The following is a 57,671-nucleotide window of genomic DNA, read 5'->3' as shown; positions in this document are numbered from 1 at the left end:
AGGATGTAAACGGGTGGCTTATGTTTCTGGTCAAGAGGATTTATATATCAGTAAAAAGCGTAAAGAAGGGTATTTGAAGGCATTACTGGATAATGGTAAGTCTTTGGAAGATGCGATAATTTATGTAACAGATTTGACATCTAAAGGAAATGAGGAGGTCGCTCTTAAAATTCTTTCAGATAGTAATCGTCCTGATGGAGTTTTTTGTATGATTGATCCAGTAGCAATTGATGTGATGTTAGTCTTTAAAGAAAATGGCATTCGTGTTCCAGGGCAAATTGCTTTGGCTGGATTTACTAATAATCCAACATCAGGCGTAATTGAGCCTTCCTTAACAACAGTATCGCAGCCTGGATATGAAATGGGGGTTATTGCAGCTAATCATTTGTTGGATCAGCTTGATGATTTGGTTTCTACCGAACCCCAATCATTCGTCTTACAGACTACCCTAATACCACGAAATTCAACAAAAAAGACATCGCTTTAAATTACAATTATGCTCTCTATTCAACAACGAATGTTTGGCACCTTGCCTTCGGGTCAAGAGGTGACTTTGTTTACCTTAAATTTCCGTGATCAAGTCATTGTTTCTGTCATGGATTTTGGGGCGACTTGGACTCACTTTTATGGGAAAGGTCGAGAGGGCAAGCTAGCGGATGTAGTCTTAGGTTTTGATGATTTGGAGGGGTATTTACAAGAAGATTATCAAAATAATTACTGTTATATAGGTTCTACCGTGGGCAGGATAGCAGGAAGGATTAAAGGTAATCAATTCACCTTAGATGGGGTTACCTATTCTGTTCCATTGAACACAGGTACTATTCATCTACACGGTGGGATGGAAGGTTGGGACAGGAAATTATGGCAGTCAAAAGTTTTGGAGCAATCGGACTTAGTTGCTGTTGAATTTTACTATAGAAGTCCGGATGGTGAAGAAGGCTATCCGGGAAATTTGGATGTTTGGGTAACTTATGAGTTGAATGACAAGGGTGAATTAAGTATCCATTACAAAGCTACCACAGACAAAAAAACCATAATTAATCCAACCAATCATGCTTACTTCAACTTGAGCGGTGATTTCAATGAAACTATATCAGATCATATTTTCAAAGTAGATGCGGATGCCTTCCTTCCGATTGATGCACAAGGAATGCCAACAGGAGAAATTTTGAAGGTAGAAAGCACCCCTTTTGATTTTAGAAAACCAACTATTTTGAAACCTCAACTTGAATCAGATCATTCCCAAATAGGACTAGTAGGTGGGATTGACCATAGTTTTGTATTAAATAGTTCAGAAAATTCTGCTGAGCTTTATCATCCTACCTCCGGAAGAAGGTTAATTGTGCATACAGTAGAGCCAGGCCTGCAAGTGTACACGGGAAATTCATTGAGGAGTGATTTTGTTGGGAAAAAAGGTGTTCGCTATGGGAAGCATGCTGCGATCTGTTTGGAAACTCAACATTTTCCTGATGCAATTAACCAACCAAGCTTTGATTCTGTGGTTTTAGATGTAGGTGAAGAATTTCAGAGTAAAACTGTTTTTGTGATAACTGTCTAGTTATTAGTGAAATAATGAGCTGGTAGACAGTTTTCATGGGTTGCTAAATTTTGAACAAGATTCAAAAATCGATAAAAAATCCTTCATTTTTGAAGTGGTAAAATTTTTTCAAATTTCTTCAAAATCTTTAAATGGCTGAAAAACACCGATTTTGAATAATCTAAAACTTCAATTAAAGTTATATAAAATACTCTATTTCAATTTATTAAATACAAATTGAACAAAGTTCAAAAAAAAGTGATTTTTAGAGTTTTCGGTTTTTATTTTTGAAAATTGCTTGGCATATTTGTTCAGAGCGTTTGGTAACCATCTACGCTTTTCCGGCAATTGAAGAGAGTTAGCAGCCGCTTACTATCTGATTTTCAAAACAAACCAACAATAAGATGCAGCAGATTGAACCGATTTTAGAGGAGAACAAAGGTCGTTTTGTGTTATTTCCAATTCAACATGATGATATATGGCAGTATTACAAAAAAGCGGAGGCAAGTTTTTGGACCGCTGAAGAGATTGATTTGAGCCAAGATTTGAAAGACTGGAAGGAGTTGAACGATGGGGAGCGTCATTTCATTTCGCATGTTTTGGCATTCTTTGCAGCGAGCGACGGTATTGTGAATGAAAATTTGGCGGAGCATTTTGTAGCAGAAGTACAGTATACAGAAGCGAAGTTTTTCTATGGATTTCAGATTGCCATGGAAAACATTCATTCAGAAACTTACAGCTTGTTGATTGATACATATATTAAAGATTCCGCAGAAAGAGATAAGCTACTCAATGCAATCGAACACATTGATTGTGTGAAAAAGAAAGCAGATTGGGCACTCCGTTGGATTGATAATGGAACGTTCCAAGAGCGCTTGATTGCATTTGCCGCTGTAGAGGGTATTTTCTTCTCAGGTTCTTTCTGTTCTATTTTCTGGTTGAAGAAAAGAGGATTGATGCCTGGATTATCTTTCTCTAATGAGTTGATTTCTCGCGATGAAGGTTTGCATTGTGACTTTGCTTGTCACCTATATACCAAGCATGTGGTCAATCAGTTGCCGAAAGAAACGGTAACAATGATTATCAAAGATGCAGTTGAGATTGAGAAAGAGTTTGTGACAGATGCCCTTCCTGTACGACTTATCGGTATGAATGCAGATTTGATGTGTCAGTACATTGAGTTCGTAGCAGATAGACTATTGGTAGAGTTAGGCTGCGAAAAAGTTTGGAACAGCACCAATCCATTTGACTTTATGGATATGATTTCCTTGCAGGGTAAAACCAACTTCTTTGAGAAAAGAGTGGGCGATTACCAAAAAGCAGGAGTAATGAAAGGCAAAGAAGTAGTAGACTCACCAAAGTTTTCCATTGGAGAAGATTTCTAATAATAGTTTTTCCACCAACCCAAAAATCACAGAGGCATGTTAGTAATAAAAAGAGATGGGCGTAGAGAGTCTGTACGATTCGATAAAATCACTGCGCGGATTGAAAACCTTTGCAATGGACTGGATACACGGTATATCCATCCTATAGAGGTTGCTAAAAAAGTCATTGACGGCTTGTACGATGGCGTAAAGACAACAGAATTAGATAATCTTGCAGCGGAGGTTTGTGCATCTCTTACCGTGAAACATCCTGATTATGCGGTCTTGGCTGCTCGTATTGCCATTTCCAATCTTCATAAGACTACGAGTCAGTCTTTTTCCAATACCATGAAAAGACTGTATACCTACATCAACCCAAAGACAGGGGACAATGCTGCCTTAATTGCTCCAGATGTTTATGGGATTGTGAAAAAGTATGCTGCCAAGTTGGACGAAGTAATCGATTATTCCAGAGATTTTGATTATGATTATTTTGGTTTCAAAACCCTTGAGAAAAGCTATCTGATCAAGTTGGATGGAGTTGTGGTGGAACGTCCTCAGCACATGTTAATGCGTGTGGCTGTAGGTATCCATAAGGAAGATATCGAAGCAGCTATCGAAACGTATCACTTGCTATCTCAAAAATGGTTTACGCATGCTACTCCTACCTTGTTCAATGCGGGTACGCCAAAACCACAGCTTTCTTCTTGTTTCTTATTGACTATGAAAGATGATAGCATTGATGGTATTTATGATACTCTCAAGCAGTGTGCAAAAATTTCTCAATCAGCGGGTGGTATTGGATTATCTATCCATAATATCCGTGCAAAGGGGAGTTATATCCGTGGTACCAACGGCGTTTCCAATGGTATTGTACCGATGCTGAGAAACTTTGATATGACCGCTCGATATGTAGATCAAGGTGGAGGAAAGCGTAAGGGCAGCTTTGCAATCTATTTAGAGCCTTGGCATGCGGATATCAAAGACTTTTTGGACCTGAAAAAGAACCATGGTAAGGAAGAGATGAGAGCAAGAGACTTGTTCTACGCCATGTGGATTTCTGACTTATTCATGAAGCGTGTAGAGCAAAATGAATCTTGGTCATTATTCTGTCCAAATGAAGCTCCGGGATTGGCAGATTGCCATGGAGAAGAGTTTGAGAAGCTGTATGAAAAGTACGAAAAAGAAGGCCGTGCCAGAGAAGTCATCAAAGCGCAGGACTTATGGTTTGAGATTTTGGAATCCCAAATCGAGACTGGTACTCCTTACATGCTTTATAAGGATGCAGCCAATGGTAAATCCAACCAAAAAAATCTAGGTACTATCAAGTCTTCTAACTTGTGTACCGAGATTTTGGAATACACCTCTCCTGATGAGGTAGCCGTATGTAACCTGGCTTCTATTGCCCTTCCAAAATTTGTGAAGGAAGGCCCTGATGGCAAGAAATATTTTGACCATCAGAAATTATATGATATCACTAAAGTTGCTACCAAAAACCTGAATAAAGTTATCGATGTCAACTATTACCCGGTAGAAGAAGCTAGAAGATCCAACTTCAGACATAGACCGATAGGATTGGGTGTACAAGGGTTGGCTGATGCATTCATTATGTTGCGCATGCCATTTGACTCTCCTGAGGCAAAAGGATTGAATGAAGATATCTTCGAAACTATCTATTACGCGGCGGTAGAGACCTCAATGGAGTTGGCGAAGACGCAAGGTACCTATGAGACCTACGATGGCTCTCCGGCTTCCAAAGGAATTCTACAGTTTGATATGTGGGGAGTAACGCCACGCTCAGGTAGATGGAACTGGGATGAGTTGAAGAGCAAAGTTGTGAAGTATGGTTTGAGAAACTCCTTGTTAGTAGCACCAATGCCAACCGCTTCTACTTCTCAAATTTTGGGTAACAACGAATGTTTTGAACCATACACGACCAATATTTACACGAGAAGAACCCTATCCGGTGAATTTATTGTGGCGAATAAACACCTGATGAAAGACCTGATTCGTTTAGGCTTGTGGAATGATACCATGAGAAATCGTCTGGTAGCAGCCAACGGTTCTGTGCAAAATATCCCAGGGATTCCTCAAAATATTAAGGACCTGTATAAAACTGTTTGGGAAATATCTCAAAAAACTATCATTGATATGGCAGCAGACCGTGGTGCTTACATCTGTCAGTCTCAGAGTATGAACGTGTTCTTACAAGATCCTAATTTTGGTAAGTTGACTTCTATGCATTTTTATGCTTGGAAGAAGGGATTGAAGACGGGTATGTATTATTTGAGATCTCAGGCTGCTGCAAGTGCAATCCAATTCACAGTGGATAAGTCTGCTTTGGATGATAAGCCAACTGCAGCTGCAACTCCTGAAATTGACATGACAAGATCGAATAATCAAGCTGCAATCGCCTGTTCTTTGGATGATCCGGAGGGCTGCGAGATGTGCGGTAGTTAATATAGAATTAAGTTAGAGTTCGTTATGGTAAAAAAGGGCCCGAAAGTTTCGGGCTCTTTTTTTATGGAATTTCATGAATAACAGCCTTGTTTGGAATTCTAAATCGCTCTCCATAGATGCCTTCCGGTAACCCTTTCCCACATGCGATGATCATACTGATTTCAGAGGGTGCTGGTAGGTTCAATAATTTTTTCACACGTTTAGAATCAAACCCTTCCATAGGACAGGTGTCATATCCATGGGCTGTCATGGCATGCATAAAGGTCATTGCTGCCAAGGCAACGCTTTTGTGAACAGAGATACGGACAGCAGTTTCAGAAACTTCCCGTACCATGGGGCTTCCCAAGCCTGCTGCAAAAGCAATTCCTTTTTTGAGTACAGACCATCCAGGATATTTACTGTATAGTTTTGGGATCAAGTTACCATAATAGGAGAGGGCCTGTTTTTGCTTTTTGGGATCGGCATCCTTGTAGCACTCTTCTATATAGGCATAATTAGCCTTTGCTCGCGATTTCCATAAATCCCGTCTTGCTACAACTACCACTAATTCTCTTGCCGTCTTAGCTGCCTTTTGCCCCATGCATAGCTTGACCAAGGCTGAAAACTTAGAAGAGGATTCCTTTACCCGATAAAACTCCCACAGTTGAAGGTTGGAACTGTTTGGCGAAAGTGTAGCCAATTCCAAGCATTGGGTGACAATTTCATGATTAAAAACACTCTTTTGGTCAAATATCCTTACCGATCTGCGTTTATGTATGATTTCTGAAAATTCCTTAGCGAAAGTAATCTGTTGCATTAGTCGACTAATTTTAAAATAGTTGAATTTGGATTGTTATATTTAACGCTTCAATGGTTCAAAAATACGATTTCTAATCCACTGCCTATGATACTTGTTTTATTAAAATTGCAATTGCTCAAAACTATCCGCTCGACTGCCTTTGCGAAAAGTGTGCTAGTGGCTGTTTTTCTCGCCTTTTTGGCAGTTTTACTATTGGGTTATGTGTTTATTGCCGGCATTCTATTGAAGGAAATTATTGTGAAAGGATTGGAGAAAGAAGATGCCTATGCCTTTCTCAGTGCCAACTTGATTTTCTTTTTCCTGACGGAGTTTATGTACCGGTATTTTCTTCAAAAACTCCCGGTATTGGATTTACAGAGTTTCCTGCATCTGCCTATCAAAAAGAAATGGTTGATGCATTTTTTGTTAGGTAAGTCTATTGTTTCTCCTTTGACCTTGATCGCACCCTTGTTGTTTTCTCCCTTCGCATTTATGGAGATAGCACCTCGATTTGGGACAGATGCAGCGATTTATTGGCTTGGTTCTGTCATTCTCACTTCTTGGTCTTTGCATTGGTTGATGCTATGGTTCAAGCAAAAATTTGAAGATAGTTTGGCAGGAATCGGGACAGTTTTCGTTGTCTTTTTATTGGGAGCAGGATCCAATTATTTTGGATGGTTTAATTTGGGAGATTGGATGAAACCTCTGTTTGATTGGTCTCTAACAAGTCCGCTACCTGTATTAACCCTATTGGCGCTTTGCATAGGGTTGTACTTTTTTGCTTATCGGTATTATTTTGATAATGCCTATTTAGAAGACTTGGTGGATGAGGAAGTGGATGCTCGTATCAATCAGGATATCCCTTTTTTGGATCGGTTTGGTTTAGCGGGGGAATTGGCCAATCTAGAATGGAAGTTGATTTTACGTCATAAGAAAAGCAGAACTTATCTGATGCTTGCTGGCTTTCTGCTGTTGTATGGCCTGTTTTTCTACACCAATCCTTTGTATGCATCTGATGAAGGATTTAGCCACATGTTTGTCTTTGTTGGTTCCTTTATTACAGGTATTTTCATGTTACAATATGGGCAGCTATTTCTAAGCTGGAACTCCTCCAATTTTGATTTTTACATCAATCAAAAAGGTGGATTGGAAGCTTTGATTCGGGGGAAATATTTGCTGTTTATTGGTGTTTCTTTGCTATGTCTCCTCTTTTCAATTCCCTATGTGTACTTTGGGGTCGAAATTTTGATGATTCATGTGGCTGCCTTTCTTTTCAATATCGGTGTAGTGATTCACATGGTAATCTATCTAGCTTTATGGAAACCAAAGCCCATGGACCTGAATAAAGGGGCAATGTTTAATTACGAGGGAGTTGGAATTGCACAGTTTTTAATGATTATCCCCATGATGGGAGCTCCATACGCAATTTATTTGCCATTCGCATTATTTGTTAATCAATATGTAGGTTTAGTTGCTTTGGGCGCTGTTGGTGTCATAGGCATCATTGCATATCCCTATTTGGTCCAATTGATTATAAAGAGAGTTATGAGTAAACGTTATGAAATTTCAGCTTCATTCAGACAAGAATTATGATACAGGTAATAGAACTTAAAAAACAATATAAGGAGGCCGTAGTCCTCGATGTGGAAGGTTTAACTATTCCACAAGGAGAGTGTTTTGGCTTAGTAGGTAACAATGGAGCCGGTAAAACTACTTTATTTCGCATCATGCTTGACCTAGTAAGAGCTACTTCGGGTGAGGTTCGTATGCATGATTTGAATGTAGCCAAGCATGAAGAGTGGAAAGGGAAAGTTGGTGCCTTTTTAGATGAGCACATGTTGCTTTCTTACTTGACTGCGGATGAATATTTCGAAACCTTACGAAAAATCCATAAGCTATCTGATGCAGATATGCAGGATCATTTAGCCAAGTTTGAAGAATTGTTCAACGATGAAATCGTAGGAAAAAAGAAGTACATACGAGACCTTTCCAAGGGGAATTTGAAGAAAGTTGGTATCGCAGCGGCGATGATCGGGAATCCAGAGGTAGTCTATCTGGATGAGCCTTTTGAAAATTTGGACCCTAGCTCACAGGTCAAATTGAAGAAGTTTATCTTGCAGGAAAAAGAGCGTAGCAATACAACATTTTTGATTTCCAGCCATGATCTAAATCACGTTACTGAGATTTGCGATCGCATTGTCTTATTAGAAAAAGGAAAAATCATTAAAGACCTTCAAGAGAAAGAGCAGATGCTGGAAGAGTTGAATACTTACTTCGGAACGTAGGCTCGTGGAAGGTTCTCGCAGATATAGGAGATTTAGCGGATTTGAAGCAGAGTGTTGCTTTGTGATCGTTCGAATCTAATCAGGGAGAGAGACCAGGCAGGTTTTTAAAACCTGCTTGGTCTTGATAGCGGAATAAGGTCTATCAACTCACACACTAATCACTCAATCAACTAATCACTTTGCGCTACAATGTACTAAGTATAAAGTACGAAGAACCAAGTATAGATTCTGGTAATTAAGAATTAATTGTGCATCAACCAACTTCTGTTTGCCCACTCTTCACTGCTACCTGTTAACTCTTCATCCCCAATGCCATGGCTTAAAAGCCACGGCTATTGATGGGTGTATTCTTTGGAAATACAGACAAAATTTTTCTCTAAATTTCAATGACTGTCGTGGGTTAAAAACCCATAAAACAGTGTATTTAATACGAAAGCGGTATTTGAATTCCTGATTCACATGTTAACAATTAACAGCTGAACCCACTTCCGCAGTTTCATAGGAACATAAAATCATTTTTCATTTCTATTCCTCAACTGTGCATTATGCACCTGTCAGTGCCTCCTGCTCCCCGCTCACTGTTCACTACTCACTATTCACTCCCCACTGCTCACTGTTCACCGCTCAATTGCTCACTTCTCACTCACCAGCTTCCGAATCCTCCCTTTAATCTCCTTCAGAATTTCTGCATTTGTAACACTTTCCGAAAAAACCTCGATGAGTTTTGGATGAGTGCTTGGAGTGTAGAAGCCTTGGAGGCTGTTTTCCAAGGTTGGATTGTCCATCACAGCATAGTAGTCCATTCCAAATTCTTCACAAAGATTCTTTGCATCTAGGGATTGTTTGGTTTCAAAGAATTCCTCCAACTCAGGTTGATTGGCAGGACCATCGATCAAGCGGAAAATCCCTCCTGCGTGGTTGTTGAATACAATGATGCGTAGGTTTGGAGTAGAGTAATTGTGCCAAAAGGCATTGCGGTCATAGAAGAATGCCATGTCTCCAGTGAGAAGAGTAACGAACTTATCTGTGGTCAATGCACAACCTACGGAGGTGCTATTACTACCATCAATACCTGATGTGCCACGGTTAGCTACAATTTCCTGTTTTCTCGGTCCAAGAAAATTGAGATAGCGCACAGCCATGCTATTGGCAACGTGGATGATGGAATCCGCAGGGATCTCCTGAAGTATTTTTTGTAGCGCATTAAACTCTCCAAAAGGAGCTGCTTTCAAGAAAACCGGTAGTCTACTTCCAATCAATTGGTCGATATTAGTCCATGCTTGGATGAAATGAGTAGCTTTTTCTCCTCTAGTTTTCACTAATCTGAGAACTTCGGCAACATCTCCTCTGACCACAGTGGAAAGCTTCTGAAAAGTATCCGGTACATATCCATTTGGGCTGATGTGCCAATGACGGGCATCAGATTTTCTTAGGAAAAGCTTAAGATTTTTGGAGATGATACTTTTTCCAAAACTGATAATCAAATCTGGTTGAAGTGAATCAACTAATGGCTCAAAAACTGTAAAATGGTCATGGAAACAAATCGTACCATCCACTTGACAGTTGGCAATGGTATCGGAGACCACCACCGCACTTTTGGACTGAATGACTTCTTCTAGTGCCCGATGAACGTCTACACTTGGTCTTTGCTGTCCGCAAAGAATTAAGATTTTTTGGTAGGATTCCAACTGCGATTGCAAGTATGCGGCTTGTTGATCGCTGAGTGTTCGCTTCCCTTCAATGACTTCAAATTTTTTAAATTCCTTGAAGTCAAAAGCTTCATCCTTGTTTGGGTAAAAAGGCTCCCGAAGGGGAATGTTGATATGCACTGGTCCCATTGGGAACTCCTGCGCGTTAAGGATAGCTTCTCTGACGATTCTATGGGCATGCCAAACTTTATCCGGATGATGGAAGTCATCTGGAAACTGATAGGAGGCTTTGATATGCTTACCGAAAATCTCCTGCTGTCTGATAGTTTGTCCATCCCATTGATCAATCCATTCAGGCGGTCTGTCCGCTGTCAATACGAGTAGAGGAATTTGCTGAAAAAAAGCCTCTGCAATGGCCGGTGCATAATTGTAGGCTGCCGAACCTGAAGTACATACCAAAACGGTTGGGACTTCTTGTTGCTGTGCCATTCCCATAGCGATAAATGCCGCAGCACGCTCATCAGAGATTGTTTTCACTTGAATATCAGGGTGACGTGCAAATGCCAATGTGAGTGGTGCGCATCTGGACCCGGGAGATAATACGGCATCCGTAATTCCTTGAGCAGCGCAAATGCTGACGAGGTCAAGTATAGGTTGTAAGATCAAGCCTTTGAGGTTTTTAAGAAGTTACCGATGATATCACACTTCATTTCTGTTTCTTCCCATTCTTTTTCAGGGTTAGAGTCTTCCGTGACTCCTGCTCCTGCATATAGTAAAGCTTCTTTTTCCAATAATCTAGCTGTTCGTAGATTAACGAATATTCTTGTTTCTCCGTCCATATTTACAGGTCCAATAAATCCGGCAAATAGAGAACGGTTAAAGCGTTCATGTGTTCGAAGGAATTCAAAGGCCTCTTTTCTTGGCATTCCACAAACTGCAGAAGTTGGATGCAAAAGCTTCAACATCACAGAACCCAATTGAGGAAAGTTCGTGGCTTCCATGTCCACTGTAAAATCGGATCTCAAGTGGAGCAAATTCCCGGCAATGACTGTTTTCGGACCTTGCTCGCTATATTCCCGTAAACGTATTTTTTTGAAGCAATCCACAATGTACCGACTGACCAAAGCCTGTTCTTCAATTTCTTTTTGTGTCCATGCGGCATTTTTAATTGGATTGTCTCCTTGTGCTTTTTGGGTTCCTGCCAAAGACATGGTGTAGAATTCTTTGCCTTTTGTCTGAATGAGTGTTTCCGGTGAAGCTCCAATCCAAGTACCGATACCAGGGATGTGAAAGAAGTTGATAAAGGCATTGGGGTAACTTTCCAGTAATCGGTGGAGAGAAGTGATTAAATTAAAGTCCTCCGATAAGGGGAGTCTTTTTAACTTGGCAGGTACAATTTTGCTGAGCTTACCCTCGCGGATAGTTTCAATACCTTTTTCTACTAAATCAATAAAGTCCTCTTTGGTATAAGCAATATCTTCTATCGATTCACCGGAGGAATTGATGGAAGCAAACGATTTTCTTATGAGTTCATGAATGGTTTGTGGATCCTTTATGCTTTTCTCTTCGAAATAGGGAGCCTCCTGTTCTTCCAGAGGGACATTTAATTGTATGGTGAAATAATTACTCGCCTCCAAAAAATAAGCCTTTTGGTCCACCTGATCTTCAAAAGGGTGTACGATAAAACCGGAAGGAAGCTCTTCTAAATCTAATGAAACCCGTTTGATGTTTTTGGTAGTATCAATCAATACATGCAACACATTGGATTTTGGAAACCTCCAAATGGCTAACTGATTATCATCCTGTAGATGTTCTGCTATAAGTCTCCCCAAAAGTTCATCCAAGTCCAAGGACTGATGTATGATTGAAGTCTGCATGTTATTTCTTTTCCATAACAGCCATTGTAATTCTGCTGATGCAGCTCAAATCTCCAGAGGCTGTATAAATTTTAATTTCCCAGATTTGTGTTTTTTTGCCCAAATGAATGGGCTTGGTGATTCCCTTCACATGTCCATCTCTTACGGATTTTATGTGGTTAGCGTTTATTTCCAGTCCTACACAATAATGCGTTTGAGGATTTACCGTCAAGGTTGCAGCGACACTTCCTAAGGTTTCTGCCAATACTACATTGGCACCACCATGTAACAGTCCCAAAGGCTGTTTGGTTCGTTCTGTTACAGGCATAATGGCTTCTAAATAATCAGCTCCAATGGCAGTAAACTGAATATCTAAAAAATCTGTCATAGTATTTTTCCCCCAATTATTGAGGGTGTCTAATGCAATGTTCGGGGGAAATATCATGTATTCTCAGCTAAAACTCTTTTCTTTGGGATATCAAACAAAAATAAAGAATCTTGCCGAGCAAAAAAATTTACTTGGTCCGACACGGACAAACAGATTACAATTTGAAAGGAGTAGTGCAGGGAAGTGGGATAGATGCACCCTTAAATGAGACAGGACTTGCCCAAGCTCAGGCTTTTTTTGAGTATTGTAAGGATGTTCCTTTTGATAAAGTGTATTACACAGGCCTGCAAAGAACCAAGCAGTCTATTCAAGGTTTTTTGGATTTAGGGATTCCTTCTGAGTCTATCCCTGATCTGAATGAGATTTCTTGGGGAAAGTATGAAGGTGTGCCCATGACTCCTTCCGAACATCAATATTATCACTACATGCTGCATAGATGGTCTATCGGCGACTTGAATTATGCGATTGATGGAGGGGAAAGCCCTATACAAGTAGCGGAACGCCTGCAACGTGGGATGGATTATATTTTTTCACAGCCAGGTGAAACACTTTTGATTTGTATGCATGGGCGAGCCATCCGCATTTTAATGGCTGTACTTTTGAGATTGGATTTGAGGTACATGGATGTTTTTCAACATCAAAACTTAGGATTATACCTGCTTCATAGACATGAAAGCGGCACATTTGTGGTAGAAAAATATAATTCAGGAGCTCACTTTAAGGTGTAGCAACTGCTTTGGTGGTTTTTCCGTTTTTCTTGGTTTTGTTGAGCTTCTCTTCCAAACTCGCGTACATGGCATTGAAAATAGCTTTGTTTTCATCCATATCGATGATTTGAAAGGCTATTTCATCTAAAGGAGTGATTTTTGAAGCATTTACTCGAATGAAAAAGTCTCCTAATTGACGTTTATCTATATTGCCAAAAGGTACTTTTACTAAAATAGCTGCATCCGAATTTCCTGCATAGGACTTTGTCTTGAAGATATTCATCAAACTCAGTTCTATATATGCCGTGCTTGTTTTATTTTCTTTGAGTTCGGCTTTATCAAAAAGTATCAAAAAAGTCTTCTCTCCCGGATCATTTGCAAATACCGAAGTCATCATTAAGATACATACGATGGTGAGTGTAAACCTTTTCATGTTAGAAACTTATGAAAGTTTAACGAACTTTCCAAAAAACTGTTTGCACAAAAAAATAAAACCCGGAATTTCCGGGTTTTATTATTAAGCTCTACTGCTTCTTTTTTTCTTGGTTGTTGCTTCTTCTTCCACCTCATCTTCTACACCAGCGAAGATTCGACCGCAATGTTCACAAACAATCAATTTTTTCTTTTCTCTGATATCTGCCTGTCGTTGTGGAGGTACTACGTTGAAGCAACCGCCGCAAGCATTTCTTTTAACCATCACTACAGCCAAGCCGTTTTTCGCGTTTTGTCTGATTTTGGTATAAGATTTCAGTAATCTTTCTTCAATTTTTTTGGAAGCTTTTTCCTTCTCGTTGTTTAATTTAGCTTCTTCGGCCTCACTTTCTGCAACGATGGTATCCAATTCCCCTTTCTTCCCATCCAAATCCTTTTGTCTGTCTTTCAATACTTCTTTCAAAGCTTCGACATCCGTATTTTTCTGTTCAATTTTGGCCTGTGCTTCTCCGATTTTCTTTTTAGAAACCTGGATTTCCAAATCTTGAAGCTCCAATTCTTTGGTGATGGCGTCATACTCTCTGTTGTTTCTGACGTTCATCTGCTGCTCGGTGTACTTTTTGATCAACTTCTCCGATTCTTTGATATTCTCTTTGAATCGTTTGATGTCCTCGTCAAGCATTTGGATGTCAGACTGGAATTTATCCAATCTTGTCTCGTATCCGGCTATTTCATCTTCTAGGTCTTGAACTTCTTCTGGTAGAGCACCTCTAACTTTAAAAATCGCGTCAAGTCTGGAATCTATTTTCTGAAGGTTTAATAAGGCTTCAAGCTTCTGTGCAACTGTACTTTCCATGTACTATATGTAAGTTATGGGATTCGTAACTACTTTTGTCAAATAGAGTGCAATATTAGTAAATTTTTGCGACAATATGTCTGCCAATAATTCTTTTGTGTAGATTTCACTTTCGTAATGTCCAATATCACAAATAACAATCTGATTTTCAGCATCAAAGAATTCGTGGTATTTTACATCAGATGTTATAAAAAATTGAGCACCAGATTTTTTTGCTTGAGAAAGTAAGAAAATGCCTGCGCCTCCACATACAACTACTTTGGATACTTCTTTAGCCAAAAGTTTGGTGTGCTTAACTACTTTTAAGTCCATTGATTGCTTTAAGTGTACTAAAAAAGCTTCCCCACTCATGGGGACTGCTAACTCACCCACCATACCAGCGCCAACTTCTTGATGTTCATTTTCAAGTGATTGCATGTAATAAGCGACTTCTTCGTAAGGATGTGCCAGTTTGAGTGCACTTAAAACCTGTCGTTCAACATGAGACGGTAGCAATACTTCTATGCGAGTTTCAGGTTCCTCATGAGGCTTTCCTGGGCTGCCAATATGCGGATTAGCTTTTTGAGAAGGTGTAAAGGTTCCTGTGCCATCCAGTAAAAAGCTACAGGAGGAATATTCTCCAATTTCTCCGGCTCCAGCAGCAAAGAGCGCTTGCAAGACTTGTTCTGTAGCATTTTTCGGAACAAAGGTGACCAACTTGGAAAGAATACCTTTTTTCGGTGCCAATATTTTGGTCTTCTCCAAACCAAGCAAATCACATATTTTTTTATTGACTCCATGAGCTACATGATCCAAATTTGTATGGATCGCATAAATCGCAATATCATGCTTGATGGCTAGAATTATGGTACGCTCTACGTAATTTCTGCCTGTAAAGCTTTTGAGACCTTTGAATACGATGGGGTGATGGGCAACAATCATATTACAGCCCAATGCTATAGCTTCTTGAACTACTTCCTCCGTAGCATCTAAGGTACAAAGGATGCCTTGAACCACAGCCTGAGGATTGCCAGTTATTAATTGTGCATTATCATAAGACTCCTGGTAAGCAGGAGGCGCAATTTGCTCCAAGTAAGAAACAACTTCCCGAATCGTATATGCCATATATTTTTCTTTTCTTTGTTTCATTCAAAAGTACTTAAAATTCCCTAATGCCCACATATAATCCCTTGCTCTATCTTTTATCCAAGCTGTATGATAAGGCTACGGCCTATAGGAATCATCGTTTTGATACAGGGAAAAAGAAGATGATTTCCTTTGCTGTTCCCAGTATCGCAGTAGGAAACTTGAGTTGGGGAGGTACGGGTAAAACGCCTATGATCGAGTTTCTAATCCGATTGCTTCAGGGAAACTATCGGTTAGCTGTGCTGAGTAGGGGGTATGGGAGGCAAACGAGAGGGTTTATTCTTGCCGGTGAGTCATCTAGTGCCCAGCAAATCGGAGACGAACCATTTCAGATTTACTCCAAGTTTGGTAAAAGTGTTAGCGTGGCAGTAGGAGAGCAGCGGGTCATGGCGATTCCTGAGTTGATCGCTTTGCGGCCTGAGACGGATATCATTCTCTTGGATGATGCTTTCCAACATCGCTATGTAAAAGCAGATGCATACGTGCTACTGACGACCTATCAACAGCCGTTTTTTGAAGACCATGTGATTCCTTTGGGTACATTACGTGAAAATAGACAAGGAGCTCAACGAGCAGACGTGGTGGTAGTAACCAAATGTCCAAGTAATCTGTCTATGGTTGAAAAAGCTCGCTTTCGGGATGAAATCTGTAAGTATACAAACAATCAAGATACACCTGTGTTGTTTAGCAGTCTGCAATACGGTGAACCTTATCCGGTTTCAAGGGCTGCTCAATCATGGACAGGAAAGGTGCTGTTGGTGTCAGGAATTGCGGATGATACGGTATTGAAAAAAGAAGTGGAGGAACGGTATACCTTAGAGGAAGTTGTGACGTTTGGAGATCATCATAAGTACTCCATATCAGACTTACGAATGCTTGCTGAAAAGTGGAAGAAAAACCCTGATTGGGTCCTTTTGACTACAGAAAAGGATGTAACCAAACTTAATGTGCAGGCATTTAGTGAATTTTTGGAAGAAATTCCGATTTTTGCCTTGCCAATGATGCCAACTTTCGACGCGTCCGATCAGCAATTGCTGCAGGAGCGCCTGTTCATGCTTTTGGAGGATAAATTAACGGATGGAGAAGCAAATTAAGTACGTATTTTTATTACTGAGCTGTATCATGCTTGTGTCGATTGCACAGGCACAGCGCCCGCTTCCCGGACAAAACCAGGGCTTTCCGCCCAATCAAGGCCAAAACAGAGAGTTACAAGGAGATCCTGATCAAGAGCGAGGAGACCAAACAGGTCGAAAGAAATTGATCGATGACTCTACCAAAATGGTTTATGGTCCAAAAACAACCCTATACTTTTTGGAAAAAGACATCAAACGCAATCGGATGAAAAAATACGAGGTGGATACCTTGTTGGATAATTTTCATTATTACGAACCCAATGCCAAAAGTGGTTGGAAGTTTCAGGACTTAGGGAATGTTGGGAGTGCGGCCAAGCCTTTGTTTTATCAGGCACCGGTAATGATCGGGACTACCAGTGGATTTCATGCGTACGATCTGTATTATAACTCTACGGATAGCATGAAGTATTACGATACGAAATCGCCCTACACATCAATGAATGCTTTCTACGGTGGAGGGAATAGGAATTTGTTAGATATCGTATTTGCCAGAAATGTCAATCCTCGCTGGAATGTGGGGTTCAACTTCCATACCATTCGTGCTCGAAAAACATTGAACCCTAATCGAAGAGATGATAACTTGGCAGAGCAAAATGCGTATTCGTTGCATACTTCTTACAAGTCTGAGAATGATAGGTACTTGTTGTTGGCGAGTTTTTCCCGAATGCTTCACAATGTCAATGAGCAAGGGGGGATTATTTCTCCTACGATTGATGAAAACTCCTTATTGTTTGCCTATGAGGATGCAAAAGTTTGGTTGCGCAATTCCCGTGCATCTGATTTGAGGCAGGATATACATCTTTATCATGAGTATGAACTGGTCAAAGGCTGGCAGTTATATCATGTGATCGATCGGAGAAATCAGGAGGTTACCTTTAGAACAAATTTGAATTCGCCAGATTCAGCCTTTTTTAATCGCTTCAATCCTGAGCGCTTCAATAATTTAGACAGTACCTTTAATAACAATCAGTTTTTAGAGTGGAGGAATGAAGTTGGGTTCAAAGGTGATTTGGGTCCGATTTATTACAATGCCTTTTTGAAATACCGTACCGGAAGAATGAGGAGCCCGTTTTTCGTAGCTGATAACGGATTTACAGAAGTGTCGGTAGGTGGCGCTTTGAGAGGGGATATTTCTGAGCAATGGAGATTTGAGGCGGAGGGGGAGTATTTGTTTCCCGATGCTTTTAGAATCAAAGGCTTATTTGTGTCTCCTTGGTTAGAGGCTTCATACACCAAAGCACTTTACCGACCTACGTCTTTTCAGCAGTTAGCTCGAGGGAATCATCATCGCTGGAGTAACCGCTTTGCCAATACAGGCTTAGATCAGATTCAAGGGATGCTAAAGATAGATGGTCGCTATTTTTCAATTCGGCCCAACCTGACATTGAATAGAATAAATAATTACGTCTTTTTTAACCAAGAACAGCAAGCTACCCAATCCAATGCAGAGGTGTTCATGGTAATTCCAGGTGTCCGGTCTTCGGTTAACCTCCGAAAAAAACTCTTCTGGGAATCTGAAGTGTACTACACCTTATTAGAAGGTGAGGGAGCAAATAATTTCCGTATTCCATCTTGGTTTATCAATTCTAGGGTGTACTACGAATCCCCTATGTTTAATGATAATCTGTATGTGCAAATAGGAATAGATGGGCGATTTAGGGATGATTTTTTTGCGGATAATTACAATCCGGCAATGCAGCAGTTTTTCTTGCAGGATGAGTTTAATGTGTTTGCGTATCCAATTGTAGACTTCTTTATCAATGCTCGAATCAACCGTACACGAATTTTGTTTCGATTCAATCATTTAAATATTAATACACTGCAGCAGCCGGGATATTTCGTAACACCGTATTATACAGGTCTTCGAAGGGTGTTTGATATTGGGATTAGTTGGCCTTTATTTGATTAGATCATGAGTTGGGAAGAAAGTACAAGACAAAAAATGTTGCATCTCAAGCTGCCTACAGATCCTCGCTGGGTAAATATTGCGGAGATGAATATTGAGGATATACTGGTGGACCATGCCTATTGTGAGCAAAAGGCAGCATCCTCCTGTATTTCCCTGATTGTGAATTTTTTTGATTTTCCGGAGTTGGTAGATGTGTTGACTCCTGTGGTGGCAGAGGAATGGGGGCATTTTGAGCGTGTGTTAGAGCATCTGAAAAAGCGGGGAATGGACTTGGGTAAACCGAGAAAAGATGACTATGTAGTACAGCTTTCTCAGTTTGTAAAAAAAGGAGGCAGCCGGCAGCAGCAATTGACTGAGTACCTATTGATGAATGCCCTAATTGAAGCAAGAAGCTGTGAGCGTTTTAAGTTGCTACATCAGTATATCCAAGACGAGGAACTGAAGAAGTTTTATTATGAATTGATGATTTCCGAAGCTGGCCATTATGTGAATTTTATAGAATTAGCTCGTGAGATTTACGATACAGCTAAAGTCAATTCCCGATGGCAGGAATGGCTGGACTTTGAAGCTGAAGTTATCAGAAATCTAGAGATTCGAGGTGATCGCATGCATTGATAGACTGATTTGTTCATTTTGGATAAAATCTACGCATAGTTTCATCTTTATTCCTTAATATTAAGGTCTGTATTGGAAAAAATTTTTAATTCTGTTCAAACCCGAACATTCTATGAATTTGGTCGAAAATATTAAGGAGGCACTCAGGTCTGTCAAGTCAAACTTGCTTAGAACAATCCTGACTGGAACCATCATTGCTATCGGTATCACCGCTTTGGTAGGGATGCTTACGGCTATCGACGGCATCAAGGCCCAAATCGAAGATAGTTTTTCAGGCTTAGGTGCCAGTAACTTTGATATTCGATCCAAGGGGTTCTCTGGGGGATCTTCTGTTCAGGATGGCAAAGTTCAAAAATCATTTCCTTTGGTCAAATTCCGTGAATTTAAAGCATTTCAACATGAATATAATAATACAGCTCCTTCCACCATTTTTACAACTTTGTCTGGTGCTGCTGAAGTGAAAAGAGGGTCCAAAAAAACCAATCCCAATGTAAGAGTGACGGCTGTCGATGATTTATACTTTAAAATAAAGGCTTTAAAGATTGATAAAGGAAGAAATTTTAGTGCTACAGAATTGCAGTATGGAAACAATGTTTGTGTGATTGGTCAGGATGTTGTTGAAACGTTGTTTGACAAGAAAGAGGATATATTAAATCAATCTATTACATTATTTGGCAATCGTTACACAATCATTGGTGTGCTCGAAAAACAGGGGAGTGTAGGAGGAGGTCCTGGGGCCGATCGTGCTGTATTTATCCCGATAGAAAACGGAGCACGTTTGGATCAGCGAGGAACTTTTAGGTATACGTTGACTGTGAGTGGTTCAGATCCCCTGCGGTTAGATTATGAAATGGGTCAGGCTACGGGATTGATGCGAAAAGTGAGGCAAGATAGAGTAGGAGAGGAGGATTCCTTTGAGATAGCTAAGAGCAGATCAGTAGGTGAGACCTTGGAAGAAGTAGCAGGTTATCTGAGAATCGGCGGTTTTGGGATTGGTTTTATTACACTCTTGGGGGCTGCCATAGGTTTGATGAATATCATGATGGTCTCTGTAACTGAGCGTACCAGGGAGATAGGTATCCGCAAAGCTCTTGGAGCAACACCACTTAGAATTCGTCAACAATTTTTGATTGAAGCGATTGTTATCTGTATTTTGGGAGGAATCCTTGGAGTGATTTTAGGGATAGGAATAGGGAATGTGGTTGCTAATGCTATTGGTCCGGGAGGTTTTTTGATTCCTTGGACTTGGATTATCGTAGCTTTCTTGATCTGTATTTTTGTAGGATTGGCTTCTGGTTATTTCCCAGCAAGAAAAGCTAGTAGATTGGATCCTATTGAGTCACTTAGATACGAGTAAAATGACTACAAATACCTATGATGCAATCGTTGTGGGGTCTGGTATCAGCGGTGGTTGGGCGGCTAAGGAGTTATGTGAAAAAGGTTTGAAAACTTTGGTGCTAGAACGTGGTAGAATGGTCCAGCATAAGACTGACTATCCCACAAGTCTTGCCAATCCATGGGAAATGTCCCATAGGAATAGGATACCACTGACTGAAAAACTCAAAAACCCCATTGTCAATAGATGTTATGCCTATGCAGAAGATACCCAACATTTTTTTGTGCGGGACCAAGAGCATCCTTATCAACAAGAAAAACCATTTGATTGGATCCGTGGCTATCAAGTAGGAGGGAAATCGCTAACTTGGGCACGGCAAACGCAACGTTGGAGTAAATATGATTTTGAAGGTCCTGCTAGAGATGGTTTTGCAGTAGATTGGCCAATCCGATATGATGATATCGCCCCGTGGTACTCATATGTTGAAAAGTTTGTAGGTATCAGTGGTAATAAAGATGGAGTTGATACATTACCTGACGGGGAGTTTCTTCCGCCATGGACAATGAATTGCGTAGAAAAAGATATTCGTGATAGAATCGTAGAGAAATATGCTGATAGAAATGTGCTCATAGGTCGCTGTGCACATTTGACCAAACCCCAAGAACATCATTTGAAATCGGGAAGAGGACAGTGTATGGCAAGAAACCAATGCTATCGAGGCTGTCCCTATGGAGCGTACTTTAGTTCTAACGCTGCAACCTTACCGGCTGCAATGGCTACAGGAAACCTCACTATTAGACCTGATTCGGTTGTACATTCGCTGATTTATGATGATCAATTGGAAAAAGTAACAGGCGTGCGTGTAGTAGACGCTGAGACTAAGGATATGAAGGAGTATTACGCTAAAGTAATATTTTTGAATGCGGCTTGCTTGAATACAAATTTGATTTTACTCAACAGTGTATCAGATAGATTCCCGCAGGGGCTTGGTAATGACCATGGTGTATTAGGAAAATATATAGCATTCCATAATTACAGAGGTAATATCCTAGCTGATGTTGAAGGGTATGAGGATAAGTACTACTTTGGACGAAGACCAACTGCTGTGATGCTACCCAATTTCCGAAATGTCCACAAACAAGAAATGGATTTTCTTCGTGGCTACATGACTTTTTATACGGCAGGAAGAGGTGGTTGGGGAGGTGTAAGGGATGCACCTTTCGGTGAGCAATTTAAAGAACTCAATTCGGAACCAGGTCCTTGGCATGTGTATATGATGATGCAGGGAGAAACTATTCCAAAAGCTTCCAATCAAGTGAGTTTGAGTAAGGATTTGTTAGATCCTTGGGGAATACCTCAGTTAGTTGTCTCGGTAGAATACGATGACAATGATGAGAAGATTTTACAGGATTTTTTCACCCAGGGTTCAGAAATGCTATCGGTAGCTGGCTGTACGAATATCCGAGCGATAGATACAAAACAAGCACCTGGACTGGATATTCACGAAATGGGGGGAGTTCGGATGGGTAGAGATCCTAAGACTTCTATGCTTAATGGATTTAATCAGATGCATACCTGCAAAAATGTCTTTGTAACGGATGGGGCATGTATGACATCTACAGGTACACAGAACCCCTCAATAACGTATATGGCCTTTACTGCGAGAGCAGTTGATTATGCTGTTAGGGAAATGAAAAAAGGGGAGATTTAAATAGTATTGAAAAGGAACTAGCTACTAGTTCCTTTTCAAGTATGCTGTTCATAGACCATTTCAGGTTCTACCACTTCCACATTCCCACGTTCGTTGATACTGGTCAAAGTGACTGTTTTAAGTTCATTGATAAGTAATGGGTCGTATTTGGCAGCAACGCGGATGTAATTTTCTGTAAATCCGTGCATCTGACCATTTTCTACATCTTCTTCAAATAGCACAGTATAAGTTTTGCCTAGATTTTCCTCATAGAATTTTCTACGCTTTTTCTCTGAAAGGATCCTGAGCATTTTGGAACGCTCATTTCGCTTTTTCATAGGTACTATACCATCCATTTCGACCGCACGAGTATTGGCTCGCTCGGAATATGTAAACACGTGGAGGTAGGAGATGTCCAATTCATTTAGAAAGTTGTAAGTCTCCAGAAATAGTTCGTCTGTTTCACCAGGGAAACCTACGATGACATCCACTCCAATGCAGCAATGCGGCATTAGGCTTTTGATTTTTGCTACTCGATCTTCATAGAGTTCTCTCAAATACCTTCTGCCCATTCTTCTCAAAATCGTATTGCTACCTGATTGCAGGGGGATATGGAAGTGAGGGACAAAGTTTTTGGATCTGGAGACAAATTCAATGCACTCATTGGTTAAAAGATTTGGTTCTATGGATGAAATTCTAAAACGCTCAATTCCCTCTACTTCGTCGAGTGCTTGAATCAGATCAATGAATTTTTCCTGTCTTTTCCCATCCTGAATACCGAAATCCCCGATATTGACTCCTGTGAGTACAACCTCTTTGACATCTGTTTGCGCAATCTCTCGTGCGGAAGTCAAAATGTTTTGAATACTGTCACTTCTGCTTTTACCTCTCGCCAAAGGGATCGTGCAAAAAGCACAACCATAATTGCACCCATCCTGCACTTTAAGGAAAGTTCGGGTACGATCGTGCATAGAGTAAGCATTATTGAATGACTTAGCTTCCTGTATTTCAGATGCGAGTACTTTGGTCTCTTGTTCCTTGGCAAAACCATCCAAGAGCTCGATTAGTCTAAATTTTTCAGCAGCCCCCAATACCGCATCAACCCCTTCAATTTCTGCTATTTCTTGAGGTTTGAGCTGCGCATAGCATCCAATAATCGTCACATAAGAGTCTGGAGATATTTTTTTGGCTTCTTTAACGATTTTTTTACACTTCTTATCCGCATTCTCCGTCACCGAACAGGTGTTGATGATGAAAATGTCAGGATTTTGTTCGAATTCTACCTTTTGATACCCTTTCTGCTCAAACATTCTGCTGATCGTGGAGGTCTCAGAATAGTTTAACTTACAACCCAAGGTATAGAATGCTACTTTTTTCACGGGAATTGCTTATTTACGAGGCACAAAGGTAAGGAATAAGTGAGATTTTTCAATTTTCTATTTTTATTGTCAAAACCATGTGTTTTTCATCCATTTACTCCTCATTTGGGCTTGTTTTATTGAAAAAAGTGTAAAAATTTCTGAAAAAGGGTTAAAAAATCAGTCTTTTGCTTTTGAATACATATATTTTTTTAATTTTGTGGGTATAAAATCAAACCACATATTGTAGAAAATGGCAACTTTAAGACAAAGAGCGTTACTAATTGCGCAGGGAAGACCAAAAATTCCTGTGACCCCACCGTCCACTAAGATTTCTGACTTTTATGGAAGTCACGTATTTGGAACAAAGCAAATGAAGGAGTCTTTGGCACCTTCAGTGTATAAAAAAGTAGTTGAAGCGATTGATAAAGGAGCGAAAATTGACCCTGCAACCGCTGAGGAAATTGCATCTGCGGTGAAAGTTTGGGCCCTTTCCAAAGGTGTTACCCATTACACCCACTGGTTCCAACCATTGACTGGTTCTACGGCTGAGAAGCATGATGCATTTTTTGATGCACACGCAGGTATTGAGAAATTCAAAGGTTCTGCTTTAGTGCAACAAGAACCTGATGCATCTTCCTTTCCAAACGGAGGTATTAGATCCACTTTCGAAGCAAGAGGATATACAGCTTGGGATCCTTCTTCCCCAATCTTTATTTTTGATAAAACACTTTGTGTTCCAACCATCTTTGTTTCTTACACTGGAGAAGCACTGGATTACAAAACTCCATTGTTGAAATCCATGGAGGCAGTCAATGATGCAGCTGTTCAAATCTGCCAATTATTTGATAGAAATGTCCGTAAAGTAATTCCTTCTTTAGGGGTTGAGCAGGAGTATTTCGTTATAGATAGAGCTTTGTTTGCCACAAGACCTGATTTGGTGATGGCTGGTAGAACCGTATTTGGTCATAATCCGGCTAGAGGTCAGCAGTTGGAGGATCATTATTTTGGATCTATTCCTAATCGTGTGAAAGACTTTATGATGGATTTCGAGATCGAAGCTCATAAATTGGGCATTCCAGTATCAACCCGTCACAATGAAGTTGCTCCGGGGCAGTTTGAGGTTGCTCCAGTTTTCGAAGAAATCAATAAAGCTATCGACCACAATCAGTTGTTGATGGACTTGATGGAAAAGGTTGCTGAAAAACACAGCTTAAAAGTGTTGTTTCATGAAAAGCCTTTTGCGGGAGTTAATGGTTCTGGTAAGCATAATAACTGGTCTTTGATCACGGATACAGGTGTAAACTTGTTCCAACCTAGTAATTCTGCACGCGAAAATCTACAGTTCTTGACTTTTGTAGTAGCAACTGTAAAAGCGGTTTACGATAATGCGGATTTGTTGAGAGCAAGTATTGCTTCTGCAAGCAACGATTTCCGCTTGGGAGCGAATGAGGCGCCTCCGGCAATCATGTCAGTATTCCTTGGATCTACCCTTACCGCTGTTTTGGATGAGTTGGAGAAAAACGGAAATGTCAAAATTGAAAAGGGTGACAATATGTATATGAAATTGGGAATTTCTAAAATCCCTGAAATCATCCTTGACAATACTGATAGAAACAGAACTTCTCCTTTTGCCTTTACAGGCAACAAATTTGAATTCCGTGCAGTAGGTTCCAGTGCTAACTCAGCAGGTCCAATGACTGTGTTAAACGTTATTGTTTCTGAAGTGCTTAAGGGAATGGCCAAAGACATTGAAAAAGAAATGGCTGCCGGAAAAGAAAAGAAGATTGCTATTGTCAATGTATTAAGAAAATACATCAAGGATAGTAAGAAAATCCGTTTCGAAGGGGATGGTTACTCTGAGGAGTGGGCACAAGAGGCAGAAAAAAGAGGCTTATCCAATTTGAAGAGTACTCCTTTCGCCTTAGATGCATATCGTGATAAAAACGTAATTGCTTTATTTGAGAAGCACGGCGTGTTGAATGAATTAGAGGTCCATGCTCGTCATGAAATCATGTTGGAGAATTACATTAAGAAAGTTCAGATTGAATCCCGAGTGATGGGTGATTTGGCTTTAAACCATGTGATTCCAACAGCGATTCAGTATCAAAATAAACTGATCGAAAATGCTACAGGATTGAAAAACTTGGGCTTGGAAAATAAAGCAGCAATTGAGACCATCAATCAAATCACTGGATATCTAGAATCTCTGAAACAGAATGTCGATGAAATGATTGATGCGAGACGTCATTTGAATAAAGAAGAAGATATCGTAGTAAGAGCTAAAGGTTATTGCACAGATGTGAAAGAAGCTTATTTCGACAAAATTCGTTATGCTGCTGACAAATTGGAATTAATCGTAGATGATGAATTCTGGCCTTTGGTAAAGTATAGAGAAATGTTGTTTATCAAGTAAAGTTATTAATTTAAAGTTACAAGCCTGTTCTCAATGAGTTCAGGCTTTTTTTATGTCAGCTAACTTTTATTCTTGTTTTTGGAGAATTATGTCAATGTTGTCATCTCATATACTAAAAAATTAAAAATTTAATGTTTATACCGTCTATTTGGTTAAAATATTTTTTATAAGATAGTGTATGAATTAATAATTTATAAAAGATTACATACTTACTTAAAAAAAAATTAATAAAAGTTTTTGTAAATGATTTTTTTCGATACATTTACATGTATTAAATTATGAGTATGTCTAAATCATTGATGATTTAATGGTTCTTTTTCCACTTTCGTGAAATTAGATTTTAAGAATGAATCAGTATGCATTGATTTATTTGATTGTTAGAAAAAAATGAAAAGATCAACAGGGAAGTAAGTTCGAATTCCTAACCCAAAATAAATATGATTAACCTTAATTAAATCCTATGAACAGAGCAGTACTATTAATGATTTCACTGGTCTTAAGTTTACTAATAGTTTTAGATTCTTATGCCCAGACAAGAGTGCTTACAGGTAAGATAGTTGATCCTACAGGTGAGCCTATTCCAGGCGTCAATGTCTTGGATAAGCAATCAAACTCAGGTACTACCACCGATTTGGATGGTAAGTACTCAATTCCAGTTACAAATAACTCAGTGCTGGTATTTTCATTTATCGGTTTTAAAGCCCAAGAAGTATTAGTTGGTAACCGTTCGCAACTTGACTTGACTTTACAGGATGATACAGCTGATTTGACAGAAGTAGTAGTCACTTCTTTTGGGATGGAGAAAGACAAAAAGGCATTAGGTTATTCAGTGACCCAAGTAGGAGGTGATAAATTCACGGAGTCTAGAGCCATCAATTTGGGTAATGCCCTAACAGGTAAAATTGCAGGAGTGAATGTTTCTCCTCCGGCTTCTGGTGCCGCAGGTTCTACTCGTGTAGTTATTCGTGGAGGGTCGTCTTTAACCGGTAATGATCAGCCACTCTATGTGGTTAACGGAATGCCAATAGAGACAGGTAATCTTGGAAGTGCCGGGATGTGGGGAGGTAATGATGGCGGAGATGGTTTGGCTTCTATTAACCCTGATGATATTGAGAGTATCTCAGTTTTGAAGGGGAATGCTGCCGCTGCTTTATATGGTGCTAGAGCTGCAAATGGTGTGATCATGATTACTACTAAATCAGGTAAAGCAAGAAAAGGTATTGGAGTTTCCTTAAATAGTAATATCACATTTGATAGAGCATGGGATTTAACAGACTATCAGCGTGAGTTTGGTCCAGGTAGGGATGGTCTTAGGCCATTAACCGCTGATGAGGCGATAGAAATTGGTCAAGGACATTGGGGGCCTAGATATGATGGTGTTCCTTCTATACAGTTTGATGGGGTGTCTAGACCTTACTCACATACAGGAGAGGGGATTAATGATTTCTATAGGACTGGAATGACTATCAATAATTCTGTAGCGCTTAGTGGTGGAAATGAAAAGGCAACCTATCGTTTTGCTTATTCAGACTTGCATAATGAGGATATCATGCCAAATGCTGGATTTAAAAGAAGAGTTTTAAATGTAAATATTAATAGTAAACTAGGAGAGAAGTTGACCTTAGATTTCAGTGGTCAATACTCCAATCAAGATGCTCAAAATAGACCAAGATTGTCAGATTCTCCGGGGAATGCAAATTTCTCAGTTTTCAACAGACCTGGCAATGTACCATTTTCTGCTTTAAGAGGTCCTGGGGATAAGTTGGGGGCAAATGAGGATTTACTTGAATTAAGATATCAGCAAAACGTTTTCCAAACCAATCCTTATTGGGCAGCACATCAGTTTTCAAGATCAGACGTTACTGATAGGGTTCTTGGTCAGGTTACATTAAAATATGATATTACTGATTGGTTATATATCATGGGTAGAGCGGGTACAGACTATCAAGCGAGAACCGATAATGCCTACGAACCTTGGGGTACTGCTTACAGACCTAGAGGAAGTTATAATTTAACAAAATTGACTTTAAGAGAAGATAATTTAGATCTGTTTATTGGTGGACAGAAAGATTTTGGAGATTTTTCGGTGGATGCTATGGTGGGCGCTAATAGAATGAGAAGGTCAAGTGAGGCATTGAGTGGTGGAGGGAATGATTTAGTCGTTCCATTCTTTCACAGTGTTCGAAATGTCGCTGAACCGGTAGTCGGATACAACTTCTCTGAATGGGGTATCAATTCTATATTTGGTTCAGCAAATTTTGGATACAAAAACTTCTTGTTCCTAAACCTAACAGCGCGTCAAGATCAATTTTCTACCTTAGCTCCAGATAACAGTAAATTATTTTACCCTTCTGTAGGAACAAGTTTTGTATTGAGTGATGTAATTGAAATGCCAAAAGCTATCACTTTTACAAAATTAAGAGCTTCTTGGGGACAAACAGGCGGTGGAGCTCCAATGCCTTATGCTTTGAATCTCAATTATGGATTAGTGGGCGCTGGTCACTTGGGTGGTAGTCTTGGACAAATCAATAATGGGTCAATTCCGAATAATGCACTTCAACCATATTTATCCACAGAGTATGAAATTGGCGGTGATTTCAGATTTTTAGATAATCGAATTGGTTTAGATTTTGCCTATTATAATAGAAATACCACCAATGATATTTTGGCAACTGGGATCTCTGCAACCTCTGGTTTCAATTCCACAATTGTTAATATAGGAGAGTTGAGAAATCGTGGTGTTGAATTATTATTGAACATCACAGCCATAAGGAATAAAGATTTCCAGTGGGATTTCTCATTCAATTATGCGAATAATCAGAGTATGGTGCTCAGCTTAGGCAATGACGCTGAAGGCGACCCAATAGAATTTATCAACCTTGATGAATCTCGATTAAGAAGAGAAAGAATTCGTCACATCGTAGGTCAGCCACTTGGAATGATTGCTGGATTTAAGCATAAAACTATCAACGGGCAGAAAGTATATGATGATGATGGCTTACCTGTTTGGACAGATGGTTTGGAGACAATCGCAGAAGCAAGGCATCCAGTTTCTGCGGGTCTAGCTAATAACTTTTCCTATAAGGGTTTCAGGTTGATGGTTTTGCTAGACATGAGATACGGAGGTAGTTTAGTTTCGGGTACAAACTTTTTTGCTTATTCCAATGGATTGCACAAAGAAACTTTGGTTGGACGTGATGGTGGTCTGACAGTGTCTGGCGTAGATAGAAATGGTGAAGCCCGAACGTGGGAAATACCAGCTGTGACTGGTGATCCAAATAATTATTGGTTGAATAATTATTATAGTCGCTATGCGCAGGTTACTGAAAATATTGTATATGATGCGTCTTTTGTTCAGTTAAGAGAATTGTCATTTGGGTATACAATACCAAGGACGCTTTTAGCTAAAACCCCATTTGAGTCTGCTAGTATATCATTGGTCGGTAGGAATTTAGCTTTGCTTTGGTCTAATGTTCCAAATATCCATCCCGAGTCAGCATACACAGTGTCAGGTAACGCTCAGGGTTTAGAGTTCTTTGCAATGCCAGTGGCTAGAAACTTTGGTTTTAATATAAATGTGAATTTCTAAATACCCTGAACAATTAAATTGAAAGAATTATGAAAACGATTAATAAATTTATAGGTATTTTATTAGCATTCACACTTGTGTTTTCATCTTGTAATGAGCAAGAGCTATTAGACCTCAATGTGGATCCGAATGCGGTAACAGATATGGATATGCAATTTTTGTTTTCTCTAGCGACTCTTAGAATTGCTGGTGAATATGAAAATACTAGAGCAAATGTATTATATGCTGCTCCAATGATACAGCATATTGCATCTTTAGCTGGTTATTTCAGTGGGGATAAATATTTCTACAATCCACAATATAGTGGAGCTTATATGGAGCGTCATTATACCGATGTGATCCGTTTATATTCTCATGTGATCAATAGAACCCAAGATGATCCTGCGGAAGCTAATGTGTATGCGGCAGCCACAGTTATGCGTGTATTTGACTTGCACAGAATGACAGACATTTATGGTGATATACCGTACTTCCAGGCAGGAAGAGGTTTGGAAGGTGCTGAAAATTGGTTTCCAGTTTACGATAGTCAGCAGGAAATCTACGAAGATATGATTTCTTCTTTGAGAGATGCAAGAGGGAAATTTTCTCCTGCTGCTCGTGGGTTGGGTAATCAGGACTTTATGTACGGGGGCAATCTTGATCAATGGAGAAAGTTTACGAACGCTCTATTGATGAGAATCGCTATGCGAATGAGTAAGGTTAACCCTACTAGGGCTAGAGAGGTCTTTGTAGAGGCAAATAATAGTGGGGCATTTCAGTCTATTGCAGATAATGGTTACATTCACTTTACTACGGGACCTATTGGTGTCAATAGAAATGGATTAAATGATGGACTTTGGAATACGTACAAGTATTCTAGAGATTGTAAAATTAGTAAAACATTCATGGATTGGATGAAAGCTAATAATGATCCGAGATTGATGATAGTGTCTGGGGGGTTAGGAGATCCGGAAAGACCAGAAACTTGGAATACAGATCCAGCAGCGCAAAGAGGAATGCCAAATGGTTATAACTCTGCTACACTAAGGACAATCTTGTCTCCGGAGGATGTGGCAATATTTGATACCCCCGGTGTCGGTAATAGAATGTTTTCCATGCTAAACCTTAAATATTTAGATTGGGAAGATCCTTATTGGTTAATTTCTTATGCCGAAGTGGAGTTAATGAAGGCTGAAGCCGCAGTGTTGGGTTGGATTACTTCTGACGCATCAACACATTTTGCTAATGGAGTTGCCGCCGCAATCAATTCTTGGGTAGATTTTGACGCCTCATTTGCTAGATCTCCTGCTGAGATCAGCGCTTACATTGCAGGAAGAGGTTTCGAAGCAGCCTCTACACAAGACAAACTCCGTCTTATAGGTGAAGAATATTGGGCAGCCACCTGGTTGAATTCAATTGAATCTTGGGCTAATTGGAGAAGAACAGGGTTTCCTGTTTTAGAGCCTACGCAAGATCCAAATAGATTTGAAGCGAATGAAATTCCTCGACGTCTAAGATACTGGGAAGATGAAATTGGTAACAATCCTCAAAATTACCGTTCTGCTGTTAGTAGGATTGGAGGAGATTTCTTCATGACTAAAACTTGGTGGGATGGTGGAAATTAAAAGCTCATAATTTGTTGTTAGTCCCAAAAGGTGCCATGTGTAGTGGCACCTTTTTTTACTCCAAAATTCTATGAAAAATCTATCGATCTTATTTATTGGGTACTGTTTCTTCGTCTTGGCTTCATGTAACTCATCAACAGATTCTTTTAAAGAACCTTCCTATAAACTCATCGGATATATTGCGGGATGGAAAAACCTAGATGTTTCTACCATAGATCCCTTTGCTTTTACCCATATCAATTATGCCTTTGCAAATGTGGTAAATGGAATCGTGACAGAAGGTGAGGGGAGATTTGAGCAAGATAGCCTTAATTTACTAGCTCTAAATTCTTTAAAATCGGGTAATCCTGATTTAAAAATTTTAATTTCCATTGGTGGTTGGACTTGGTCCAAAGGGTTTTCAGATGCTGTCATTACTCCAGAAGGCAGGAAAAAATTAACAGATTCAGCCATAGAGTACTTGATAAAACATCGATTAGACGGTTTGGACTTTGATTGGGAGTATCCCGGTATTCCAGGAGATGATAACCCATACCGGGATGAAGATCGTGAGAATTTCGTTTCGATGCTACAGTCAGTAAGAACTGCCTTGGATAGTCTAGGCTACCTTCATAATAGGCATTATTTACAGACTATTGCGTCGGGTGGGTTTCAAGAATATGTTGATGCCAATAATCTAGGTGAAGCACAACAATATTTGGATTTCATCAATATCATGACCTATGATTTTACAGGAGTAGGAGCTGAAAAGACAGGGCATCATACCAATCTTAGTGCTTCAGATCCAAATATTCGCTCCACTCAAGCGGCAGTTAGGCAACATATGGAAGCAGGCGTTCCTGTCGAAAAATTAGTAATAGGTGTAGCATTTTATGGTAAAGCTTGGAAGTCTGTCAATCCAGAGAATAATGGTTTGTATCAAGATGCCGTTGGCTGGAAGAATTTTTCATTTAAAGATATGCAGCAGTTTATAACCGATGATGCATATCAGAAACTATGGGATGATGTGAGTCAAGCACCCTATTTATGGAATGTTCAAGACTCGATTTTCTTTACCTACGAAGATGAACAGTCTATACAAGCAAAAGCTGCATTTGTGAAAGAAATGGGCTTAGGTGGAATGATGTTTTGGGAGTATAATGAAGATTCGAATGAACATGCTTTGTTGAAAACAATGAATCGTTATCTGAAGCTTTATTGAATCAATTAGGATTATCAGTTTTCTATTGTGTCAATATGGATGGTTTTCATGTTTACTATTGAGGTGTTTTATCCAATTTTAAAAAGCCTTCAAATGATTGATATCTTTCATTCTCAAACCGAATTAAATATCCTCCGATTATTGGGGTAGTTTCTTTGACTAGATTAAATTCTAAAAACTATGGTTAAAAATGTATTCAGCACAGTAATGATGCTATTAGGCTCAATCTCCTTATGCATAGCTCAGGAACAAACGCAATTATTGATTATTGGGGGTGGTGCTAGCGGAGTTTCGGCAGCAATTCAGGCATCTAGGATGGGAGTTTCTACTATTGTACTGGAAGAGACGCCATGGCTTGGAGGCATGCTTACTGCGGCAGGTGTGTCTGCCATCGACGGGAATCATCGGATGCCATCAGGAATTTGGGGAGAGTTTCGGGAAAAGCTGTACAAGTATTATGGAGGAGCTGAAGCTGTTGGTACAGGCTGGGTGTCAAATACCTTATTTGAACCGTCCATAGGGAATAAGTTTTTTCAGGAATGGGCCAAAAAACAAGCCAATCTGCAAGTGATGCAAGGAGTCAAATGGGAAACTGTTCAATTTGAAAACAGTAGATGGTTAGTGACTTATGTACAAGATGGTCAGATGAAAAGTATAAAAGCTCAAATGCTTATTGACGCAACAGAACTGGGAGATATCATGGCATCTCAAGGGTATGAATATTTTGTAGGTATGGACAGCCAAGCAAGATTTGGAGAAGTTTATGCACCAGTAGAAGCAAATGATATTGTTCAAGATTTAACATATGTAGTTACCTTAAAGGATTTTGGACAGGGGGCAGATATGACGATTGCTAAGCCAGAAGGTTATGATCCAACCATTTTCGCTTGTGCCTGTGACCATGCGGACCCTACTTCTTTTGACGATCCCACCAATGATTGTAAGAAAATGCTCAATTATGGTAAACTTCCCAACGGAAAATACATGATCAACTGGCCTAATTGCGGGAATGATATTTATATGAATATCATTGAAATGACTCAGGAAGAACGCGTGGAAGCTCTTAAAGAAGCTAAGCTGCATTCCTTGCGGTTCATTTATTACATTCAACATGAATTGGGTTATAAACATTTGGGTATTGCAGATGATGAGTTTCCAACAAAAGATCAATTGCCTTTTATTCCCTATCACAGAGAATCACGCCGAACACTGGCAGAAGCAATGTTTACATTGCCCCATATATTGGAACCATTCAGACAAGATAATCCCTTGTACCGAACTGGTGTTGCCGTCGGTGATTATACCATAGATCATCACCATAAGATGAATCCGGAAGCACCGGAAATCGACTTTATTAAAATCAGAGTTCCATCCTACAATGTTCCTTTGGGAAGTTTGATTCCCAAGGGTTCTACCCATTTGATTGTAGCTGAAAAAAGCATAGGTGTTTCAAATATTGTGAATGGAGCTAGCCGCTTACAACCGGTAGTGCTTGGAATTGGTCAAGCTGCTGGAGCTTTAGCCGCCGTAGCAATACTGAACCAACAAAACCTTCAAGAGGTCGAAGTAAGGAAGGTACAGCAACACCTGCTCGATGCCAATGCTTACATTATGCCTTACATTGATGTTCAACCCTTTCATACCTACTTTCAGGCAATCCAACGAATTGGAGCTACAGGGATTTTAAAAGGCTTTGGGGTTCCTTATAAGTGGGCCAATCAAACATGGTTTTATCCTGATAAAACGCTATCCGAATATGAACTTGCAGAAGGATTGAGGCAGCTTTATCCTAAATTATCTAATTATTGGAATGCTTCTGGTGAAGCCCTTACCATGGCTTTCTTTATAGAGCTGATGCAAGAATTGGATGCTAGGCTAACGATTGATATAATCCGAAAAGGTTGGGAAAATACAGGTATGGGTCATTTTCCAACCATGAACCAGCCGTTAACCCGCATGGAAGTAGCTGTCTTAGTTGATGAGGTATTGAATCCTTTTGCTATTTCGATTGACCTGCAAGGAAGGCTTTTGAATTGATACTTTCTAAAATTGTCAGTCCAATCCTTTTTCCCTGTTTGACTCCTTCTTCTATGGCATCGCGGAAATGTATGCCTCCATATAGCCTTGAGATGGCAGCTTCCTCCGCCGCTTGATAGAAGGAGTCAAATGCTCTTTCAGGTAATCCGAAGTAAACCTCGGAAGTATCAATAAAATCAAAATTTTCTCCAAAATAAGCTGTTAAAATTTCTGCTGAGGCACTTGAAATTACGCTATGTCCACTGGTGTATTCGGGGAATGGCGGTGTTTGCAATAATGGCCTCCACTCTTGGTCAAGGTGACGTTGGATTACAGTCTCGGGCCTTACGCGGTTGGAATCATATTTTTCTTCCCAACAACTTATAAATGCATCATGTAAAGCCATGGATACTAAGGCATGTATATACAATGTTTCTTCCCAATTTAACCCTGCTTTTTCACTAGCTATTCCGGTAATACCCACCCAATGTCCTCCGGGAGAAATTTTTTTTATTCCAATGGCCATATGTCCTGAAAATTCCACCTTGAAAGGATTGCAATCCCAGAAATTGGCAATAAGCTCTTGCTCTTCGCTTAGCTTACTTGTGACCTCAAACACTTCATCTAATTGTAATTTAAATGGAGAACCTTCCGTAAGATCAAATGGTGCGGGAGGGGTAGGTTTGTACTGTTCGATGTTTTGTAGGAAAAATGGTTGAATGGTTCTCCATTCCGGTTCAACAGCAGCCATATAGGCTGGAGGCGTTGGAAACCAATATCCTTCTCCTTTTTTGGGGCTGTAACGTGTAAGTGTGCTCAACTGCCTGTATCCATCTGTTCGGGCTAATTTCAACACTTGGCTGGCAATACTTCTTGCAAAATGAATGTTTTTTTCAATTTCTTTCTTTCTTATCCATTTGTTTCCTGAAAAATATTGAATCAGATTCCCTTGCTTCTCTATTAGGAAATCACCTGAAGGCATGATCTCTTGACCAACCAATAGCATGGCATAGATCGATACAAAAGCAGGATTGATTCCTTCATGATTCAAATCTAGTGGTGTTAGTTGTCTATTGGTTATCTTAATGAGACTTTCATCCAAAGAGCCTTTGGTAGCTTGAACGTATGCCAGATGAGCTGCCAGGGTTGTGTATGCATAAAATCTCGCCGCAGCAGGAGGGGAGGCCACATCTGTCACCATTACTTCGGTAACGAAAAATAAATTATCAATAAAAAGAGTAGGGGTTACAGTTTCTTTTTGGGCCCGTACTTCTGAGGAAATACAAGTAATAACCAAAGTCAATAATAGATATAGATACTGGATTCTTTTTTGCATTTGAAAGCTAAACCTTTTACTGTAATTCATAGCTACTGACCCCTTGATTATTCAATCCAAAATAGAAAGTTTTGGGCTTAGATGGAAGTGTAAGAATAGATTTTACATCGCCTTTCAGCCAAAGTCCGGATTCCTGTTGTGGGATGTAAGAGAAATTTCCATTGCCATCCCCTTTGAATAGTTGTCCAAAATTAGCATCGATCACGCCAATTCGAAGCCTGGCGTAGGTTTGATTGCCACCAAGTAAAATATCAGGATTTCCATCGCTATCATAATCCAAAACCTGTATAGCATGAACCGGTGCAAACTGTGCTTCAATTGGAAGCGGATGCATTTCGAGTTTATCATTTTTATTCAATAAAATGACAGATCGTAATTCTGTTGCTTTTAGGCGTGAGGCACTTGCCAATTGCTCCTTGGTGAATACTTGATGAATTTCAGCTGTCGCATAGCTAGCATAGTCTGTAAACTTGCGTCTCATATCATAAAGTTGATCCAAAAGCTCGTCCCTACTTGCAAAAGGATAAACTTTACCTTGTATGTAAGAGGTAAGAATGGGGTCTAAAGAACCATTATCATCAAAGTCTTCAAAATACAAGGTTAATGGCTCTTTTGGACTAGGCTTGAAAGGACTATTGAGACCGAAATTTCCAATGATTATATCCAATTTACCATTATTGGTTAAATCTGCCAATGCTATACTTGACCACCACCCCTCACTTGGCTGATCAATATATTGAGCTGATTCTATCGAAAAAGAATTGCCTTGATTGATGAGTATTTCTATAGGCATATATTCCCCGGTAACTATCAGGTCAGGTTTATCGTCTGAATTTAAATCAATTACCGCCGCTGCCTTGACCATGCCTAGCTTTCCTTGGTTGGGTAGCCATTCTTTACTGAAGTCACTGAACTTTCCTTGACCCTCATTAATCAAAAGGTAACTTTGGGGAATAGAAGGATATCTTCCCGGCATAACTGTACCACCTACAAAAATATCCGGCCTACCGTCCTGGTTGAAGTCTGCAACAGTGACAACAGTAGTACTGGTCCTGATTTTGGGTAAGGCATCTTTATCCCATGTAAGATTGCCTTTTCCATCATTTATATAGAGGCGATCCTGAAGAGACTCATCATTGGATAGATAGTCATGATACCCGCCACTGCAAACATATAAATCTAACCATCCATCTCCATTAAAATCAGCGAAGACTGCACATGCATCCGTAAATTCAGTAGGGGCTTTATAGCTATTAATAGCTTTCCATGTTCCATCGACTAATTGAAAAATGCTTCCTGCTTTGCCTTTACTTCCACCTATGAAAACCTCTTCCTGTCCATTACCTGTTATATCTCCAGCTGCCATAACTGGGCCTACATAGGATGGCATTTCGATCAGTAAGGGTTGTCTCTTAAAGTCATTGAATCCGGATTCCTGATGTTTGTATGGAATAATTGTATTAGCAGATTCTTTGAAGATAGGTGACGCATTAGAGCTTGCGATCCAAGGTTGCAAATTTGACTGCTCAATAGTTAGAAGTTGGTTTACTTCAGTAGAACCTAATTTTTGCACTTTGCCTTCAGGCCATCTAATGAGGATGGAGTCTATCATAGTGGTACTTCCAAGTCCAAAATGTAGGCGATGAGATACACTGGATTGAAATCCTCGTGTTGGCATTTGTTCCTGTGTTTGTATTTGATCGCCTGCATATACAGTCACCAAAGCTCCAATACCTGAGCTATTGAGGGTATTCCCCTTTAATTTGATTTGTAGAAAGTTTTGTTTTGACCCCAGCTTCCTTCCTTGATTTTGATAAATAGAAGCTGCCTCGTTAATATTGTTGACAATTAAATCTAAGTAGCCATCATTGTTTAAGTCAGCATAGGCTGCTCCACTACTAAAACCAGGGCTTGCAATACCCCAATTTTTTGACTGATTTTTGAATTGTAGCCTCCCATTGTTTTCAAAAATATAATTGGGAATGGGGGTAGAACTCATGGAAGTAACCAAGTGAAGCGTATCTGCTTTTTCTCTATTGATGGCCGCTTTAAAGTAGTAATCTCCTTTATACTTGAGAAAATCCCTATTGGTATAGTCTCTGTAGTATCCATTCGTTACAAATAGATCTTTAAAACCGGAATTATTCGCATCGAAAAATAGAGCAGCCCAACTCCAGTCTGTGTTGGATATACCCGCTAGTTGCCCAATTTCAGAAAACCCCCCCATTCCTTGATTGAGATGCAACATGTTTCGCATATTTTGATGGTAAAAACCACGATTGACCATTAAAGCGTACTGTTCGTAATTTTCAGGTCCATAGAGTAGTTTTTGGCGTTTATTATCCTCGGGGAGCATGTCCAAAGTGAAAATGTCCATCAAACCATCATTATTGATGTCAGCAATGTCAAGTCCCATAGAGAAATGAGATAAATGTTGGAGCATATCTTCCATTTGATCGCTAAATGTGCCGTCACCATTATTGATGTAGATATAGTCCTGCTCTATGTAATCATTACTGACATAGATATCTAACCAGCCGTCTCCATTGAGGTCACTAGCGACAACTCCTAGGCCAAAGCCCATAGCATTGCCTTTGATGCCGGCTTCTGCTGAGATATCTACAAAAACTCCGTTGTCATTTCTAAATAATTTATCTCCTGCAAAAGGGTGTCTCACTGATCTTGCTTTATCAAATTCTATTTCATTAATCACCTCTATATGGTGATTCAGTAAAAATAAATCCAAATCACCGTCCTTGTCAAAATCGAAAAAAAGTGCTTGAGTGCTGTTGGAAGGGTCATCTAAACCATAAGCACTAGCTTCTTCTTTGAATGTTAGATCTCCCTGATTGATGAATAATTGATTCCTTCTGCTTTCGATATCCCGGTTGCCTGAGTAGCATACATAAATATCCAAAAAGCCATCACCATTGATATCGACCATTGTGACTCCTGTTGTCCAAGAGTTTTTGCCACTTACACCAGCCGATTGGGTAATGTCCTGGAATTTAAAATCGCCTTTATTCAGATAGAGTTTATTGTCCACCATGTTTCCTGTAAAAAAAATGTCTTCCAATCCATCATTGTTGATGTCTCCAACCGCTACTCCAGCCCCATTGTAAAAATATTCATATGTAAGGATGTTATTATTTTTGTTTTCAGTCAACTTATTGGAAAAAGTAACACCTGACTTCTTTGGGTTGAGTAACTCAAAAAGAGGTGGATTGATTGGGTTTGTGGTATTACCGCTACTTAATAACAGTATAATCAAAAGACTGAAGAAACGTAGGTGATTTTGGGTATTCATAGGCTAGGAAATCAATGAGGAATTCATTGAAAGAATTCCTCAAATATTTTTTCATTGACTACAGCGACTCCACCAAGTAATCCAACTTCTTTGCCAAGTTTATATAGTGTAAGTTCTGTGTTTTCTCTGGCTTTGGCCATGGAGTAAATATTAAGTGCTTGCTGAATTGGGGTCACTAAGTATTGCCTCGCTTCAGCTACAGATCCGCCAATGATAATTAATTCGGGATTCAATAATTGAATTAAAATAGAAATTCCTCTCCCTAAATCCAAGCCGGCTTCGGATAAAATAGTAATGGCTCGTTGATCTCCAGCTAGTGCAGCATCTACTACCAAGTAGGGCTCTATTTCTCCATTATTTTCACGGGTCATCCGTGCAAGGATTGAATCATGATCATATTCAATAGCTTCTTTGGCCATCCGTACAATAGCAGTACCTGATGCTACAGACTCCAGGCATCCTTTTTTACCACAAGTGCAGGTAACCTCTCTTGATTCAAAGATGGGTGAATGAGAAAATTCCCCAGCAAATCCTGATGCACCTTGGTATATTTTTCCATCAATAATGATTCCTAGACCTATGCCCCAACCGATAAAAATTCCTAGAACGTTTTTATATTGATCATTTTGACCAAATTTAAACTCAGCAAGTGTCATTGCTCTAGCATCATTTTCTAAAAAAACTTTTATTCCAAGTCGGTTTTCAAACTTTTCAACCAAGCTTTTTTGCCCAAATTTCAAATATGTGTGATTGACACCTGTAATAGAGTCAATCAATCCCGGCATAGATATTCCTGCTGCAATTATTTTCTCAGAGGGAATTCCTGCACCTTGGATATGAGTACTGATAAAGTCACATATAATCTCAAAAGTTTCTTTTTCATTATTAAGAGTTACTTTGAGTATGTCAGGTGTGGATACTTGCTGGTTGTTGCTGTTATAAATTGCTGTGCGAACTCGGAACTTATTAATGTCTACCGAAATTATATAAAAAGAATCGTCTGAAAGCTTATACAAATCCGGTTTTCTTCCACCTTGCGACTCAGCTCTACCATGTTTAATGATTTCACCAGAACTCATTAAATCACCTAACAATGAATTCACTGTTGGTAAACTGATACCTACCTCATTGCATATTTCTCCTGCAGTGTTACTTCCTTTGACATACAGGTTTTTGATCAGTTTAAGTTTGTTGAGATAACTTTTGGCTTCAACTACCCCTTCGATTTTCTCAAGTGTTTTATTTGGATTTTTTAAGTTCATAAGTAAAAGATTCTAAACAAATATGAGAAATTTTCAAAGATTAGCAATTGCCTTTTTTAAAAAAATTAGTGATTACCAAAAAATTAAAGAGGTTTATATTCTAATTTGTTTAGGATGGATGATTTAGGTTGATTTTTTTCAAAAACAGGAAAAATTGTCTTAAAAAGAAACAAAAAACATTTCATAGTAAGTTAATTTAATTGGTTTTTCTACTTCTAATCAAATTGTCATGAATGCAGTAGTTATAAAATATAAGATACATCAAGAGTGTCTTTTTTTGTCCAAATACGAGCCCAAGTCGTGGGATTTGAACTTTTTGTGATCCCAGAAGAAATCATATCATTGGGAACAGGTGAAAGATATCAGTTAATCGGAATAGATGGTTCGTAGTAGTAGTAGTAGTAGTAAAGATTTGGAAAAATGTTGACATCCATAATCCCTTAGATGAAGATAACATTTCCATGGTTCAGAATGATTTCAATGGACATAAAAAAAGGCCCTCGGGCCTTTTTTGGTTTTTATAGGGTAGTTAAGTTGGTTTTTTTAGTTGTTGCCTCTGTTTCTAGAGGAGCTATTGCTAGAAGATCTAGTGCCGCTAGAGGAGCTACTACTATTTCTACTAGGTGCAACACTTGGTTTAGCAGCACTTGAAGATCCACTGTTTCTGCTAGGAGCAACGGTTTGCTTGCTTGCATTCGAAGACCTGTTGTTTGTCGATCTTGGTGCGCTTACTTGACCAGAGCTTCTCTGATTATTAGATGGAGCCTTCACAGTCTGGTTTCTACTGGAAGCTGGAGCATTTGCTTTTGGCGCAGCACTCTGACTTCTGTTAACTGTTGCAGACTGATTGTTCCCGGAAGTTCTAGCAGGAGCGTTTCTCACTGCCGGTGCTGAGGAGTTTCTTGTAGTATTGTTGTCCCTCACTGCCGGAGCAGATGTTGCATTTCTACTAGCAGGAGCATTGGATCTCACACCTTCGCTTCTATTTTGGCCACCAGTGTTCACAGTTGCGCCTCTTGAAGGATTAGTATTTCCAGAAGCACCTCTATTTATTTCATTTGCTCTAGTATTCCCAGTTGGTGCACTCGCTCTCGAAGGAGTTTGAGAGGATCCTACCTGACCATTTCTGGAATTCCCGTTCACTTCTGTTCCTCGGTTAGCAGGAGCGACAGCCCTTCCTTGATTAGAAGCAGCAGCTCTAGTTGCATTACGGCTTCTAAATTCTTCTTGACTGTAAGCAGTAGCTGGTCTGACAACTTCTCTGTTGTTTCTGTCAGATTGGATCTGAGGCCTATACATTTCCACGGCATTGCTTCGTACTACTGCTCTGCCTGGCCTATTGCTTTCTCTTACCGAGTAGACAGGAACTCTACTGTTGGTTACTCGCTCAATTTCTCTTCTTGAAGGACCAGTATAGAAGGTGTTGTTATTGATTACAGTCGTGTTATTGATGATTGTAGTCTGATTGAACACATTCACAGTCCTGTGATGTGGGATGAAATACCGGTTGAAGTGTCTATGTCTGAACCTTCTTTGAGGAATAAATACCCAGTGTGCACTTGGTATTCCAAAACCTACGTTGACATGAAGTCCAGGGCCTAGTGGTGCCCATCCGTAGAAACCTCCTCCACTTCTCCAGCTTACCCAAGCAGGTCCCCACTGATAGCCAGGTACCCATGCCCATCCATAGAAATCAGACCAAAACCATCTTCCATAGTGGAAAGGAGCCCAGCCCCAAGAGAAATCTGATACCCAAGTATTTCCGAAGGATGTCATAACCCATCTGCCATGAGAGGCATAAGGGTGAAAATGAGCATCTACGTAAGGAACCCAAACATAACCATGGGTAGGATCCATTACCCAGTCACCAAATGGACTTAACTCATTGTAGAAAACCTGAAAGCTTACTCCAAAAGGAGGAGAGGCAGATGCCTGATGAGGAAGCATGTTGGCTATGCCGATCATCAAGACTATTACGAATATTTTGACTGACCTTTTCATAACAGTATTGGTTTAGTATACTTTTGATTGGTTTTACGTCCAATTTTGACTGAAAGTTTTGAATTTACTAAAAAAACATAATTTTGATTTTGTTTAAAAAATTATTTGAAGAATAAAAATTTAATAAATATGTAAAAAGCAAATTATATTTTGAGGCTTAATTCTTAGCTCAAGATTTAATATTTACAAATACTTTGCCATACTACTAATTATGGAGAATGAAACACATTGCTTTATTATAAACTGCTGAAAATAAAGGGAATAAAAAAAGCCGATTTACCGGCTTTTTTTATTTTTTCAATGCATCAATTTTTTTTGCTATCTCCTCTGCTTCTGCCATTAATTTATCGGCAGCAGCACGGTTGGAGTGGGAGATTTTATGCGATTTCTCTAGCAGGGACTTATACTCATCCTGCAATTTTTCAACTTCTGATTTCTTTTTGAATAGTCCAAACATAGCCTTTTTTGTTATCATAACGACTGTATGGACTATTTGTTTGAGGGATTCTAGCCTATGACTGATTAAAAGCCATCCGAAGGATCAGGTACGATTTCATCATCTTTAAAGTTGATGATTTGTTCCAATCTGCCGGCAATGTTGAAATATCTCCAAGGTCCTTCTTTTTTCCCATCTTTCATTTGGCCTTCTGAAGCTTTACGTCCATTTTCGTGGAAATAAACCCAAGTGCCATCTGCCTTTCCATTTACATACATTCCCTCAGATTCTTTAGTTCCTGAGGTGTAATAGGTGATTCTAGACCCATTACCATCACTCAAAGTGCCTTTGTCATAAGTAGTGCTTCCGTCATATGAAAAGTACTCACCAACATTCATCAGTCTTCCGTTGTCCCAGAATTCTTCTTGTGTCAACTGTTTGTTGTCGTAGAATAATCCCCAAACACCATTTTCAAAGCCAAGGAAGTAAGTTCCTACGGATTTTAACTGCCCCCCATCATAGTAATAAAACCATTGTCCGTTTTCGGAACCTAAAGAGTACTCTCCTTCTGCAATTAAGATTCCTATTTTATTGAAATATTTCCAGAGACCTGTTTTAAGGTCATTTCTGTACTCACCAGCTGAGTAAACCGTCCCTTCTGGAAAATAGCTTATCCAAAGACCATCCTTGGCCCCATTACTATATTGTCCTTTGACAGAAATTTTCCCATTTGCATGGTTTTCTATATATTCTCCAACTGGAACACCAATTGAATAAATCATTCGCTTGGAAAGTCTTCGGTTAGGAAAAAACTCTTCCCAAGTTCCGGTAGGTAAATCGTTTTCGTAGCGTTCTATCCGGGCTGTCCTACCATTTTCATAGAAGAATTTCCATTCTCCAGTTCTATTTCCTCTATTATCAAAGAATTGTCTGGATTCAACAGACTTAGTGCCAGGAAAATAGCTTATCCATTCACCGATTTTTTTTCCATTATCGTAAGTCCCTTTTTCAGCGACTAATCGAGCGCCTGCAAATCGTGTGTAAGGTCCATGAGGTTCCCCATTACGATAATCAACTTCTACCATTATATCTCCTTGCGGAAAGAATTCACGATAAGGCCCATCTCTTCTTCCATCTTTGTAAATCTCTCGAGAAAGTAGCTCACCTGTATCGTAAAAACTTACCCACTGACCTTCCCGCTTTCCATTTTGATATTGACCTTCTAATTTGACTTGTCGAGGGTTAAGCCAACTGAAATTACCATCCCTTCCAAAATACTCCTTGTAGCTTCCCACAGGGATTGAGTCAGCAAAAGACATTTCTAAAATCAATGCTCCTGTACTATCAAATTCTCTATAGCTACCATTCAGTTTGTTGTTTCTATATTGTCTTTCTGAGCGCTTGACATTTCCCGCTTGAAAGGTTGTCAAAAGCCCCTCTCTAATGCCCGCTTCAAAATTGATTGTTTGGATCAACTGACGTGTTCTGGGATTTTCAAATCTCCACAGGCCTTCCATTAAGCCATTCCTCAAAATGCCTGTGCCGACTAATGTAGAATCACTGTTAAATATACTGACTACATTAGGGTTATTTTGAGCAAACGTGGCGGTTGCGATATTCAGCAGAAAGAAAGCAACAAAAATATATCTCATAAGAAGTTGGTCAGGATTCAATTATATAGGTACGAATATATTCAATATGCGGTTGTAAATTAGTTCAATTTGAAGAAAAAAGGAAAACATTACCATGTATATTCCATAATTCTGTCAATTTCTTTGGAAAGGGCTGTTCGAAGGAGGTCCACATCATCAGGAAGTGCTATTTTCTTAAAAATTTGTAAGCGTTTTTCAGAAGAAAACTTGTCTTTTGGAAGGGTTGTTCTAGGTTTTGAAAGAATCAATTGTTCATAATCCCAAGGATTCAGTCCCGTGAAAATAGTATAATCACATGGATTACTTTCACCGAATAAAGCTAACTGCTGGTTTCTTTGTTTACCAGCCAATATAATCAAAAAAAGACCGTGACCCCACCAATTGAGTATTCGGATGTTAAAACCGGATTCTTCATCAAAATCTCTGACAATATCCAATACTTGATAAGGACAGCCCAATAATTGCAGCCCCTTTGTTACCTTACAACCTTTGGAGGAGGGAAAGATTTTTACAAGCTCTTGCTGAGTGTAGGTATTGGATATTTCTGTAAATAGATCTAAAAATAAAGTCGTTTGTTGGTTGATTTCATGCCAAAGCGACTGGTCCTCCAACAAACGACGGTTGATTGTATGATTCATATTACCATCTCAATAAAGCAGAAGCCCATGCAAAACCACTTCCAAAGGCTGCCAAACAAATTAGATCGCCTTCTTTAATCCTTCCTTGCTCCCAAGCTTCGGACAAAGCAATTGGGATGGTTCCGGCAGTTGTATTGCCCAAGTACATAATATTATTGAAAACCTTCTCATCAGGTAAGCCCATTTTTTGTTGAATGTAATTACTGATACGAAGGTTTGCTTGGTGAGGTACCAAGAGATCGATTTCAGATTTATTAACGCCATTGGCTTCCAAGGCTTCATTGATGACTTCAACGAAACGCACTACCGCATGCTTGAATACGGTGTTTCCATTCATTTTCAAGAAGAAATCACCTCTTTCAATCAATTCCTGGGAAATCCTTACGGGTTGGCTTGAGCTTGGAGCTATGCAATACAATTCCTCTGCATAATCTCCATCAGCATGTAAATGGGTGGACATGATGCCCGGCATATCAGGTTCTACAGCAGATAATACCACGGCACCGGCTCCATCTGCAAAAATGACGGCACTTGACCGGCCTTCATCACTTTTATCCAAAGCAGAAGACTGGATTTCAGCTCCCACCACCAGGATGTTTTTGTACATGCCTGTTTTGATAAACTGATCTGCTACTGAAAGCCCATAAATAAAACCGGAACAAGCATTTCGGATATCAAGGGCGCCGATACCATGCATCCCAAGCTCTCGCTGAAGCAATACTCCATTGCCCGGAAGGAAATAATCAGCAGTAATGGTAGCAAACACTATGAAATCAATGTCTTTAGCTGTTAAACCGGCACGCTCAAGAGCCATCTTGGATGCAGCAGCAGACATGCTAGTAACAGTATCTTTTCCAGGAGTAAACCAACGTCTTTCCTGAATACCAGTTCGCTCTAGGATCCAATCATTATTGGTGTTCATGATAGAGGAAAGGTAGTCGTTGGTGATGATGTTTTCAGGTACATAGTGACCTGTACCTGTTATTCTGGATTTTTTCATGGAAAATAATTTTGGTTAAACTTGGGCTTAGCACTCTGTTGACTAGGCAAATATCCAATGTTTGGATGGGAATACCAAAACTAGAAAATCCTGTAAATGTTCTGAGTAAGTTTAAATCCTTCCCTGACTTTTCAATTTCCAATAGCGTAGCAAACCAGCAACAGACATCCAGCTCGGGTTGGCGTATTCATATACCTGGATTAACGCATCAGAGCAGTTTTGGGAAGTGAGCTGATCTCGCGTGTAGGTCCTAAATAACTTGGTGGCCTCATCTACAGCTGTTTGTTCTTCAAAACGAATTTTCATCCAACCAGCCCAGTCATCCAGGATAGCTTCTAAGGAGTTCATGTGACTTACAGGCTCATGAATGATTCCAAAATGGGTAAGAAAAAATTGCTTAGGATGATGCGATAGGATTTTTTGTATAGAGTTTTTCCAGTCTTCGATGTGAATATCTGGAGGAGGGCAAGGAGGAACAACGGGGCCACCATTAATTTTAACACCTGCTACGTCACCTGTGAAAATGATTTCCCCTAATTTCCATGCGATATGATGTACTGCATGCCCGGCACTGTGAATAGCCTCTAATGTTAGTTCTCCAAGTCGGAATTGCTGACCATCTGCTACCGACACCAAATTTCCCTCTGCGATAGGCTGCATGCTTCCCCAAAGACGCTCCATATCCTCTCCATAAATCATCGCAGCAGAGTTCCAGAGTTTTTCAGGGCTTGCTAAATGTGGTAAACCGGCTGGATGAACATATATTTTAGCACCTAATTCTACAAATTTCCAAGCAGCTCCCGCGTGGTCAAAGTGGATGTGTGATAAGAACACATGTTTTATGTCGGATACTTCAAATCCGAGGGCTTCAATGCCATTTTTGAGTTGCTGAAATGTGCTTTCAGGTCCAGTTTCTATTAAAATGGGTCCAGCCGAACTTTCGATCAAAAAGCAAGCAATGGCTTCGGAGGTTTCAAGAAATTGAAGGTCTATTGTATGTATAGTAGGCATTATCCAAAGAGGGTATAGTTTCCAAATTGATCCATAGGAGAAGTTTTTCGAATGATGGCAGGGCTGTCATTATGAACAGAGTTCACTAAAGGAGAAACGGTGTGTGAAATCATCAATTCGGGATTGTACGCTTGTAAAAGGTCTAGCAAGGTTTCTTCTGAGCTGTAGGTGTCCAGCCATTTTTTTTCATCTTCTTTTTTCAAAATCACAGGCATGCGGTCATGTATTTCACCAATCACTGAATTAGGTTGGGTAGTAAGGATTAAAAACGTGTGATTATTTTCTCCCTTTTCATTCTCATATTCTTCCCAAATTCCAGCAAACGCAAAAGCTTCATCATTTTCCAAGGCGAATCGGTAAGGAATTTTAGTCTTTTTACCAACCCGTTTCCATTCGAAAAAGCAATCAGCGGGTACTAAGCAGCGCCTTTGTTTGAAGGCTGATTTAAAAGATACTTTTTGATGAACTGTTTCTGCACGGGCATTGATAAAGTTGATAGATACAGGTTTGTTTTTCGCAAATTCAGGCGTCAATCCCCAGTAGAAGAATGAAAATCCTTTGGGGCTATCCGAAGTGATGACAGGCACGAGTTGGGAGGGCGCTATGTTGTATCGGGGATTGAAATCTCCGAGCATTTCTGCCTGAAATCGTTCTTCAAGTTCTATCTTACTTTTACTGAGTGAGTATCTGCCGCACATAGCTGTATTTTTTTTAGAAAATTAAGGTTCATATCTGATAAATTCAAATGCTCTTTTCTCCGACCAATAAATGTCTTTGCTTTCCCTTGGAGTAAAGCCCACATGCCCTCCCAGCTTTGGGAACTCCATCCAAACAGCATCCAAACTACGTCCTACAGAAATAGGGAAGCATTTATCAGTCAAAAAAGGATCATTTTGTGCATTTAAAACTAGTGTGGGTACTTCGATGCCCTCTAAAAAATACAAAGACGAACACTGCTCGTAGTAATCATGTGCATCTTTAAATCCATGAAGTGGACCTGTGTAACTATCGTCAAAGTCTTTCAGTGTTTTAATTTTTCGAAGTGTTCCCAGGGGGATTTCCTCAGGGAATAATTTGGCTTTTATAGTAACTTTTTCTTTTAAGGTTTTCAAAAATCGCTTGGCATAGACGATATTTTCTCCTGAAGAAATTTTGAGACAAGAGCTTTCCAAGTGCAAAGGAACAGAGATGGCTACCCCTTTTTTAATTTTTGGAAGCCTATTTCTTTTTTCTCCCAAATACTTCAAGGTAAGGTTCCCTCCAAGACTAAAACCTATTAAATGAATGTTTTGGTACCCTGGTGCAGCATGATTAACCACTGTGTCCAAGTCATAAGTGGCGCCAGAGTGGTAAAAAATAGGCTTGGAATTTAATTCCTCTCCGCAACCACGGAAGTTCCAGGTAAGTACATCAAACCCGTTTGCGTAAAATTGTCGGGCCATACCGGTCATGTAGGGACGTTGGCTATTTCCTTCCAGTCCATGACTGATGATAACCAGATCCTCAGAGTTGTTTTTCAGCCAATCAAGGTCTAGAAAATCCCCATCAGGGGTTGTAATGCGCTCTCTTTCAAAGGGCAGCGGGATGCTCGGGCGAAAGAGAGAGGGGATGATTGTCTGTAAATGACCATTGAAAAGCCACTTAGGAGATTCGTATTCTGTATTTTTACTTAAGGGCATTTGGGAACAATTCTGCTGTTTTCATGCTTTACAATCCTGAAAATAATATTATAAATTTGAATAAAGACATTTTAACAACTATTTTTGGACTCCTTAAAATTTGGACTAGGAATCTATTAAACTTATGGCCGAGATAATTAGAATGCCCAAAATGAGCGATACCATGGAAGAAGGGGTAATCGCAGCGTGGTTGAAAAAAGTAGGTGATACTGTTAAGCCTGGAGATATTCTAGCAGAAGTGGAGACCGATAAGGCGACCATGGAATTGGAATCTTATGATGAAGGTGTGCTATTGCACATTGGTGTGGAGGAGAAAGGTGCAGTACCAGTTAACGGTGTCATTGCGATCATTGGGGAAAAAGGTGAAAACATAGATGCTTTGCTAAAGGAGATTGCCTCTGGTGATGCTCCTGCTGCTAAAGCTGAAGATACTAAAGAAGAAGCTGCTCCATCAAAAGCTGCCGAAGAAAAACCAAAACTAGCAGAGAAAATTGATACTTCAGGTATCAATGCCACTGTTATCACCATGCCTAAAATGAGTGATACCATGACTGATGGTACTATCGCGAGTTGGTTGAAAAAAGTAGGTGATGATGTTAAATCCGGTGATATCATCGCAGAAGTGGAGACCGATAAGGCGACCATGGAATTGGAGTCTTATGAAGACGGTACATTGCTATATATCGGAGTCGATGCAGGGAATTCAGTACCTGTAGATGGTGTCATTGCAATCATCGGTGAAAAAGGTGCTGATTATCAAACGTTGCTTAAAGCACATGAAGCCAAGACTGCTGATGAGCCTGAAGCTGTGACTGAATCTGCTCCTGCTGCTAAAGATGAGCCAAAAGAAGAGCCTAAGACTTCAACCGCTACCTCATCTGCTCCAGCAGCAGCTGCAACTGATAATGGTGAGCGCGTAAAAGCCTCTCCATTGGCAAAACGCTTAGCTGAGGAAAAAGGAATCGACATCCGTCAGGTGAAAGGTTCAGGAGAAGGAGGAAGAATCATCAAAAGAGATGTAGAAACCTTTACTCCAGCTGCTGCTCAGCCAGTACCGGCACAAGCAACAGCTAGCGGTTCTGCGCCTGCTTTGGGTCAAGAGTCCTTCCGTGAAGAGAAAGTATCTCAAATGCGTAAGGTGATTGCAAAGCGCTTGGCTGAAAGTAAATTTACAGCTCCTCACTTCTACTTGACCATGGAAATCAACATGGATAAGGCAATCGAAGCGAGAAAGAGCATGAATGAGATATCCCCAGTGAAAATTTCTTTCAATGATATGGTGATCAAAGCAGCAGCAGCTGCCCTGCGTCAGCATCCAAAAGTAAATTCTTCTTGGTTAGGTGATAAAATCCGTTACAATGACCACATCCATATCGGTATGGCTGTAGCAGTGGAAGAAGGCTTATTGGTACCTGTAATCAGGTTTGCTGACTCTAAGTCACTCTCTCAAATCTCCAATGAAGCGAAAACGCTAGGTGGAAAGGCAAAAAATAAAGAATTGCAACCAAAAGATTGGGAAGGAAACACGTTCACCATATCTAACTTGGGAATGTTTGGTATCGATGAGTTTACCGCAATTATCAACCCACCGGATGCTTGTATCCTTGCAGTAGGAGGCATCAAGGAAACAGTGGTTGTGAAGAATGGTCAAATGCAAATCGGTAACGTGATGAAAGTAACACTTTCCTGTGACCATAGAGTTGTGGATGGAGCCGTAGGTTCCGCATTCTTGCAGACCTTGAAAGGTTTGTTGGAAGATCCAGTAAGAATTTTAATTTAATTGAAGAACAAGAAAAAAGTCCCGAATTTTTGGGACTTTTTTTTTGTTAATCTATCGAATTAAAAAGGGGAGTAGCAGTTTTTAAGAGGTTAGTCTAAAAGTTTAGTTTTGCTTTCTTTCTACCTCCCTAAGATTTTCTAGTTTTTTGTTTCTCAGGAACCCATTGATGTCTTCAAAGTGCTCTTTGATACGTTTGTTGCCAAATTCGAATACTTTCGTAGCAAGGCCATCTAAGAAATCTCGATCATGGGAAACTAATATCAAGGTGCCATCAAAATCTTTTAAAGCATCTTTGATAATATCTTTAGTGCGCATATCTAAGTGATTGGTAGGTTCATCAAGAATTAATAGGTTTACTGGTTCCAGCAACAATTTGATCATAGCCAAGCGGGTTTTCTCACCGCCCGACAAGACTTTCACTTTTTTGTTGATATCGTCGCCTTTAAACATAAAAGCACCCAATAAATCTTTTATTTTACTTCGTATTTCACCAACTGCAATTTGATCAATAGTTTCAAATATGGTAAGATTCTCATCTAATTGGGAGGCTTGATTTTGTGCGAAGTAGCCAATCATGGAATTGTGTCCTAATTCGCATTTACCATTATAGTCTATTTCACCCATGATAGCTTTGATCATGGTGGATTTACCTTCCCCGTTTTTACCCACGAAAGCTACTTTTTCTCCCCGCTCTATGGTCATGGAAGCATCTTTGAAGACTACATGGTCTCCGTAAGATTTAGAGAGTTCTTCTACAATGACTGGATATTTACCTGACCGTGGAGAAGGAGGGAAGCGTAGGCGAAGGGCTGAAGTATCTACTTCATCAACCTCAACTAACTCCAGCTTTTCAAGCATTTTTACGCGTGATTGAACTTGTAAGGTTTTGGAATAAGTGCCTTTGAAACGCTCGATGAATTGTTGGGTTTCGGCAATCATTTTTTGTTGCTCTTCATAGTGCTTTTGCTGTTGTTCTCTGCGTTCTTTTCTTAGTTCTAAGTAGTGGCTGTATTTTGCCTTATAATCATAAATTCGGCCCATTGTTACCTCAATGGTACGATTGGTGATATTGTCTACAAAAGCCCTATCGTGAGAAATTACCACTACTGCTTTGGCTTTTTCTTTTAAAAACTCCTCTAACCATTGAATGGACTCTATGTCCAGATGGTTGGTAGGCTCATCTAATAAAATCAAGTCAGGCTTCTGCAAAAGGATTTTTGCCAATTCTATTCGCATTCTCCAACCCCCTGAAAACTCTGAGGTAGGTCTTTGAAAATCTGCACGCTCAAAACCAAGGCCTAGTAAGACCTTTTCCACTTCTTCTTCATAGTTGACTTCTTCAATAGAATAGAATTTTTCAGATACTTCCGAAACTCGCTCAATTATTTTATAATAGTCCTCAGAATCGTAATCCGTACGCACAGTCAACTCCTCATTTAGCCGATCAATTTCTTCTTTTAAGCTAAGATAGGATGCGAATGCTTTGGAAGTTTCTTCAAATACGGTACTATTATCATCAGTTAGTAAATGCTGCGGAAGGTAAGCGATTATCGCATCTTTTGGGGCAGAAACACCTCCCTTGGAAGGTTTGGATACACCTGCAATGATTTTTAGCATGGTAGATTTTCCAGCACCATTTTTCCCCATCAAGGCGATTTTATCTGTTGGGTTGATAGAAAAAGAGATATCACTGAACAAGGCATGTCCACCGTGAATGACTGAAATATTATCGACTGAGATCATGTGTGAATTTTTTCAGCACCAAAGTTAAGAGGATTCGGAGCTTGATCCGAATATATTTTTGCGATACATTTAATAGAGATATTTTTTGGGGTAAATACATGCCCAAGTATCTTTATTCTAAATTAATTACCAATTTGTAATGGAAAGGGGCTATTCACTTTCGTTTGTATAGGGCTGCATCTCAATAAAATAAAAGTTTAAAAATCTTTTGGATATTTTTTTATTTGGAACGACCTATGCTCCATAGTTAAAAAATTAGGATTTTTTTTTTTAAAACCCAAAAGGGTGAGTACTTTTGTTGCTCAGTTTTGAATTACTTTTATGCTCGATTCTTTAATTACTTCAAAAACCAGATTAAAGTTATTGGTTAAATTTTTCGTTAATGAAAAAAATCAAAGTCATTTGAGAGGACTGGCCGAAGAGTTTGGGGAGTCTACTAATGCAATTAGGAAAGAGTTGATTCATTTAACGGATGCTGGTTTTTTAATTAAATCTCTTGACAAAAATAAAATTGAGTATCAAGCAAATAAAGAGCATCCTCTTTATCAAAATTTACAGGATATTATCCGCAAATATTTAGGATTAGATAAGGTATTGGAAGCTGTGCTAGAGAGAATGGGTGATGTACGTCATGTAGTTTTGATAGGTGATTATGCAAAGGGAGTTGATTCAGGTGTAATTGAATTGAATATAATTGGGGATGATCTTGATGAAATATTTGCTTCGCATTTACATCTCAAAATTGAAAAGTTAATTCGTCGGAAAGTTAAAATTAATTTGCTTTCAGAGGACAAGGATTGCCAAGGATTGGTGCTGTATAGCAGATAGCATCAATTCATTATATAATTAATAGTAGATAAGCACGTTTGTGACTGAAAGGGCGAAGCTGTTTATATATCTAATCAATTGTTTGTTATAAATTTACATTTATCTGAGTAAGGTATTAAGCAATATAAATATATGATACAAAGAGTGTTGTTGCTGTCTTTAGTTTTTATCTACACGGGATTGTATGCTCAAGGTCAATCTCTAAATGATATTCAAAATGTGAAAGTTGATAACTTATCCGACGCACAGGTAGAACAATTGGTAAAAAGAGCAGAATCTGCTGGTATGAATGAACAACAACTAGCTGCTTATGCTACGGATAGAGGTATGTCTATGTCCGAAGTAATCAAATTAAGAGATCGTATTAATCAGATTAGGAATGGGAAAAAAGATATTAATTCGACTAACGGGTTAAAAAGTACTTCCCCTTCCCCTTTAAATACGTTTGACATTGATCCAAGGCTTTTTGATTCTTTAAGAGTATCGGATCCTTATTATGATTTGACCCCTGTACAGAAAAGAATTTTTGGATATAAATTATTTCATAACCGTGATTTGACCTTTAGTCCAAGCATAAATCTTCCCACTCCTAAAAATTATATCATTGGTTCTGGGGATCAACTTTTAATTGATGTTTATGGGATTAATCAACAATCATATGACCTGACTGTCAACTCTGATGGAAAAATTTTAATTCCTAATATTGGACCGATTCAGGTAGGTGGAGCTAACATAGATGCAGCCACAGCTAGAATAAAATCTTCACTGTCAAGAATTTATTCAGCACTAAGCTCTGGTAACAGTTTCTTAGATGTTAGGGTAGGGAATATGCGCTCCATAAAAGTTTCAATGGTTGGCGAGCTAAATAAGCCGGGTACCTATACTTTGCCTTCATTTGCAAGTGTTTTTAATGCTTTATTTGCAGCTGGTGGACCTAATGAAAGTGGCTCTTTCAGGGCTATCCAAGTGTATAGAAATAATCAGCTTTTTGCTACTGTTGATATCTATGATTTTCTGGTAAAGGGTGAATCCTCTCAAAATGTAATTCTTTCTGATAATGACGTAGTAATTGTTCAGCCTATAGTTAGGAGGGTTGAATTGACGGGGCCTGTAAGGAGAGATGGATTTTTTGAGATGAAGGAAAGCGAGACTCTTTTGGATCTTATAAAATTCGCGGGTGGCTTTCAATCCACTGCCTATACGCAGCGGATGACAATAAAAAGGTCTTCTGGCCAAGAATATCAAGTTCAAGATATTGATCAATCTGATTTTGGAAAATTTAATTTAAGAGATGGGGATATTTTGGCTGTTGGAGAATTAATCAATAGATTTTCTAATAGAGTGAAAATCTCAGGTGCTGTTTTCCGCCCAGGAGAATATGCAATACCTGAAGAAGGTTTGACAGTCCTTGATTTGATTTCTAAAGCTGAGGGAATTACGGGTGATGCTTTTCGAAATAGAGCAGTTTTATATCGTACCAAAAGTGATTTAACACTTGAAGCTTTATCTATAGATCTTGAAGCAATTCTTGATAAAAGAATGGATGATATACCATTGAGAAGAGAGGATGTTTTAAATATTCCTAGCATATTTGATTTAAAAGAAGAATTTTACATTCGGATTTCGGGAGAAGTTAATGCACCTGGGACTTTTAATTATGCCGAAAAAATAACTTTGGAGGACTTGATAATTAAAGCTGGAGGACTTAAAGAGTCTGCTTCCGAAAGTTACATAGAAATTGCCCGGCGTGTAAAAAATGATTATTCAGGTAAAATTGCCGACGTAAAATTGGTAAGTATTGACAAAAGCTTGAAATTATCTCAAGAAAAAATTGAGTTAATGCCTTTTGATCATGTTTTTATTAGGAAAAGTCCAGGCTTTCAGCGTGAAAAACTGGTTGAGATTCAAGGTGAAGTACTTTTTCCTGGTGAATTTGCTTTGAGCAATGCTAATGAGCGAATTTCTGATGTAATCAAAAGAGCGGGTGGATTAAATCAATTTGCCTTCCCTAAAGGTGCCACACTAATCCGCAGAACAGAATACTTTAGAGCACCCACAGATACTGAAATTAAAGAGCGCAATCTCATAATTGTAAAAGAAAATTTGGAGAAAAATACTGGGTTCAATAATGAGGCTGAAGAGATAGTGGCTTCTAGAGTTGAAACTAGATTACAAGCCAAAGAGGATGCTCGTCTGAAGAAAGAAGAAAAAGAACGACAGAATCTAGCAGCAAAATTTAGAGCAGAACGAATTCAGGACATATCGGTGGGAGGGGATACTGAGCAAGTTTCCTTGGATTTTAACCAACAAGAATTAATTGGAATTAACCTGGTCGAAATCTTAAAGAATCCTGGTTCTCCATATGACCTTATTTTAGAAGAAGGTGATATTTTGAGGATACCTAAAGAATTACAAACAGTAAGAATGAGAGGAGAGGTGTTATTTCCTACAACGGCACGATATCAAAGTGGGAGAGGATTTCGTTCGTATATTACTCGTGCGGGGGGCTTCACTGAAGATGCCCGAAGGAAAAAATCGTATGTCGTTTATGCAAATGGCGATGTAAAAAGAACTAGGAATTTAGTATTTTTTAAAGTATATCCTATGATGGAGCCGGGTGCTGAAATAATTGTTCCTCGAAAACCAGAAAAACAACCTATGAGTCCTCAACAATGGGTTGCGATAGGCTCTGGGCTAGCTACTTTAGGTTTAGTGATCGTACAGATAATCAATTTGACAAATTAATCCGAACTCAAATAAATAATTTAAATAAAAAGATAGCATCAGGAGTTTTTTGGAATGCTATTCAGTTATCGGTTAATAGGAGTTTTAGTTTTGTAATTAAACTATTTCTTGCCAGGATACTTCTGCCCGAAGAATTTGGGCTAGTGGGTATGGCCATTGTGTTTACCTCCTTTATAGAAGTGCTCAATGACCTTGGAATGGGAGCAGCTATTATCCAACGAAAGCAAGAAAATCTTTCAGAGGAGCATTTTCAAACAGCTTTTTGGTCTGGAGTAGCTTGGTCTTTATTAATTTATCTAGTCATGGTTATTGCAGTGGCTCCCTTTGCTGTTAACTTTTACAAAGAGCCGATGCTAGGTCAGATTATTCCTGTCCTGTCCTTAGGGATCCTTTCTAGCCCAATCAACATGGTCCATAAAGCTCAGTTGACAAAGGCCCTAGATTTTAAAAAACTTACCTATGTTAATAATTTTTCTAATATTTTTTCTGGGGTGTTGTCTTTAGCACTCGCATTTTTAGGATTTGGTGTATGGTCTTTAGTGTTTAATTCTATCGCAAGCTTTCTAATAGCAATGCCCTTATACTTTAGGGCTACTGGGTGGAAGCCTAAGTTTATGTGGTCTGAGCAAGCTTTTAAGGATATCTTTGGATTCGGGATTTTTACAACAGGTACTAATTTATTCAATAACTTGATGAATAAGCTGGATTACCTGCTTATTGGAAAACTAATGACAGCTGCCGATTTAGGGGCTTACACCTTAGCGTTTGTTTTGACTGATACCTTCAGAAGTCAGGTGATGGGTGTCATGAACAAAGTTATGTTTCCTGTGTATAGTTCATTACAAGGGAATAGTAAAGAATTGAAAATGTATTATTCCCGTGTTGTAAAATATAATTGCTTGTTAGTTTTTCCCATTATGCTATTTTTTATAGCAGAAGGGGAAGCCATAATCACACTTTTTTTTGGACAAAAATGGAATGATGCCATACTTCCTCTGCAAATTCTTTCTGGTTCAGTTTTGTTTCATATGATGGTAAACAGTAATACAGTCGTTGTAAGAGGAATGGGAAAAGCTAAGTTAGAAATGCAATTGCAGATATATAAATCCATATTCTTGTACATTCCAGTTTTAGTAGGTATGATTTATTTTTATGGGATTATTGGTGCAGCACTTGCCTTCTTAATTATCAAGTTTGTCAGTGTTTTTATTGTATTGTTTTATTTAAATAAGCTCATTGGCTACACCTTTAATGACATGTTTTTATCAGTTAAACCGGTCTTGTTAGCATCATTTGTACCCTTCTTAACCATTATTGCAATCCATAAATTTTGGCCGTTAAATTTCTACATATCAGCCTTCCTGTTTTTTTCATCTTATATTTTATCTGTTTATTTCATTATGGGAAAAGAGATGAAAGAAGTGGTCAGGAAAATCAAAAAAAAACCATTACAAACTAATGTCTAATACGTTAAAAGATACTGTATTAAAAAATGACTTTTGCATCGGTTGTGGGGTCTGTAATTATGTTGATTCATCAATTTCTATCGAAATGGATGATTTTGGAATGCTCAAAGCTAAACCAACTTCAGATACCCACGAAAAAGAAAATGTTTTAATGAAAGTTTGTCCTTTTTCTAATCAGGCCAGAAATGAGGATGAAATAGCAGAAGATATTTTTAGTGGACTTATTGAGAAAAATGAATACATAGGGAAGTATTTAGAAAATTATGTAGGGTTTGTTGAAGAAGGAGATTACAGAATTAAAGGAAGTTCAGGAGGAAGTGGGAAGTGGATTATAAATCAACTTTTGGATAAAGGTATGGTTGATTATGCAGTTCAAATCGTTAGTTCCATGAATCCTGATGATCAATCTTTATTTTCCTACCAGATTTTTAAAAGAGGGGATGATGTGTTGAGTGGTTCCAAGTCTGCGTATTATCCCATTAC

42 protein-coding genes (2 of these 42 cut by a window edge) are annotated in these 57,671 nt (G+C 39.2%); 22 read left to right on the top strand and 20 right to left on the bottom strand.

Features of this window, described 5'->3' with window-relative positions; all coding sequences use genetic code 11:
• The 4 genes from IE080_RS05515 to IE080_RS05500 all read left to right on the top strand — a co-directional run.
• On the top strand, positions 1–487 hold the end of the coding sequence (locus IE080_RS05515; protein ID WP_189579461.1) for a LacI family DNA-binding transcriptional regulator. Its footprint begins 542 nt before the window's first position; the window shows 487 of its 1,029 coding nt (coding positions 543–1,029); the start codon falls outside the window, past its left edge; the stop codon is at positions 485–487.
• 9 nt (positions 488–496) lie between these two features.
• A complete protein-coding gene (locus IE080_RS05510; RefSeq protein ID WP_189579460.1) occupies positions 497–1,558 on the top strand; it encodes an aldose epimerase family protein in 1,062 nt (353 codons plus the stop codon).
• Positions 1,559–1,941: 383 nt separating this feature from the next.
• On the top strand, positions 1,942–2,922 hold the full coding sequence (locus IE080_RS05505) for a ribonucleoside-diphosphate reductase small subunit (RefSeq protein ID WP_189579459.1): 981 nt from the start codon (positions 1,942–1,944) through the stop codon (positions 2,920–2,922).
• A gap of 36 nt (positions 2,923–2,958) precedes the next feature.
• Positions 2,959–5,361, top strand: a complete 2,403-nt coding sequence (locus IE080_RS05500; RefSeq protein ID WP_189579458.1) for a ribonucleoside-diphosphate reductase subunit alpha — start codon at positions 2,959–2,961, stop codon at positions 5,359–5,361.
• 61 nt (positions 5,362–5,422) lie between these two features.
• Here IE080_RS05500 and IE080_RS05495 read toward each other — a convergent pair whose 3' ends face one another.
• Positions 5,423–6,157, bottom strand: coding sequence for a nitroreductase family protein (locus IE080_RS05495; protein WP_189579457.1), 735 nt, complete (start codon positions 6,155–6,157; stop codon positions 5,423–5,425).
• 87 nt (positions 6,158–6,244) lie between these two features.
• Here IE080_RS05495 and IE080_RS05490 point away from each other — a divergent pair, with 87 nt between their 5' ends.
• Both IE080_RS05490 and IE080_RS05485 read left to right on the top strand, forming a co-directional pair.
• A complete protein-coding gene (locus tag IE080_RS05490) occupies positions 6,245–7,732 on the top strand; it encodes a DUF5687 family protein (RefSeq protein WP_189579456.1) in 1,488 nt (495 codons plus the stop codon).
• Positions 7,729–8,424, top strand: coding sequence for an ABC transporter ATP-binding protein (locus IE080_RS05485; RefSeq protein WP_189579455.1), 696 nt, complete (start codon positions 7,729–7,731; stop codon positions 8,422–8,424). The genes IE080_RS05490 and IE080_RS05485 overlap by 4 nt, the downstream gene beginning before the upstream one ends.
• 632 nt (positions 8,425–9,056) lie before the next feature.
• Here the strand turns inward: IE080_RS05485 and menD are convergent.
• Genes menD through IE080_RS05470 form a run of 3 tightly spaced genes read right to left on the bottom strand, consistent with a single transcriptional unit; the run spans position 9,057 to position 12,374 of the window.
• Positions 9,057–10,739: a 2-succinyl-5-enolpyruvyl-6-hydroxy-3-cyclohexene-1-carboxylic-acid synthase gene (gene menD, locus IE080_RS05480; protein ID WP_189579454.1), complete on the bottom strand. Its 1,683-nt coding sequence runs from the start codon at positions 10,737–10,739 to the stop codon at positions 9,057–9,059.
• Positions 10,736–11,950, bottom strand: a complete 1,215-nt coding sequence (locus tag IE080_RS05475) for a chorismate-binding protein (protein WP_189579453.1) — start codon at positions 11,948–11,950, stop codon at positions 10,736–10,738. Before IE080_RS05475 ends, menD begins: the two co-directional genes overlap by 4 nt.
• Position 11,951: 1 nt before the next feature.
• Positions 11,952–12,374 carry a hotdog fold thioesterase gene (locus IE080_RS05470; RefSeq protein WP_189579452.1) on the bottom strand — a complete coding sequence of 141 codons (423 nt, stop codon included), beginning with the start codon at positions 12,372–12,374 and terminating at the stop codon, positions 11,952–11,954.
• A gap of 53 nt (positions 12,375–12,427) precedes the next feature.
• Between IE080_RS05470 and IE080_RS05465 the strand changes: the two genes are divergently transcribed.
• Positions 12,428–13,045, top strand: coding sequence for a histidine phosphatase family protein (locus IE080_RS05465; RefSeq protein WP_189579451.1), 618 nt, complete (start codon positions 12,428–12,430; stop codon positions 13,043–13,045).
• Here the strand turns inward: IE080_RS05465 and IE080_RS05460 are convergent.
• The 3 genes from IE080_RS05460 to IE080_RS05450 form a co-directional block, all read right to left on the bottom strand.
• A complete protein-coding gene (locus IE080_RS05460) occupies positions 13,035–13,457 on the bottom strand; it encodes a hypothetical protein (RefSeq protein WP_189579450.1) in 423 nt (140 codons plus the stop codon). The two genes, IE080_RS05465 and IE080_RS05460, sit on opposite strands and share 11 nt — an antisense overlap.
• A gap of 84 nt (positions 13,458–13,541) precedes the next feature.
• Complete coding sequence (locus tag IE080_RS05455; RefSeq protein WP_189579449.1) at positions 13,542–14,312, bottom strand: zinc ribbon domain-containing protein; 771 nt, start codon at positions 14,310–14,312, stop codon at positions 13,542–13,544.
• A 3-nt stretch (positions 14,313–14,315) separates the two neighbouring features.
• Complete coding sequence (locus tag IE080_RS05450; RefSeq protein ID WP_189579540.1) at positions 14,316–15,416, bottom strand: Nif3-like dinuclear metal center hexameric protein; 1,101 nt, start codon at positions 15,414–15,416, stop codon at positions 14,316–14,318.
• A gap of 47 nt (positions 15,417–15,463) precedes the next feature.
• Between IE080_RS05450 and lpxK the strand changes: the two genes are divergently transcribed.
• The 5 genes from lpxK (at position 15,464) to IE080_RS05425 (ending at position 22,141) form a co-directional block, all read left to right on the top strand.
• Positions 15,464–16,531, top strand: a complete 1,068-nt coding sequence (lpxK, locus tag IE080_RS05445; RefSeq protein WP_189579448.1) for a tetraacyldisaccharide 4'-kinase — start codon at positions 15,464–15,466, stop codon at positions 16,529–16,531.
• Positions 16,515–18,479, top strand: coding sequence for a putative porin (locus IE080_RS05440; protein WP_189579447.1), 1,965 nt, complete (start codon positions 16,515–16,517; stop codon positions 18,477–18,479). The genes lpxK and IE080_RS05440 overlap by 17 nt, the downstream gene beginning before the upstream one ends.
• Positions 18,480–18,482: 3 nt before the next feature.
• The gene (locus tag IE080_RS05435; RefSeq protein WP_189579446.1) at positions 18,483–19,094 is read left to right on the top strand and encodes a MiaE family protein; all 612 of its coding nucleotides are present in this window, start codon (positions 18,483–18,485) and stop codon (positions 19,092–19,094) included.
• 112 nt (positions 19,095–19,206) lie between these two features.
• Positions 19,207–20,451 carry an ABC transporter permease gene (locus IE080_RS05430; protein ID WP_189579445.1) on the top strand — a complete coding sequence of 415 codons (1,245 nt, stop codon included), beginning with the start codon at positions 19,207–19,209 and terminating at the stop codon, positions 20,449–20,451.
• A 1-nt stretch (position 20,452) separates the two neighbouring features.
• Entirely contained in the window at positions 20,453–22,141 is a 1,689-nt protein-coding gene (locus IE080_RS05425) for a GMC oxidoreductase (RefSeq protein WP_189579444.1), read from the top strand.
• 35 nt (positions 22,142–22,176) lie between these two features.
• On the opposite strand, the gene mtaB is transcribed toward IE080_RS05425, so the two are convergent.
• Positions 22,177–23,499: a tRNA (N(6)-L-threonylcarbamoyladenosine(37)-C(2))-methylthiotransferase MtaB gene (gene mtaB / locus IE080_RS05420; protein WP_189579443.1), complete on the bottom strand. Its 1,323-nt coding sequence runs from the start codon at positions 23,497–23,499 to the stop codon at positions 22,177–22,179.
• A 232-nt stretch (positions 23,500–23,731) separates the two neighbouring features.
• Between mtaB and IE080_RS05415 the strand changes: the two genes are divergently transcribed.
• From IE080_RS05415 to IE080_RS05395, 5 genes are all read left to right on the top strand, one after another.
• Positions 23,732–25,894, top strand: coding sequence for a glutamine synthetase III family protein (locus IE080_RS05415; protein ID WP_189579442.1), 2,163 nt, complete (start codon positions 23,732–23,734; stop codon positions 25,892–25,894).
• Between the two features lie 460 nt (positions 25,895–26,354).
• Positions 26,355–29,483 (top strand): SusC/RagA family TonB-linked outer membrane protein, encoded by a 3,129-nt coding sequence (locus IE080_RS05410; RefSeq protein ID WP_189579441.1) that lies wholly within the window; start codon positions 26,355–26,357, stop codon positions 29,481–29,483.
• Positions 29,484–29,512: 29 nt separating this feature from the next.
• Entirely contained in the window at positions 29,513–31,087 is a 1,575-nt protein-coding gene (locus IE080_RS05405; protein WP_189579440.1) for a SusD/RagB family nutrient-binding outer membrane lipoprotein, read from the top strand.
• A gap of 70 nt (positions 31,088–31,157) precedes the next feature.
• The gene (locus IE080_RS05400; protein WP_189579439.1) at positions 31,158–32,288 is read left to right on the top strand and encodes a glycoside hydrolase family 18 protein; all 1,131 of its coding nucleotides are present in this window, start codon (positions 31,158–31,160) and stop codon (positions 32,286–32,288) included.
• Positions 32,289–32,468: 180 nt separating this feature from the next.
• Positions 32,469–34,325 carry an FAD-dependent oxidoreductase gene (locus tag IE080_RS05395; RefSeq protein WP_189579438.1) on the top strand — a complete coding sequence of 619 codons (1,857 nt, stop codon included), beginning with the start codon at positions 32,469–32,471 and terminating at the stop codon, positions 34,323–34,325.
• Here the strand turns inward: IE080_RS05395 and IE080_RS05390 are convergent.
• From IE080_RS05390 to IE080_RS05340, 11 genes are all read right to left on the bottom strand, one after another.
• The gene (locus IE080_RS05390; protein ID WP_229800515.1) at positions 34,288–35,640 is read right to left on the bottom strand and encodes a vanadium-dependent haloperoxidase; all 1,353 of its coding nucleotides are present in this window, start codon (positions 35,638–35,640) and stop codon (positions 34,288–34,290) included. The genes IE080_RS05395 and IE080_RS05390 overlap by 38 nt on opposite strands.
• Before the next feature lie 16 nt (positions 35,641–35,656).
• The gene (locus IE080_RS05385) at positions 35,657–38,947 is read right to left on the bottom strand and encodes a VCBS repeat-containing protein (protein ID WP_189579436.1); all 3,291 of its coding nucleotides are present in this window, start codon (positions 38,945–38,947) and stop codon (positions 35,657–35,659) included.
• Positions 38,948–38,970: 23 nt separating this feature from the next.
• Positions 38,971–40,209, bottom strand: a complete 1,239-nt coding sequence (locus IE080_RS05380; RefSeq protein WP_189579435.1) for an ROK family protein — start codon at positions 40,207–40,209, stop codon at positions 38,971–38,973.
• 543 nt (positions 40,210–40,752) lie between these two features.
• A complete protein-coding gene (locus IE080_RS05375) occupies positions 40,753–42,210 on the bottom strand; it encodes a DUF6600 domain-containing protein (RefSeq protein WP_189579434.1) in 1,458 nt (485 codons plus the stop codon).
• A gap of 289 nt (positions 42,211–42,499) precedes the next feature.
• A complete protein-coding gene (locus tag IE080_RS05370; protein WP_189579433.1) occupies positions 42,500–42,667 on the bottom strand; it encodes a Lacal_2735 family protein in 168 nt (55 codons plus the stop codon).
• Positions 42,668–42,732: 65 nt separating this feature from the next.
• On the bottom strand, positions 42,733–44,298 hold the full coding sequence (locus tag IE080_RS05365) for a toxin-antitoxin system YwqK family antitoxin (RefSeq protein ID WP_189579432.1): 1,566 nt from the start codon (positions 44,296–44,298) through the stop codon (positions 42,733–42,735).
• Positions 44,299–44,387: 89 nt separating this feature from the next.
• Positions 44,388–44,936, bottom strand: a complete 549-nt coding sequence (locus IE080_RS05360) for a hypothetical protein (protein ID WP_189579431.1) — start codon at positions 44,934–44,936, stop codon at positions 44,388–44,390.
• Between the two features lies 1 nt (position 44,937).
• The gene (locus IE080_RS05355) at positions 44,938–45,936 is read right to left on the bottom strand and encodes a 3-oxoacyl-ACP synthase III family protein (protein WP_189579430.1); all 999 of its coding nucleotides are present in this window, start codon (positions 45,934–45,936) and stop codon (positions 44,938–44,940) included.
• A gap of 111 nt (positions 45,937–46,047) precedes the next feature.
• Positions 46,048–46,947 carry an MBL fold metallo-hydrolase gene (locus tag IE080_RS05350; protein WP_189579429.1) on the bottom strand — a complete coding sequence of 300 codons (900 nt, stop codon included), beginning with the start codon at positions 46,945–46,947 and terminating at the stop codon, positions 46,048–46,050.
• The gene (locus IE080_RS05345) at positions 46,947–47,645 is read right to left on the bottom strand and encodes an SOS response-associated peptidase (RefSeq protein WP_189579428.1); all 699 of its coding nucleotides are present in this window, start codon (positions 47,643–47,645) and stop codon (positions 46,947–46,949) included. Before IE080_RS05345 ends, IE080_RS05350 begins: the two co-directional genes overlap by 1 nt.
• 21 nt (positions 47,646–47,666) lie before the next feature.
• On the bottom strand, positions 47,667–48,626 hold the full coding sequence (locus IE080_RS05340) for a YheT family hydrolase (protein WP_189579427.1): 960 nt from the start codon (positions 48,624–48,626) through the stop codon (positions 47,667–47,669).
• A 124-nt stretch (positions 48,627–48,750) separates the two neighbouring features.
• On the opposite strand from IE080_RS05340, the gene IE080_RS05335 reads away from it, so the two are divergent.
• Positions 48,751–50,406 (top strand): pyruvate dehydrogenase complex dihydrolipoamide acetyltransferase, encoded by a 1,656-nt coding sequence (locus IE080_RS05335; protein WP_189579426.1) that lies wholly within the window; start codon positions 48,751–48,753, stop codon positions 50,404–50,406.
• Between the two features lie 102 nt (positions 50,407–50,508).
• On the opposite strand, the gene IE080_RS05330 is transcribed toward IE080_RS05335, so the two are convergent.
• A complete protein-coding gene (locus tag IE080_RS05330) occupies positions 50,509–52,149 on the bottom strand; it encodes an ABC-F family ATP-binding cassette domain-containing protein (RefSeq protein WP_189579425.1) in 1,641 nt (546 codons plus the stop codon).
• Positions 52,150–52,470: 321 nt separating this feature from the next.
• Between IE080_RS05330 and IE080_RS05325 the strand changes: the two genes are divergently transcribed.
• The 4 genes from IE080_RS05325 to IE080_RS05310 form a co-directional block, all read left to right on the top strand.
• On the top strand, positions 52,471–52,977 hold the full coding sequence (locus tag IE080_RS05325) for an ArsR family transcriptional regulator (RefSeq protein WP_189579424.1): 507 nt from the start codon (positions 52,471–52,473) through the stop codon (positions 52,975–52,977).
• Between the two features lie 132 nt (positions 52,978–53,109).
• Positions 53,110–55,722: an SLBB domain-containing protein gene (locus tag IE080_RS05320; protein WP_189579423.1), complete on the top strand. Its 2,613-nt coding sequence runs from the start codon at positions 53,110–53,112 to the stop codon at positions 55,720–55,722.
• Complete coding sequence (locus IE080_RS05315; protein ID WP_189579422.1) at positions 55,650–57,188, top strand: lipopolysaccharide biosynthesis protein; 1,539 nt, start codon at positions 55,650–55,652, stop codon at positions 57,186–57,188. The genes IE080_RS05320 and IE080_RS05315 overlap by 73 nt, the downstream gene beginning before the upstream one ends.
• Positions 57,181–57,671, top strand: the beginning of a protein-coding gene (locus tag IE080_RS05310; protein ID WP_189579421.1) for a Coenzyme F420 hydrogenase/dehydrogenase, beta subunit C-terminal domain. Its footprint extends 874 nt past the window's final position; 491 of the gene's 1,365 nt are visible here — the first part of the coding sequence; its start codon is at positions 57,181–57,183; the stop codon falls past the right edge of the window. Before IE080_RS05315 ends, IE080_RS05310 begins: the two co-directional genes overlap by 8 nt.

Source organism: Mongoliitalea lutea (assembly GCF_014652135.1).
Classification (GTDB): Bacteria; Bacteroidota; Bacteroidia; order Cytophagales; family Cyclobacteriaceae; genus Mongoliitalea; species Mongoliitalea lutea.
The sequence above is the reverse complement of the archived record's forward strand: the minus strand, read 5'-3'. Positions and strand labels throughout refer to the sequence as shown.

What these genes read in the sequence shown, in the direction of transcription:
- IE080_RS05510 (WP_189579460.1), top strand. Translation starts at nt 497, where the DNA reads ATGCTCTCTATTCAACAACGAATGTTTGGCACCTTGCCTTCGGGTCAA.
- IE080_RS05505 (WP_189579459.1), top strand. Translation starts at nt 1,942, where the DNA reads ATGCAGCAGATTGAACCGATTTTAGAGGAGAACAAAGGTCGTTTTGTG.
- IE080_RS05500 (WP_189579458.1), top strand. Translation starts at nt 2,959, where the DNA reads ATGTTAGTAATAAAAAGAGATGGGCGTAGAGAGTCTGTACGATTCGAT.
- IE080_RS05495 (WP_189579457.1), bottom strand. Translation starts at nt 6,157, where the DNA reads ATGCAACAGATTACTTTCGCTAAGGAATTTTCAGAAATCATACATAAA.
- IE080_RS05490 (WP_189579456.1), top strand. Translation starts at nt 6,245, where the DNA reads ATGATACTTGTTTTATTAAAATTGCAATTGCTCAAAACTATCCGCTCG.
- IE080_RS05485 (WP_189579455.1), top strand. Translation starts at nt 7,729, where the DNA reads ATGATACAGGTAATAGAACTTAAAAAACAATATAAGGAGGCCGTAGTC.
- IE080_RS05475 (WP_189579453.1), bottom strand. Translation starts at nt 11,950, where the DNA reads ATGCAGACTTCAATCATACATCAGTCCTTGGACTTGGATGAACTTTTG.
- IE080_RS05470 (WP_189579452.1), bottom strand. Translation starts at nt 12,374, where the DNA reads ATGATATTTCCCCCGAACATTGCATTAGACACCCTCAATAATTGGGGG.
- IE080_RS05460 (WP_189579450.1), bottom strand. Translation starts at nt 13,457, where the DNA reads ATGAAAAGGTTTACACTCACCATCGTATGTATCTTAATGATGACTTCG.
- IE080_RS05455 (WP_189579449.1), bottom strand. Translation starts at nt 14,312, where the DNA reads ATGGAAAGTACAGTTGCACAGAAGCTTGAAGCCTTATTAAACCTTCAG.
- IE080_RS05450 (WP_189579540.1), bottom strand. Translation starts at nt 15,416, where the DNA reads ATGGCATATACGATTCGGGAAGTTGTTTCTTACTTGGAGCAAATTGCG.
- lpxK (WP_189579448.1), top strand. Translation starts at nt 15,464, where the DNA reads ATGCCCACATATAATCCCTTGCTCTATCTTTTATCCAAGCTGTATGAT.
- IE080_RS05440 (WP_189579447.1), top strand. Translation starts at nt 16,515, where the DNA reads ATGGAGAAGCAAATTAAGTACGTATTTTTATTACTGAGCTGTATCATG.
- IE080_RS05435 (WP_189579446.1), top strand. Translation starts at nt 18,483, where the DNA reads ATGAGTTGGGAAGAAAGTACAAGACAAAAAATGTTGCATCTCAAGCTG.
- IE080_RS05430 (WP_189579445.1), top strand. Translation starts at nt 19,207, where the DNA reads ATGAATTTGGTCGAAAATATTAAGGAGGCACTCAGGTCTGTCAAGTCA.
- IE080_RS05425 (WP_189579444.1), top strand. Translation starts at nt 20,453, where the DNA reads ATGACTACAAATACCTATGATGCAATCGTTGTGGGGTCTGGTATCAGC.
- IE080_RS05415 (WP_189579442.1), top strand. Translation starts at nt 23,732, where the DNA reads ATGGCAACTTTAAGACAAAGAGCGTTACTAATTGCGCAGGGAAGACCA.
- IE080_RS05410 (WP_189579441.1), top strand. Translation starts at nt 26,355, where the DNA reads ATGAACAGAGCAGTACTATTAATGATTTCACTGGTCTTAAGTTTACTA.
- IE080_RS05405 (WP_189579440.1), top strand. Translation starts at nt 29,513, where the DNA reads ATGAAAACGATTAATAAATTTATAGGTATTTTATTAGCATTCACACTT.
- IE080_RS05400 (WP_189579439.1), top strand. Translation starts at nt 31,158, where the DNA reads ATGAAAAATCTATCGATCTTATTTATTGGGTACTGTTTCTTCGTCTTG.
- IE080_RS05395 (WP_189579438.1), top strand. Translation starts at nt 32,469, where the DNA reads ATGGTTAAAAATGTATTCAGCACAGTAATGATGCTATTAGGCTCAATC.
- IE080_RS05390 (WP_229800515.1), bottom strand. Translation starts at nt 35,640, where the DNA reads ATGCAAAAAAGAATCCAGTATCTATATCTATTATTGACTTTGGTTATT.
- IE080_RS05385 (WP_189579436.1), bottom strand. Translation starts at nt 38,947, where the DNA reads ATGAATACCCAAAATCACCTACGTTTCTTCAGTCTTTTGATTATACTG.
- IE080_RS05380 (WP_189579435.1), bottom strand. Translation starts at nt 40,209, where the DNA reads ATGAACTTAAAAAATCCAAATAAAACACTTGAGAAAATCGAAGGGGTA.
- IE080_RS05375 (WP_189579434.1), bottom strand. Translation starts at nt 42,210, where the DNA reads ATGAAAAGGTCAGTCAAAATATTCGTAATAGTCTTGATGATCGGCATA.
- IE080_RS05370 (WP_189579433.1), bottom strand. Translation starts at nt 42,667, where the DNA reads ATGTTTGGACTATTCAAAAAGAAATCAGAAGTTGAAAAATTGCAGGAT.
- IE080_RS05365 (WP_189579432.1), bottom strand. Translation starts at nt 44,298, where the DNA reads ATGAGATATATTTTTGTTGCTTTCTTTCTGCTGAATATCGCAACCGCC.
- IE080_RS05360 (WP_189579431.1), bottom strand. Translation starts at nt 44,936, where the DNA reads ATGAATCATACAATCAACCGTCGTTTGTTGGAGGACCAGTCGCTTTGG.
- IE080_RS05355 (WP_189579430.1), bottom strand. Translation starts at nt 45,936, where the DNA reads ATGAAAAAATCCAGAATAACAGGTACAGGTCACTATGTACCTGAAAAC.
- IE080_RS05350 (WP_189579429.1), bottom strand. Translation starts at nt 46,947, where the DNA reads ATGCCTACTATACATACAATAGACCTTCAATTTCTTGAAACCTCCGAA.
- IE080_RS05345 (WP_189579428.1), bottom strand. Translation starts at nt 47,645, where the DNA reads ATGTGCGGCAGATACTCACTCAGTAAAAGTAAGATAGAACTTGAAGAA.
- IE080_RS05340 (WP_189579427.1), bottom strand. Translation starts at nt 48,626, where the DNA reads ATGCCCTTAAGTAAAAATACAGAATACGAATCTCCTAAGTGGCTTTTC.
- IE080_RS05335 (WP_189579426.1), top strand. Translation starts at nt 48,751, where the DNA reads ATGGCCGAGATAATTAGAATGCCCAAAATGAGCGATACCATGGAAGAA.
- IE080_RS05330 (WP_189579425.1), bottom strand. Translation starts at nt 52,149, where the DNA reads ATGATCTCAGTCGATAATATTTCAGTCATTCACGGTGGACATGCCTTG.
- IE080_RS05325 (WP_189579424.1), top strand. Translation starts at nt 52,471, where the DNA reads ATGCTCGATTCTTTAATTACTTCAAAAACCAGATTAAAGTTATTGGTT.
- IE080_RS05320 (WP_189579423.1), top strand. Translation starts at nt 53,110, where the DNA reads ATGATACAAAGAGTGTTGTTGCTGTCTTTAGTTTTTATCTACACGGGA.
- IE080_RS05315 (WP_189579422.1), top strand. Translation starts at nt 55,650, where the DNA reads ATGGGTTGCGATAGGCTCTGGGCTAGCTACTTTAGGTTTAGTGATCGT.